We start from the raw sequence: 57,534 nt of genomic DNA, 5'->3' as shown, positions 1-57,534 counted from the left end.
CACCCGGCGCTCGACGGAGTCGTCGGCGCGGGTCTGCGTCGACACCGGTGAGGTCTCCGTCATCCCGTAGCAGATGGACACCTCGGTCATGCCCATCCGCTCGATGACCTCCCGCATGACCTCGACCGGGCAGGGCGAGCCCGCCATGATCCCCGTGCGGAGGCTGGACAGGTCGTACGCGTCGAAGCCGGGCTCGGCCAGCTCGGCGATGAACATCGTGGGGACGCCGTAGAGGGAGGTGCACCTCTCCGACTCCACTGCGGCCAGGGTGGCCGCCGGGTCGAACGACGGCGCGGGGATCACCATGGCCGCGCCGTGGCTGGTGCAGGCGAGATTGCCCATGACCATGCCGAAGCAGTGGTAGAAGGGCACCGGGATGCAGACCCGGTCCTGCTCGGTGTAGTGGCACAGCTCGCCGACGAAGAAACCGTTGTTGAGGATGTTGTGGTGCGAGAGGGTCGCGCCCTTGGGGAATCCGGTGGTCCCGGATGTGTACTGGATGTTGACGGCGTCGTCCGGACTGAGCGCCGCCTGCGCGCGGGCCAGGTCGGCCGGGTCGCCCTCGCGGCCGCGCTCCAGCAGGGAGTTCCACAGGGGGCCCTCGAGCAGGGCCACGAACTCCAGGTCCGGACATCGCGGGCGCACCTCCTCGATCATGGCGGCGTAGTCGGAGCTCTTGAAGCGGTCCGCCGCGGCCAGCAGCCGGATGCCGGACTGCCGCAGTACGTACTCCAGTTCGTGGGAGCGGTAGGCGGGGTTCACGGTGACGAGGACCGCCCCGATCTTCGCCGTGGCGTACTGCACGAGCGTCCACTCCGCGCGGTTGGGGGCCCAGATCCCGACGCGGTCGCCCTTCGCGATGCCCAGGGCCAGCAGGCCGAGGGCGAGCGCGTCGACATCGGCGGCCAGCTCCGCGTACGTCCACCTGCGGCCGGCGGCCAGGTCGACGAGGGCGTCACGGTCGGGGAACCTGTGCACCGTGCGGTCGAGGTTCTCGCCGATGGTGTCACCGAGCAGTGGCACGCCGCCGACCCCGGACGCGTAACTCGATGCGGCAGACACATGGACCTCCTGGAGGGGCGGACTGGCGGACGTGCGGGCTCACGGGCATGCGGGCGCGGGGGCGATCTGGGGCGATGGCGCCTGAAATATACTGGTGGGGTGACTGAGAACCCCTTGCCAGCCTGCCCCGAGTGCGCGGGTGCCTACGCCTACGAGATGGGCTCGCTGCTGATCTGCCCCGAGTGCGGGCACGAGTGGCCGCTCGCCGCCGCCGGACCGGACGAGGCCCCCGAGGAGCGGGTGATCAAGGACGCCGTGGGCAACATCCTGGCCGACGGTGACACCGTGACGGTGGTCAAGGGACTGAAGGTCAAGGGCAGCCCGACGGGGATCAAGGCGGGCACCAAGGTGCGCAACATCCGCCTCGTCGACGGTGTGGACGGCCACGACATCGACTGCAGGATCGAGGGCTTCGGGCAGATGCAGCTCAAGTCCAGTGTGGTCCGCAAGGTCTGACGGGACAACGGAAGGCGCCTGCCGGGCAGAGCCGGGCAGGCGCCTTCGTCGTACGCGTGGGGAACGGTGCCGGGCCTCCCCGGGGGACGGTCAGGGCGTGGAGTCCGCGCGCAGGGGCGCGGCCGCCGTGGTGGTGATCGTCGCCGTGGCGGTGAAGACGTCCTCGCCGTTCTGCCGGGCCACGACGCGCACCGGGTGCCGGCTTCTTCGCCGCCTCCCTGCTCGGCGGCTGGCTCCTCTACCGCTTCGTGGAGATGCCCGCCATGCGCCGCTTCGGCCGCGCCAGGCCCCGTACGCACTCCGCATCCGCGCCGGCCCCGGCTCCCGCCGGGGCGTCGGGTCCGGTTTCGGCCGGCGAGCCGTCCGGTGAGCGCACCCCGGTCAGCGCGGCCGCCCGCGACTGACCCGACCGCCCCACCGCCCCACCGCCCGGCAGCCCACCGTCCTACCGCTCACCGCCCGCGTCGGCCTCCGCCGGCGCGGGCTCCGGCGTACCCCGGCCCGTACCCGCCTCCCCGGCGGTCAGGCTCGACAGCATGCGCAGCCCCGCGTCGGAGGGGGAGGACTCGGGGGCGCTGTAGAGCAGCATCCGGTGGTTGGTGCCGTCGGTGAGGTGCAGGTTCTCGAAGTCCAGGGTCAGCGGGCCCACCACCGGGTGGTGCAGGGTCTTCGTACCGACCGTGCAGTCCCGCACCGGGTGCTTGGACCACAGCGAGGCGAAGTCCGGGCTCTGCAGCATGAGCGAGCCGATGAGCTCGGCCAGCGCACGGTCCTCGGGATTGCGCCCCGCGACCAGGCGCAGCGCCGCCAGTGCGACCCGGGCCTCGCTCTTCCAGTCCGTGTACAGCTCCCGCGTGTGCGGGTCGAGGAACAGCATCCGCGTGAGGTTCGGCCGTACGGCGGGATCGTCGGGGCTCGCGAAGTCCAGATGCCCGGCGAGCAGTGCGTGGCCCAGCCGGTTCCAGGCGAGCACGTTGTTGCGGCCGTCCAGGACCACGGCGGGGACCTGCGGCATCGCGCCGATCAGCCGGCGCGTGGTGTCGCGGGCGTACTCGGGGCGGGGTGACGGGGCGCGCTTGGCGCGCGGCGGGCGGGCCAGGTTGTGCAGGTGGGCGTGCTCGTCCGGGGTCAGGCGCAGCGCACGGGCCAGCGCGTCGAGGACGCTGTCCGAGGCGTTCGTGCTCTGCCCCTGCTCCAGGTGCGTGTAGTACGTGATGCTCACACCGGCCAGCAGGGCGAGTTCCTCGCGCCGCAGCCCAGGCACGCGCCGCCGGGTGCCGTGGGACGGCAGGCCGACGTCCTCGGGCTGGAGCTGCGCGCGACGGGTACGGAGGAACTCGCCCAGAGCGGTCGGTGTGTCCATGCGTTCCAGTGTGCCGGGGGAGGCCGCCGTACGCTGCCCCGGAAGGTGGCCCTGGGAGTGCTAGCTTGCGCGGCGCCAGCACAACCAGTGGGCTGGGTAACCCCTTCCGACCGGTCCAGAGTCGATGACGCAACACACCGTTGCGTCATCGAAAGGGAGTCTGGCGATGTCGGTTGTCGAGGGTGCGAGGGTTGATGCGGGTGTGGGGGAGGTGGGGCCGGTCCGGTTGGACGGGCGTTTGAGGTTGGTTCTTGTGGTGCTGCTGGTGGCGCAGTTCATGCTGGCGGTGGATTTCTCGATCCTGAATGTGGCGTTGCCGGTGATCGGTGACGGGCTCGGGTTCTCGTTGTCGAGTCTGCAGTGGATCGCGACGTCGTTCGCGTTGTGTGCGGCGGGTTTCACGTTGTTGTTCGGGCGGGTCGCGGATCTGTTCGGGCGTCGGCGGTTGTTCCTGGTGGGTCTGGCGGTGCTGGGTCTGTCGTCGTTGGTGGGTGGTCTGGCGACGTCGCCGGAGATGCTGATCGCGGCGCGTGTCTTCCAGGGTCTGGCGACGGCCGCGGTGACGCCGGCGGGTCTGTCGCTGCTGACGACGTCGTTCCCGGAGGGTCCGCTGCGTGAGAAGGCGCTGGGTCTGAACGGTGCGTTGATGTCGGCGGGGTTCACCACGGGTGCGATTCTGGGTGGTGTTCTGACGGATCTGCTGTCGTGGCGGTGGGCGTTCTTCATCAACGTTCCCGTCGCTCTGGCCGTACTGCTGATCGCTCCCACGGTGATCAAGGAGTCTCGTCCGGAGGTGCGTCCGCGGCTGGATGTTCCGGGTGCGACGGCGGTGACGTTGGGTCTGCTGGCTCTGATCTATGGGCTGACGCAGGCGGGTGAGCATGGTTGGGGTGCGCCGTCGGCGTTGGGCTGGCTGGCTGCCGGTGTGGTGCTGCTGGTTGTCTTCTATGTGATCGAGTCGAAGAGTTCGGCCCCGCTGGTGCCGGTTTCGGTGTTGAAGAAGAAGACGGTGGCGTGGGGGAACATCGCGGGTCTGATCGCGTTCCTGACGGAGACGAGTCTGGTGTTCCTGATGACTCTCTACCTTCAGGAGGTGCTGGACTTCTCGCCTTTGACGGCTGGTCTGTCGTTCGGTGTGCTGGGTGTGGGCACGGTGATCGGTGGTTCGGTCGCGCCTCGGGTGATCGGTGCGGTGGGGACGCGGTCGACGTTGATCGTCGGTGGTGTGCTGCAGGCGGTGGCGACGGTGAGTCTGGTGGCTCTGGGTGAGACGTCGGCGTCGATGTGGCTGTTGCTGGTCGCGACGTTCGTGGGTGGTGTCGGGAACATGCTGGTGATCGTCGGGTTCATGGTGACGGCGACGACGGGGCTGCCGGATCGTGAGCAGGGTATGGCGACGGGTCTGGCGACGATGACGCAGCAGATCGGTATCACGATGGGTACGCCGATCATGTCGGCGGTGGCCGCGGCGAACAGCGACATCCACGCGGGTATCACCACGGCCGTCATCGTGAACACCGCGATCGTGGTCCTCGGGGTCCTCACCACCGTCCTCTTCCTCCGCACCAAGAAGCAGCCCGGCAACTAAGGCAACTCCGCCTTGTGACACACCTGCCGAGGCGGCGAACGTAGGCCCCAGGCACGGAGGGAAGGAACCCCGATGGCAACACCCACCCACTCGGCCGCCGGAAAGAGCCGTGCCCAGATCCGCTGGGAGCACGCGAGCATCCCCTCCCCGTCAGGTCCCCTCCCCGCGAGGGTGTACCGGCCGGCGGCAACCGCACCTCAGGGCTGGCTGGTCTGGGCGCACGGTGGCTCCTGGCGCGCCGGATCCGCCCAGGACTGGCACGGCGCCACCGCCGACCTCGCCCGGTCCTCCGGCTTCGCCGTCGTCGGCGTCGACTACCGGCTGGTCCCCGAGGTACGCCACCCGGCCATGGTCGAGGACGTACTGGCAGCGCTGGCCTGGGCCCGGGAACAGGCCGGGCAATCCGCTCCCGTCGCGGTCGGCGGCGACAGCGCGGGAGCCACCCTGGCCGCCTGTGCCGCCCTCGCCTGCCGGGACCGCGGCCTCCCGCTGGCCGCCCAGCTGCTCGCCTACCCGCCGCTGGACCCCGGCTGCACGGCCGCCTCGTACCACCGCTTCCCCGACATGTTCCCCACGGCCTCCTACCTGAGGGCGGCCTGGCAGGACTACCGGGACCCGGGCCGGCCTACCGCCGCCGACGGCACCCCGCTCCACAGCACCCCCTTCGAGGCGGCCGACCTGCGCGGCGTGGCGCGGGCCGTCCTGGCCACCGGCGACCTCGACCCCGTCAGTGACGACGTGCACCGCTACGCACGCCTGCTGCACGCGGCCGGAGTGGAGGTCACCCTGCGGGAGTTCGGGCAGACCGGCCACGGGGTGTTCCTCCAGCCGTGCCCCGCCACCGGCGGCGGACCTGACACGGCCTCCCTGCGCGGCTGGCTGGGCGTGGCCCTGCGCCTGCTCACCTCACCGGCGGGTCCCGCCGCCTGAGGCGCACCCCACCCCTCCGGCCACGCCTCCCGACCGTTCGTCAACCCACCACACATGGAGCCGACATGAGCCCCCAAGCCCCCACCTTCAACGCCCCCGACCCCGACCCCGAAGCCTCCACCCCCGACGCTCCCGGCCTGGGCGCCCCCAACCTCGACGCCCTGTTACGGCACTTCGCCGACCTCCGCGACGGCCACCACGGCGGCGCCGTCACCCGCCCCGACAAGGAGGAGCACTTCCGCACCGCCGCACGGCTGCTCGACCCGTACGCCCGCCAGGCACTCACCGAGCTCAACGACGAACTCCTCCTGGGACAGGGTGTCGTCGACGCGAGCGGCGTACAGCGCGCCGACGACGGCAGCCTCTTCCACGCCTGGACCCTGTGGTGGGACGAGCAGTCGACCGCGGACATTCCGCCGGTGACGCTCTACGCCCACTACGGAGCGGGCTTCCACCACCCCCACCTGCGTGGCGCCACCGTCTCCGAATGGCCGCTGAACGTCTTCGACGACGCACAGGCCGCCGCCGAACTGCCCACGATGCGCGCCATCGCCGCGGCGGACCTGCACAACCTGGTCTTCGAGCGGGACTTCAGGATCGTCCCGGCGACCGTGGCGGGCGCCACCGGCCTCCCCGTACCCCAGCACTGAAAGGCGGTCCGTCATGAAGAAGCCGCGACTGTCCGTACTGGACCAGACCCCCGTCGGCGAGGACCACACCCCGGACCAGGCGCTGCGTGCCTCCGTGGACCTCGCCCGGGCCGCCGAGACCCTCGGGTACACCCGCTACTGGGCCGCCGAGCACCACGGCTCCCCGGGCTTCGCGAGCAGCGCCCCGGAGATCCTCGCGGGAGCCCTCCTCGCCCACACCTCGCACATGCGGATCGGCACCGGCGGGGTGCTGCTGCCCCGCTACGACCCGGCGAAGGTCGCCGAGGTCTTCGGAGTGCTCGCCTCCCTCCACCCGGGCCGCGTCGACCTCGGCATCGGCCGGGCCGGCGGCCCCGCCCGCGACTTCCCGCAGCGGCTGGCGCAGCTGACCGCACTGCTGGGCGAGGGCGGCGTCGTACCCCATCCGCCGGTCCCGCCGCAGATGTGGCTCCTGGGCGCGGGGCGCGAATCGGCGCGGCTCGCCGGGCTGCTGGGCACCGAGTTCGCGTTCGGGCACTTCTTCTCCCCGGCCGGCGGCACGGAGGCGTTCGACGACTACCGCGCCCAGTTCCGCAGGGCCACCGGCCGGCCCGCGGGCGGCGCCCTCGCGGTACGCGTGGTCACGGCCGACAGCGCCGGCCGTGCCGAGGAACTGGCCCAGAGCCTGCTGCTGTGGCGCGCCCGCAAGGACCTCGGCCAGGACGCTCCGCTGCCGTCGTACGAGACCACGCGCCGGCACCGCTGGACGGGCGCGGAGCTGGAGCGGGCCAAGGTGCACCGCACGGCCCTCGTCTCCGGGGCGCCCGAGCAGGTGCACGCCGTACTGACCGGGCTCGCCGCCACCCACGGGGTCGACGAGCTGATCGTCAACACCCTGACGGCCGACCCCGCCGACCGGCAGCGCTCCTACGAGCTGCTGGCCGAGGCCTTCGCCCTCCCGGCGGCCCGGCGGGAGGCGGCCGTGACGGCCGCCGGCTGAGGCCGTGACCCCCCGTTCCCGCCGCGCCCGCGGCGCCCGCGAGGCCCGCGACGCCCGCACCGGGCGCCGCGGGCGCGGGCCGGATGATCTACGGTGAGCGGCCGGGGTGCCGTCGGCCGGACGGCGACCGAGGACGAGGGGGAGCACCGATGGACCGGCACGTCGCATTCGAGCGGCTGCACAACTTCCGCGACCTGGGCGGCTACGGGAGCCGTGACGGCGGGACCGTCCGGTGGCGGACCCTGTACCGCGCCGACTCCCTGGGCAAGCTGACCGGCGCCGACTGGGACAGGTTCCTGGAGCTGGGCATCGGCACCGTGATCGACCTGCGCTACCCGTGGGAGATCGAGGCCAAGGGCCGCGTGCCGGAGGCGGAGCGGTTCCGGTACGTCAACCTGAGCATCGAGCACCGGCCCTACGACCAGGCCGAGATCGACCCCGGCCTCGACCCCTGGCGCTACCTCGCCGACCGGTTCGCGGAAGTCACCGAGGACGGCGCCGAGGAGATCCGGCAGGTCCTGGAGACCATCGCCGACGCGCCCGGGCCGGTGGTCTTCCACTGCACCTCGGGCAAGGACCGGACCGGTCTGATCGCCGCGTTCGTCCTCACCCTGCTCGGCGTCCCCGAGGAACAGGTCCTCGCCGACTTCGCGCTCACCGAGCTGGCCACCGAACGCCTCGCCGCCGACTGGCGGGCCGCCAACCCCGACCGGGTCATGAAGTGGCCGAGCTACGGCCGCGCCCCCGCGGTGGTCATGGAGCTGGTGCTGGCGGACCTCCAGGCCCGCCACGGTTCGGTGCACGGCTACCTCCAGGACCGGGTGGGACTGCCGGAGCGGACCGCGGAGCGGCTGCGCGCCCGGCTGCTGACCGCTGCCGAGAACTGACCGCCCCGCCACGCGGCCGGCCGCGCCGACACCGCGAAGCGTGAACCGGCGTGCGCGAGAGCGCTGCCCTGCGACGCGAAGTCGCTCTGGTGGCGCCGCCGGAGGATCCCTACCATCGGAGCAGGGGCGGGGGAGGGGGTGCGTTGATGGCAGCGCAGGTCGGGCGGCTGGAGCGCTTCGTGGCCTGGGTGCTGCGCAACGCCGATGTCGTCGTCGCCCTCTGTGTGGCGATGGGCATCGGCTTCCTGGAGATCTTCGGTGACGTCGTCAGTGACGACGTCTCCTCCGGTGCCACCCTCGTCGTCCTCGGCCTCCTCGCGACCGGCTCGATCGTCGAACGTGTCCGCCGGCCCGCCGTCATCCACGAGGCACTGAGCGGGACCCGCCAGGCCCTGGAGGACCTCGCCATGGTCCGCTCGCTCTCCGGCAACGAGGTCGGCGAGGCACTGCGCAAGGCCAGGCAGCACACCAACCTCTGGTACTTCAAAGGCGGTACGGGCACCTACCTCAGGGCGGTCACACTGCCGCTGTGCGTGGCCGCCGCCAAGGAGCAGCGCTCCCAGCTCAACGTGAAGATCGACATCGTCAATCCGGCCGACGAGCGCGCCTGCGCCGCCTACGCCCGGTTCCGGCAGATGTTCGGCGGGCAGCGCGGGGGCGACGAGGTGTGGACCACCGACCGGGTCCGCCGGGAGTCGTACGCGACCGTCCTCGCCGCCTGCTGGTACCAGCGGCAGCTGACCACCCTCGAGATCAGCGTGCACCTCTCGTCCGCCGTGCCCACCCTGCGCTTCGACCTCTCCGAAACCTGCCTCGTCATCACCCAGGACGACCGGTCCCGGGTGAACCTGCTGGTGGAGCGTGGACAACCGCTCTACGACTACTACGTCACCGAGTTGCACCAGAGCCGCGAGCAGGCCACCGTGCTCGATCTGCGCGTCGCGTCGCCCCTCGGCCAGGAACCCACCGTCGACGAAGTGCGGACGCTCTTCGACGACCTGGGGCTCCCGCTGCCGCGCGTCTTCACCGACAGCGACATCGGCAGGATCATCGAGAAGGCCCTGCACGCGGAGGACCCCTACAGGAGGTGAGGCGCTCCGGCGCGCGTGCCATGGACCACGAGCTCGAAAGGACCCTTGTCTCCCTGGAGGAGATCGCCTCCGGGGAACGCGAGTTACGGGCCGTCCGCCATCCCCTCGGGTTCCTGTGCCTGCCCCTGCTGAGAGAGGGCCTGCGCGGTATCTGCGTACACCTCTTCGAGGCAGGCAACCGCGCCGAGCCCGACGCCTCCCCGATGCACGCCCACAGCTGGGAACTGCGCAGCCGCGTGCTGTACGGCCGGGTCGCGAACCTGCCCGTCCGCACGCGGGCGGTGCCCGACGGTGAGGAGGGCGCCACCCACCGGGTGTTCGAGGTGCACAGCCACAGCGACGGCGTGGACGAGATCCGCCCCACGCCCCTGCTGGTGCGCAGCGAGCCGGGGCCCGCCCGCATCAGCACCGGCGGCGAGACCTACACCTTGCCCGCGGGCGAGTTCCACGCCACCGCCCTGGAGGGCCCGGAACCGGCGGCCACCCTCGTGCACGGCCTGTCGGTCCCCGGCCGGCGGGACCTCTCGCTCGGCCCGCTCGACGGCCGGCCGCGCCGCACGACCCGCCGGCTGTGCGACAGGGCGCAGACCGTGCACAGCGTCCACACCGTCCTCAGGAGGATCGATGCCCAACAACGGGCCTGATTTCGCCCGGGAGCGGCAGATCGCCGTCGCCGCGGCGGAGGAGGCGGGCGGTCTGCTGCGCAGGCGCTTCGGCGCGGTGCACTGCCTGCGGACGAAGGACGAGTACGGCGACGTACAGGTCGACCTCGACCTCGCCGCCGAGCAACTCGTCCTCGGCCGGATCCGGCGGCACTTCCCGGACGACCGGATCCTGTCCGAGGAGGCCGGACTCCTGGACGCCGACGGCGAACGCACCTGGCTGGTCGACCCGCTGGACGGCAGCAACAACGTCGTGATCGGACTGCCCGCCTACGCGGTCGGCATCGGGCTGTGCCTGGCCGGTGTCCCGGTGCTGGGCGTGGTGCACGAGCCGGTCACGGCGGAGACCTGGCACGCGGTGAGGGGCCACGGCGCCCACGGCTCCGGCGGGGCGCTGGCCGGGCCCGCTCCCGGGCTGCCGTCCGCCGGACCCGTCGTCGCCTGGACCCAGGGATACGCCGTACGGCGCGGGGACGCGACCGCGGTCGCGCTGCGCGGCGTACTGGAGCTGCACTGCCGGCGGGTCCTGCAGCTGTGGGCGCCGCTGCTCGGCTGGAGCCTGCTGGCGCGCGGCACCATCGACGCCTTCGTGGGCTACCGCGCCGAGGGCGTGGACCTGCCGACGGGGGCGCTGCTCGCGGCCGAGGCCGGGGTGGAGCTGCGCACCCTGGCCGGGGCGCCGTTCACCCCCGGTTTCGCCGGGGACGACTCCGGGCGCAGCTTCGTCGCGGCGCGCGGCGAGACCCTGGCGTACCTGCTGCGGGAGGTCGGCGCCGTCACCTGAAGGCTGTCCGGCCGGCTCAGGTGGTGGCGGCCAGCGCCAGCGTCGCCGACAGGGTGCCGGCCACCGAGAGGACGAGTCCCGTACCGAGGAAACGGCGCAGGTCGATGCGGGTGCCGTGCCAGCGGCACCGCTCGAACCACAGCAGGGTGGCCAGGGACGCCCACGGTGTGATGACCGGGCCGACGTTGACGCCGATGAGCTGCGCCAGCAGCTGCTGGTGGTTGGCCTCCGGGATGGCCGCCTCGCCCGCCAGGTACGCCGGCAGGTTGTTGAGCACGTTGGAGAAGCCCGCGCCGACCGCCGCCGACCGCAGCATCCCGACGAGGCCGTTGTCCGACCCCATCGCCGCGGCCAGGAGGTCGTGCAGCCCGTGTGCGTTGACGGTCTCCACGACCAGGAACATGCCCGGCACCAGCACGAGCAGCCGCCACGGCACCAGGGACAGGCGCAGCGCCCCGCGGTCGCGGATCGCGAAGGCCGCGACCACGACCAGGGCCGCCGTCATCGACGCCGACCACAGCGGCACGTCGGCGAGGAGCAGCGCCACCAGGAACCCGCCGCACGCCACCGCGCACACCCGGAACAGGACACGGTCCTTCGGACTCGGCGGCGCCGGCGGCGCGTAGCTGACCGCGCCGCGCCGCCCCGGACGCCAGTAGAAGCCCCACAGGCAGGCCATCGTCACGGCTATGGCGGCCAGCTGCGGCGCCCACATGGTGGCGGCCATCTCCGACGGGGCCAGCGCGACCCGGTCGGCGGCCAGCAGGTTCGTCAGGTTCGACACGGGAAGCAGCAGGCTCGCCGTGTTGGCCAGCCACACCGTGGTCATCGCCAGCGGTACGGCCGCGATGCCCACCCGCGTCGCCAGCGCCAGCATCACCGGGGTCAGCAGGACCGCCGTCGTGTCCAGGTTCAGGGTGATCGTCGTGACGGACGCGAACGCGACGCAGAGGCAGAAGAGCAGGGCGTAGTTGCCGCGGCCCACCCGTGCCACCCAGGTGGCGACCACGTCGAAGACCTCGGCCTTGCCCGTCAGCTCGGCGAGGACGATGACGGTGGCCAGGAAGACCACCAGGGGCCCGATGCGTTCCAGGACGTCCCCGGCGGGTTCGCGCGGCAGCAGGCCGGTGGCGACGCAGAGCACCCCGAGTGCGAGCAGCCCGCCGGCCAGCCAGTCCAGTGGATGCAGACGCCTGAGGAGAGACACGGCGAACAGAGTCGCACACGCACGCGCCCCGGCGGCAGACGGTCCCGGCCGGAACCGGACACCCCCGCGGGGCCGGGGTGAGCGGACCCGCACGCTCCGCGACGCCGCCCCGCACGGACCGGGGCGCGGCCGGAGCCCCCGCCCTACCATGGTCCTCATGATGACGGACGGGCAATTCGGGGCGTCAGTACGGGAGTTCGACTTCTTCATCAGCTATTCGCCGGCGGACGAGCCATGGGCGGCGTGGATCGCCTGGACCCTGGAGGAAGCCGGCTACCGCACGGTCGTCCAGGCCTGGGACTTCGTACCGGGAACCAACTTCATCGACTTCATGGACCGCGGGGTCAGCGAGTCCGTCGCGGTGATCGCCGTCCTGTCGCGCCACTACGAACGCTCCACGTACGGGCGCATGGAGTGGCAGGCCGCGCTCCGCGCCTCCCCCGAGTCACCCGAACGACGTCTGCTGACCGTCCGGGTGGACGAGATGCCCATCGAGGGGCTCCTCGCCACCATCACCTACGTCGACCTGGTGGGCGTCGCCGACACCGACACCGCCCGCTCCCTGCTGCTCACCCGGGTCGAACAGGCCGTCGACGGACACGCCCGCCCCGGCCGGCGGCCCGGCTACCCCGGCAGCGCACCGGCCGGTACCCAGGGCGGCGCACCGGGCATCCCCCGCCTCCCCGCGCAGGCCCACCCCGGCGGACTCCGGCCGAGCGCGCTCGCCGGCCCCGGCTGGGCGGGCCGCCGCCGGCCGGCCCGCGCGCCCCTCTACCCGCAGGCCTCCCCGGGAGGCCTCCCCGGCCGCGCCCAGGAGGCCGTGACCGTCCTGCACCTGGCCGGGCCCGACTTCGGGCGGGGCCGCGAGCCCGACGCGCTCAGCCGCCAGATCCGCGGCGACCTCATCATGCTCAGGGACGCTGGAGCGCCGTCCCCGGACCTGATGGTGGTCACCGGCGACCTCACCGCCTCCGGCAGCCCCCGCGAATGCGACCAGGCCCTCAGCTTCCTCACCACCCTGCGCTCCCAGCTCGACCTGTCGCCGCAGCGGGTGATGGTCGTACCCGGCGCGCAGGACGTGAACCAGGCCGCCTCCCAGGCCTACTTCCACACCTGCGAGGCCGACGAGGTGGCACCGCAGCCGCCGTACTGGCCCAAGTGGCGCCACTACACACGCCTGTTCCGCGGCCTCTATCAGGGACTGGACACCGTCTTCGACAGCGATCAGCCCTGGACCCTCTTCCCGGTGCCCGAACTGAGCACGGTCGTCGCCGGATTCAACTCCTCCATCGCCTACAGCCACCGCCAGGAGGAGCAGTACGGCTTCATCGGCCGTGACCAGGCCGCCTGGTTCGCCGAGGCCATGCGCCGCTACGAGGACGAGGGCTGGCTGCGCATCGGCGCCCTGCGCCACCCGCTCACCGACGGCCGCCGCCCCGGCGACGCGGTCGGCGGCCCCGGCGGACTGCGCGACGCCGACACCTTCGCCCGGCTGGCCGCCCCACGGCTGCACCTGCTCCTCCACGGCCCGACCGGCGGCCCCCGCACCCTCTCCGCCACCCCCGCCCACAGCCGGCTCACCGGACCCGCCGGCGGGCTGCCGCTCTTCGGCTCCGCGGCCCCCGCCCGCTTCCAGCTCCTCCGTGTCACCGCGGACGCCGTCACCCGCTGGGACGACCGGATCACGTCGGACGCCGAGCGGTTCCCCGGCGAATGGCGGCACACCCGCCGCGTGTTCCCCGTCCCCGAACTGCCCCCCGTGATCAACGTCGAGCACGCCCAGGGCCGGGCCCCCCTCGACGACCCCGCCGCCGCGCTCGCCGAACGGGTCAAGGAGATCTGCCGGGTGCGCAGGCAGGGCGTACGGCTGCGCGACGTCCCGCGCCGCGAGCCGGGCGACATGGTCCAGATCATGGCCACCTGGCAGGAGCAGGAGGACGACGTCGTCCAGCAGCAGCGCATCGCCGTCCACCCCGGGACGCCCACCGAGGAGGAACTCGACCGGTTCGTCGGCCAGGTGCACGCCACCGACTCCGGCTCCGAGGCCGTCCTCGTCCACGGAGGTGACGCACCGGCCGGCGTACTGCGGCACCGGGCGGCCGCCCACGGCGTACGGGTCCGGGTGCGCAGCTTCATCGAATTCCAGGGCCTGCTCGACCTGCGCGGCTACGTCGCCGCACAGACGGCCCGGCTCAGCAGCAGCGAACAGTACGCCCCCGGCCTGTACCTGCCCCAGCGCTACCGCGACGCCGACCGCCCCGACGGACAGGAGCACGACGGCCTCGTCGAGGAACTGCTGGAGCTCCTCGAATCCGACCACGGCCGCTTCGTCCTGCTCCTCGGCGACTTCGGACACGGCAAGACCTTCGCGCTGCGCGAGCTGGCCCGCCGCATCCCCGAACAGCTCCCGCACCTCACGCCGCTGCTGATCCCGCTCAACACCCTCGACCGGGCGCACAGCCTCGAAGGCCTCGTCGCCGCCCACCTCGCCGGCCACGGCGTCGACACCATCGACCTGCGGGCCCTGCGCTACATGCTCGCCCAGGGCCGCGTCGTCCTGCTCTTCGACGGCTTCGACGAACTGGTCCACCGGGTCAGCTACGACCGGGCCGCCGACCACCTCCAGGTCCTCCTCGACGCCGCCGTCGACAACGCCAAGATCGTCGTCAGCAGCCGCACCCAGCACTTCAAGTCGCACGCCCAGGTCCTCACCGCGCTCGGCGAGCGCGTCGGACTCCTCCCGCAGCGCCGCGTCCTGTCCGTGGAGGGCTTCACCCCGGCACAGATCCGCTCCTACCTCGTGCGAAGCTACGGCGACGAAGCCGCCGCCGACCGCCGCTACCAGCTCCTGCGCAACATCCCCGACCTGCTGATGCTCTGCCGCAACCCGCGGCTGCTGTCCTTCGTCGCGGACCTGAGCCAGGACCAGCTCCGCGCGGTCGCCGGAGCGGGCCGCGCGCTCAGCCCGGCCCGGCTGTACGAGGACGTCTTCACCTCCTGGCTCGGCCACGAGGAGGCACGCGGCCAGGGCGGCCCCGGCGCCCCGCCCGGACTCACCGTCGACGAGCTCTGGGCGGCCGTGACCGCTCTGGCCTGGCGGCTGTGGGAGAGCGGCCGCAGCGCCCTGCGCCTGGACGAGCTCACCGAGACCGTCGCCGCCACCCTCAGCGAGCTCACCGAGTCCCCGCTCACCCCGTCCGAACGGGCCCAGGCGGTCGGCGCCGGCAGCCTGCTCGTCCGCAGCTCCGACGGCGTCTTCCAGTTCATCCACGGCTCCGTCGTCGAATGGCTCGTGGCGCGCGAGGCCGCCCACCAGCTGGGCCGCGGCAGCCATGCCCTCCTCGTCGCCCGCCCCCTCAGCCAGCTCGCCGTCGAGTTCTTCTGCGACCTCGCCGACCACGAGCTGTGCGCCCGGTGGGTGCGCGAGGTCCTCGACGCCCCCGGCCGCGGGGTCAGCGACGCCGCCCGCGCCAACGCCGTCCGCATCAGCGACCGCCTGCGCGTGCCGGCCAACGCCGACCTGCGCGGCGCCAGGCTGGCCGGTGAGGACCTCTCGCACCGCGACTTCTGCGGGGTCGACCTCTCCGACGCCGATCTGACGGACACCCGGCTCATCGGCGCCAACCTCTCCGGGGCCCGGCTGCGCGGCACCCGGCTGACCGGCGCCCGCCTGGACCGGGCCGACCTCGGCGGAGCCGACCTGACCGGCGCGAACCTCAGCCGGGCCCGCCTGATCCGGGCCGACCTGCGGGGCGCCGTGCTGACCGGCAGCCGCTGGCACCGGGCCGCGCTCATCGACGTCCGCCTGGACGACGCGGTACGGGCGGCCCCCGAACTCGCGACCGCCGCGATCGCCCCCGGCATGCCGGTGGACGCCGGATTCCGGCCGTCGGCGGTCGGCGTCCCGTACGGGTTCGGCATGCGCACCGGCCGGCTGCCCGAGCCCATCGCCTACAGCGCCGACGGTGAACTCCTCGCGGTCGGCAGCGAGGACGGCTCCGTCCTTGTCTGCGGCGCCGACGACGGCCGGGCGGTGCGCACCCTCCAGGGACACGAAGGACGCGTCTACGCGGTGAAGTTCCGCCCCGACGTCATCGCCACCGGCGGATCCGACGGCACCGTACGCCTCTGGGACCCGGTCACCGGCGCGTGCCGCCACAGCCTGCCGGTCCACCCCGACGGGGTGTGGCCGGTCTCCTTCGACGAGGCCGGCACGATCCTCGCCACCGGCGACAGCGAAGGCCTGGTCACGATCTGGGACGTGGCCACCGGCCGCCCCGTCCACCGGCTGCCCGGCCACACCGCACCCGTCTACACCGCCGTCCACAGCCGCGACGGCCATCTGCTCACCGGCGACGCGGCCGCGAAGGCACGGCTCTGGGACCTGAGCACCGGAACGTGCGTCCAGGAGCTCGACGGGCACCAAGGGGCCGTCTACCGGGCCCGGTTCAGCCCCGACGGCACCCTCTTCGCCACCGCGGACCGGGGCGCGGGCGGACAGGGCGGCACGGTACGGATCTGGCGGACCTCGGACGCCCGCCTGCTGCACGAGTTCACCGGTCACACCGGCCGGGTCTACGTCCTCGACTTCCACCCCGACGGCAGCCTCCTCGCCAGCGGCTGCACCGACGGCCAGGTCCGGCTCTGGGACCCGGTCGTCGGCACCCCCGCCGGCGTGCTCGAACGGGGAACGGGCGCCGTCTACCAGGTGCTGTTCGGCGACGACGGCAGGCTCCTCACCGCCTGTGACAGCAACGGCGCCGTCCGGCTGTGGACGGTCACCGGCGGCCCCCACGGCCACTCGATCGCCCTCCACGCCCAGCAGCCCGCCGACCACCGCGGCACCGCCTGGGCGTGCGCCTTCCGCCCCGGCGACACCCAGCTGCTCACCGTCGGCAACGACGGCGGTGCCCAGATCTGGGACACCGCCACCGGCCAGGGCAAACGCATCCTGCGCGGGCACGGCCGCAGGATCAGCACCGTCGCCTTCAGCGCGGACGGCTCCCACCTGGCGACCGCCGGCAACGACGGCGTCGTACGGCTCTGGGACACCCGCACCGGACGGTGTGCCGAGGAACTGTCCGGCCGCGGCGACCGGCTGGTCTCGGCGGTGTTCAGCCCCGTCGAACCCCTCCTGGTCACGGCCAGCAACGACGGCGACATGTACCTGTGGGACCCGCAGGGCGGCCACTACCTGCGCGAGCTGGACGCCGAGACCGAGCACGTGTGGGCGGAGGCCTTCAACGCCGACGGGACCCTGCTCGCCACCGCCAACGACGACGACTCCGTCCGCGTCTGGTTCCGCCCGACCGGCTCACCCGTGTCGAACCTGGCCGCGCACCGGGGCCGGGTCCGGTCCATCGCCTTCCGCTCCGACGGCGACGTCCTGGCCACCGGCTGCGACGACAGCGTCGTCCGGGTGTGGGAGGCCAGGAGCGGCCGCCTGGTGGAGGAACTCGGCGGCGCCGCCGGCCACGCGGACCGGGTGTACGGCGTCGCGTACGGCCAGGGCAGCGCGTGGCTGGCGAGCGCGAGCTGGGACGGCAGCGCCGTCGTCTGGCGCGACGGGGAGGCCCGGCTGCGGCTGCGCGGCCGGGGCGGACGGCTGTGGGCCGTGGCCGCCCATCCGGACCGGCCGCTGCTGGCCGCCGCGGGCGACGACCGGGCGGTCGCCCTGTGGCACGCCGGGACCGGCGAGCGGGTCACCGACCTCGTCGGCCACACCGGCCGGGTGCTCTCCCTCGCCTTCTCCCCGGACGGCGGTCTGCTGGCGAGCGGCGCCGAGGACGGCACCGTACGGCTCTGGAACATCCCGGCGGACGGGGAGCCGCCCTCGCTGCGCGCCACACTGATGGGCATGGCGGGCGGCTGGGCGGCGCTGACCCCGGCCGGCGGCTACAAGTACGAGGGCGACGTCGATGGCGAGTTCTGGCACGTGGTGGGCATGTCCCGGTTCGCACCGGGGGAGCTCGACGCATACCTGCCGGGCATCCACCGGCTGCCGCTCGGCGAGGAACTCTGACGCCGCACCCGGCCGCCCCGGGACCAGGGGTGTCCCGCCCGCCGTCCCCCGTCGGGGGTCGGGGGACGGGGGAGGTGACGCGGAGCGTCGTCGACCGCGGACGGCGCGGCGGGGCGGGTGGCGGGCGTCGCCAGCCCGGCGTGATCGGCGGGGCGCCCCCCGCGCCTCAGCCGAGGTCCGAGGCGGTCGGTACGACCACCCCGTACAGGTCGGCGACGGTCGCGAGGGCGGCGTGGTGGATCTGCCCGGCGGACAGCTCGGCGCCCACCGACCGCAACGGCCGGGTCGCGCAGGCCTCGGCGACCACGGTGGGCCGGTTGCCGCGCAGGAAAGCGCCCTCCACCGTGAAGGTCACGCACATGTTGGTCATGAAGCCGATGACGATGACGTGCTCGTTGCCCGCGGCGTCGAGGAGGTCGCCGAGGCCGGTGCCGACGAACGCGTTCGGGGCGGCCGTCTTGACGACGACACTCTCGCCGTCGACGGGTGCCACCCGGGGGTGGATCCGCCCGATGTCCTCCCGGACGTCGTACGGGGTCCCCGGGCCGCCGTCGTGCTGCACGTGGACGACCGTCGTGCCGGCGGCCCGGGCCCGCGCCAGCAGATCGGCGGCGGCGTCGAGGGCGGGCTCCCAGCCCGTCAGCTCCAGCACGCCCCGCGTGTAGGTGTTCTGATAGTCGACCAGGACGAGCGTGGCGTCGGCCAGGGAGGCCGGGGTCTGGTCGGCGCCGTTGAGCTCACGCAGGGTGGTCGCGGGCATGGGCATGGGTGTGGTCATGGAAGGGCCCTCCTCGGGCGTCGTGTCGTCGAAGTCCGGCCCCACCCAACGGTGGTGGCGGTGCTCAGAACGCTATGACCCCCCGGGGAATGTCGGCAATGTCATCCGAGTTGCAGAAACAGACATCGCCGGACGCCCCTCCCCGCCCCGGCCGTCGACTGACCGACCGAACGGAGACCCCCGTGAGCAGCGCCGAACGGCTCGTCGTCATCGTCCTCTTCGACGGTGTGGACCTGCTGGACGTCACCGGCCCCCCGGAGGTCTTCGCCCTCCTGCGCCGCGAGGCGGCCGACGGCGAGGGCTACCGCGTCGTCCTCGCCGCGGGGACCATGGACCCGGTGACCACCTCCGCCGGCGTCCGGATCCTGCCCGACACCACCTTCGCGGCGCTGGCCGGCAGGAGGGTCGACACCCTGCTCGTCCCGGGCTCGGTGGAGGCCGACGACACCGGCCGCACCCGTGCCGTCGCCGACCCCGCCGTCGTCGACCGGGTACGGACCCTCGCCGCCCGCTCCCGGCGCGTCGCGTCCGTCTGCGTGGGCGCCCACATCCTCGCCGAGGCCGGGCTGCTGGACGGCAGGCGCGCCACCACCCACTGGTCGACCGCGGCGCAGCTCGCCGCCGAGCACCCCGCCGTCCACGTCGACGCCGACCCGATCTTCATCCGCGACGGCGACGTGTGGACCGGCGCGGGCATCAGCGCCTGCCTCGACCTCTCCCTGGCCCTGGTCGCGGAGGACTTCGGCGAGGCCGCCGCCCTGCGCGTCGCCCGCCAACTCGTCATGTACCTCAAACGGCCCGGCGGACAGAGCCAGTTCAGCGTCCCGCTCGAACCCCTGTCCACCACCCGGCGGACGGAGGACCTCCGCCACCACATCACGCGCCACATCACCGGGCCGCTCACCGTCGCCGACCTCGCCGAGCACGCCCACGTCAGCGAGAGGCAGCTCACCCGGATCTTCAAGACGGAACTCGGCACCACCCCGGCCGCCTACATCGAATCGGCCCGCGTCGAGGTGGCGCGCCACCAGCTCGAAACCACCGACGCCACCCTCGACCGGATCGCCTCCGCCTGCGGTTTCAACACCACCGACACCCTGATCCGGGCCTTCCGCCGCACTCTCGACACGACCCCCACGGAGTACCGCAACCGCTTCCGCTCCACCGTCCGGGTGACGGCTCCCCGCTAGTCGGCCCCCTGTGCATCCGTCCCGCCCGCGACCGCGGAAGACATGAGGGAACCCACCACGGTCGACGGCGGAACGGAGCACCTCCATGACCGACACCCCAGGGCACCCGGCCCGGCCCTCGGGACCGCTGTGCCTGGTCACCGGCGCCACCGGATACATCGGCGGCCGGCTCGTCCCCGAGCTGCTGCGGGCCGGACACCGCGTCCGGTGCCTCGCACGTACCCCGGCGAAACTGCGCGACCACCCCTGGGCGGGGCAGGCCGAGACCATCCGCGGCGACGTCACCGACGCCGCCTCCCTCGGCGCGGCCATGCGGGGCGTCGACGTCGCCTACTACCTCGTGCACGCCCTGGGCACCGGCCGCGACTTCGAGGAGACCGACCGCCGGGCCGCCCGCACCTTCGCGGACCAGGCCCGCGCCGCCGGCGTGCGCCGCATCGTCTACCTGGGCGGACTCACGCCCACCGGGGTCCCCGACCGCGACCTCTCGCCCCACCTGCGCTCCCGCGCCGAGGTCGGACGCATCCTCCTCGACTCCGGGGTCCCCACCACCGTGCTCCGCGCCGCCGTCATCATCGGCTCCGGCTCGGCTTCCTTCGAGATGCTCCGCTACCTCACCGAGCGGCTGCCCGTGATGGTCACCCCGAGCTGGGTGCGCACCCGGATCCAGCCCATCGCCGTCCGCGACGTGCTGCGCTACCTGGTCGGCAGCGCCCAGATGCCCGACCACGTCAGCCGCGCCTTCGACATCGGCGGCCCCGACGTCCTCACCTACCTCGACATGATGCGCCGCTACGCCACCGTCGACGGCCTGCCCCAGCGCCTGATCTTCCCCGTGCCCGTCCTCACACCGCGCCTGTCCAGCCACTGGGTCGGCCTGGTCACCCCGGTACCCCGGTCCATCGCCCGCCCGCTCGCGGAATCCCTCAAGTACGAGGTCGTCTGCGACGAGCACGACATCGCCGACTGGGTGCCCGACCCGCCCGGCACGCCCATCACCTTCGACCGGGCGCTCGCGCTCGCCCTCCAGAAGGTCCGCGACGCCCAGGTCGTCACCCGCTGGTCCTCCGCCTCCGTGCCCGGCGCGCCCAGCGACCCGCTGCCCACCGACCCCGACTGGGCCGGCGGCAGCCTCTACAGCGACGTCCGCGAGCGCACCGTCGACGCCCCGCCCCAGGCGCTGTGGCGGGTCGTGGAGGGCATCGGCGGCGAGAACGGCTGGTACTCCTTCCCGCTCGCCTGGGCCGTCCGCGGCTGGCTCGACCGCCTCATCGGCGGGGTCGGCCTGCGCCGCGGCCGGCGCGACGCCACGCTCCTGCGGATCGGCGATTCCCTGGACTTCTGGCGCGTCGAGGAGATCGAACGGGGGCGGCTGCTCAGACTCCGCGCCGAGATGCGGCTCCCCGGCCTAGCCTGGCTGGAGATGTACGCCGAACACGACGACGAGGGGCGCACACGGTACCGGCAGCGGGCCCTCTTCCACCCGCGCGGCCTGGCCGGCCACGCCTACTGGTGGAGCGTCTCGCCCTTCCACGCCCTCGTCTTCGGCGGCATGGCGCGCAACATCGCCCGCACGGCGGAGGCGGCCGCCGGCGGCACCACCCAGGGAGCACGGTCATGAACGCCTCGGTCGTCCTGTTCACCTCCGACCTGCGGGTCCACGACCATCCGCCGCTGCGCGCCGCCCAGGGCCCCCGCAACGAGACCGTGCCGCTCTTCGTGCGCGATCCGGCGGTGGACCACGCCGGTTTCGCGGCGCCCAACCGCCTCGCCTTCCTCGCCGACTGCCTCGCCGACCTCGACCGTGGCCTGCGCGACCGGGGCGGCCGGCTCGTCGTCCGCTCCGGCGACCCCATCGCCGAAGTGTGCGCCGTGGTACGGGAGGCCGACGCCGACGAGGTGCACATGGCCGCCGGGTGCAGCGCCTTCGCCCTGCGGCGCGAGCAGCGGCTTCGCCGGGCCCTGGAGGCCGACGGACGGCGCCTGTACGTCCACGACGGGGTCGTCACCGCACTCCCGGCGGGTGCCGTGACACCGAGCGGATCCGATCACTTCGCCGTGTTCACCCCGTACTTCAGACGCTGGTCGGCCGAGCGCCTGCGCGCGCCCCTCGCCGCCCCGCGCGTCGTCAGGGTGCCCTCCCGCATCCGCTCCGAGGGCCTGCCGGCGCGGCCGGCCGCCGGGGAGGTCTCGGCGGGCCTGGCCACCGGCGGCGAGGAGGAGGGCCGCAAGCGGCTCGCGTACTGGCTCGACCGGTACGCCGACGCCTACGAGGAAGGGCACGACGACCTCGCCGCGGACACCACCTCCCGCCTCTCCCCGTACTTCCACTTCGGCGCGCTGTCGGCGGCCGAGGCCGTGCACCGGGCCCGCGCCCGGGGCGGAGCGGGCGCCGAGGCCTTCGTACGGCAGCTCTGCTGGCGCGACTTCCACCACCAGCTGCTCGCCGCGCGCCCCGCGGTTTCCGACGCCGACTACCGCACCCGGGGCGACCGCTGGCGGAGCGGCCGGCAGGCCGAGGCCGACCTGCGGGCATGGCAGGAGGGCCGCACCGGCTATCCCGTCGTGGACGCGGCGATGCGCCAGCTCGCCCACGAGGGCTGGATGCCCGGCCGCGGCCGGCTGCTCACCGCCTCGTTCCTGACCAAGACCCTCTACATCGACTGGCGCGCCGGAGCCCGCCACTTCCTCGACCTGCTGGTCGACGGGGACGTCGCCAACAACCAGCTCAACTGGCAGTGGATGGCCGGCACCGGCACGGACAGCCGCCCCAACCGGGTCCTCAACCCGGTGATCCAGGGCAAGCGTTACGACCCCGAGGGCGCGTACGTACGCCGGTGGGTGCCGGAACTCGCCGGGCTGCGGGGCGCCGGGGTCCACGAGCCGTGGAAGCTGGCCGGCCCCGAGCGCAGCCGGTACGACGGCTATCCCGAGCCGCTGGTCAACCTTCCCGACGGGCTGGCCCGCTTCCGCCGGGCCCGCGGTCAGGACTGATCCCGTACGCCGGGCCGCCCCGACCCCGATCCCGGTCCCGTGCCCGCTCCCGCCGCCGCGTCGCAGAGCCCGCGCAACAGGGTCAGCGCCTCCCGCAGCCCGCCGGGTCGCACCGTGCCCGGGGCAAGGGGCTGTCCGGCCCAGCCCGGGCCCGCCGGCACCACCGCCGGCCGGGCGCGGGCGCCCTTGACGCCCCACGCCGTGTCGGCGACGTGCCGGGCCAGTGCGGGGCTCGCGGTGGACCGGCCCTGGGACCACAGCACGACCGCGGCGGGGCCGGTCCGGCGTACGGCCTGGTCGAGGGCCTCGGGCGGCACGGCCGCCCCGAACATGAGGGTGGACAGGCCGACTTCGGCCAGTCCCGCCGCCAGCGCCTCCAGCGCGAGGGTGTGCTGCTCGCCCGGTACGCAGGCCAGCAGCACCGGGGGCGCGGCCGAGCGGGACACGACGGGCGGGGGCCCGGCGGCGCGGCGCAGCGCGCTCGAGACGTGCCAGGACAGCAAGTGCTCGACCTCGACGTACCGGTCGCCGGAGGTCTCCCACTTGCGGCCCACGGCGTGCAGGGTCGGCGCCATCACCTCCTCCCAGGCGGTGACCAGGCCGTACTGGGCGATCACCGAGCCCAGCAGGTCGTCCACGGCCCAGGCGTCGAGGCGTACCGCGGCCCGCCCCAGCCCACGGCACTCCTGCCGTACGGCGCCCAGGCGCAGGCCGTTGCCCGAACCGGGCCGGCGGCCCGGCGGGGGGAGGGGGCCCGGTGCGGCGGGCGGAGCGGCCTCCGCGGACGCCGGGCCGGCCAGGGCGGCCCGCGCGGCCTCCGCGGGCGGGATCCCCGACGAGGTCAGCCGGCACATCTCGTGCAGGACGGCGAGGTCCTCGGGGGTCCACCGGCGGTGCCGGCCGTCCTCGCGGGCGGCCGGTCCGATGCCGTAGCGCCGGTCCCAGGAACGCAGGGTCGTGGGCGCCACGCCCAGCCGGCGGGCCACCGCTCCGGTGGTCAGGCCGTGCGCGGACGATGCGGACTGTTCGGACGGTGCGGACTCGGTCGGTAGGGGCTCGGACTGCGTCATGCCTCCATGATGCGACGCACAACCGACGCGAGTGGTGCCGAAGGGTGCGCGGGCCGGAATCTGGAGGGGCCCGCCCCGGCCCCGGCCAGGGGCGCGCCCGTCCGGCCGACCGGCCGGTTCCGGTCCCGGCCCGAGGAGCAGCCGCCATGACCGCCCGGAGCGCCACCGTCCAGCCGACCCCCGCGACCGGGGGCCTCCTCACCGACCACGAGGTCGCCGAGGGCTTCGTGCGCGGCGACGAGCAGTGCCTGACCGCCGCGTACCGGCGCTGGGGCGGCCTCGTCCACGCGCTGGCGGCCCGTACCCTCGGAGACCCCCGGGAGGCCGAGGACGTCAGCCAGCAGGTGTTCCTGGCCGCCTGGCGGGGTCGGGCCGGCTACCGGCCGGAGCGCGGCGCCTTCCCCGGCTGGCTCATCGGCATCACCCGGCGGAAGATCGCCGACGCGCTCGCGGAGCGCACCCGGCGGCTCGCCCTGGTCGCCGCGGCCGGCGCCGCCCTGCCCCCGCCGGACGAGCCCGGTGCGGGCCCCGAAGCGGTGCTGGACCGGCTGGTCGTCACCGGCGAGCTGGCGCGACTGCCCCGCCCGCAGCGGGAGGTGCTGGCCATGGCCTTCTACGGGGACCTCACCCAGATCCAGATCGCCGAGCGCACCGGCATGCCGCTCGGGACGGTGAAGAGCCACACCCGGCGGGGCCTGCACCGGATGCGCCACCGCTTCGCCGCCGGGACCGCGGCCGCGGACCCGGCCGTGGCGGGGTACGCGTGAGCCGTGCCGGGGTACGCGTGAGCCGTGCCGGGGGTGCGAAGATGACCGCGAGGCGTGCGGCGGAGGGAGCAGCGGTGGCGGAGGCGGACGACCGGGTGCCCGGCCCGGCGCCGGTACGGGTGGACGGGCGGACCGAGCGAGGACGCCGGACCCGGGACAGGATCGTGGACGCCCTGCTCGACCTGCTCGACGAGGGCGTCGTGGAGTTCCCGGCCGAGCGCGTCGCCGAACGCGCGGGCGTCTCCCGCCGGCTGGTCTTCCACCACTTCGCCGACATGTCCGAGCTGGTGGACCTCGCCATCACCCGGCGGCTGGAGCAACTGGCCGAGCAGATCCGGCCGTTGCCGGTGACCGGGCCCCGCCGGGTCCGGGTGGCCGCCCTGGCCGAACAGCGGGCCCGGATCCTGGAGTGGATCACTCCGGCACGGCTGACACTGATGCGGATCGACCACCCCTCGCCGCGCATCCAGCAGGTGACGGACGAGGCGTTCGCGGACGCCCGGCGCCGCGTCGCGGAGATCTTCGCGGAGGAGCTGGGCCGCCTGGACGAGAGCCGGGCGGCCGAACTCCTCGACGGTCTGGACGCCGTCACCACGTGGGGTGCGTGGAACCACTGGCGCACCGGCGGGAAGAGCCCCCGGGAGGCACGTGCGGCGATGGAGGCCACCGTGCTGAACCTGCTGGCGGCGGGCGATCTTCCGCACGGATGAGCGCCGGGGCGGGCGCCGTCCCCGTCCACGGGGCCGGCGTCCCCGGGCCCGGGCTGTGGCCCTGGCTGTTGCTCAGGCCGTCCTGACGTCCTCGGCCCGCGCGGTCACCGTCACGCCGTCCGCGCCCACCGACACGCCCGCGGGCCGCAGGCCCAACGGCAGTTCGGGCAGGGTCCGGGTCTGCCGGGCGAGCGCCTGCGCGACGAGCGGGCTGTCCGGGTCCAGGGACCGGCCGGCCACCGAGGCGGCCGTAGGACGCAGCGAGACGACGCCGTCGTGGAGTTCGACACCCGCCGTCAGTACCACGGGCGCGCCCAGCACGCTGCGCCGGATGAGCAGTTGGCCGTTGCCGGCGTCGGAGATCCGGGTGTCGCCCTCCGGTCCGTCGCCCAGCGCGGAGTACGGGGCGGTGAAGCGGGCCGACGCCGTGTCCGCCCGGTAGCCGTCGCCCTCGCGGGAGACGTTGCCGAAGGTGACGTCGGCCTTGATCCGGCTGCCGCGGTCGGTCGTCGCGTCGGCCCGGACCCGTACCTCGGGGTAGCTCTCGCGGGCGGCCCGGAGCAGGAAGGGCAGCCCCTCGATGGAGACGTCCGGGCGTCCCACGAGGTTGGTCTGCCGCCGGCCGATCCGGTCGGCGAGCCGCCCTTCGGCCAGGCCGCGGGCCACCGAGTCGGCGACGGGCAATGCGAGCAGCAGGACGCCGGCCAGGCCGGCCCCGATCAGGGTGCGGCGGCGCCGGGAGCGGGGCGGCCGGGCGGCGGGCCGGGCCGGGCGGCCGCCCGCGGTGGCGCCGGGGCGCGGGGTGGTGCGGGGGAGCATGCGGTACCTCATCGGGTGGGAAGGGGGTCGGTGGCGGTGGTCCCGCCGGTTCCGGGTGCGGGGAGGCCGGCGGGCCGTCCGGCCGGCAGGGCGAGGGAGCCGCCCTCGATGTCGAGTTCGGGCAGGACCCGGTCGAGACGACGGGGCAGCCACCAGCCGCGGTCCCCGAGCAGCGCCATGGTGGTGGGGACCAGCAGCCCGCGTACCACGGTGACGTCGAGGGCGACGGCCGCGGCGAGCCCGGTGCCGAACATCTTCACGACGGGGTCGTCCGAGAGCAGGTACGCGAGGAAGACGCTCACCATGATCAGTGCGGCGGAGGTGATGATCCGGCCGGTCGAGGCGAGGCCCGCGACCACCGCGTGCCGGCTGTCCCCGCTCGCCAGCCACTTCTCGCGCACCGAGGACAGGAGGAACACCTCGTAGTCCATGGAGAGGCCGAAGAGGACGGCGAACATCAGCAGCGGTACGTAGCCGGGCACGGGCACCGGCCCTTCCAGCCCGATGAGCCGCGCGCCCCAGCCCCACTGGAACACCGCGGTGAGCACCCCGTACGCGGCGGCCACCGACAGGAGGTTGAGCACGGCGGCCTTGAGCGCGAGCAGCGGCGAGCGGAAGGCCGCCAGCAGCAGCAGCCCGGCCACGAGCACGACGGTCCCGATCACGGCGGGCAGCCGGTCCGCGAGGCGGTCGTTGAGGTCGGCGACCGTGGCCGCGGCCCCGCCGACATGTGCGGTCCCCGCGCCGTCGGCGGTGGCCGCCGGCAGGGTGTCCGTGCGCAGGGTGTCGACCAGGCGGGCGGTCGCCGGGTCGCCGGGGGCGGTGGCGGGCGTGACCTGCCAGCGGACGGTACGGCCGTCGGCGGTGAGCTGCGCCGGACCGACCGAGGCCACGCCGGGGGTGCCGGCCAGGGCGGTGGAGACCGTGCTGACACGGGTGTCCTGCGGGCCGGCGGCGGGCGTCGCCAGGGTGTCGGTCACCTGGAGCGGGCCGTTGACGCCGGGCCCGAAGGCGTCCGAGAGCTGCTCGTAGGCGGTCCGGCTGGCCGAGCCGACGGGTTTGTCGCCGGCGTCGAGCTGCCCGAAAGCCAGCTGGGTGGCGGGCGCGGCGAGCAGCAGGAGCAGGGCGAGGCCGGCCAGGAGGTGGCGCCACGGGCGGGCCGTGACGCGCTCGGCGATCCGCTGCCAGCCGCGGGCGGGGGCGGGCGCGTCCTGCCCGTCCGGCTCGGTGGCGCCCTCCTCCCGGGCGGCGCCGAGGAACCGGGCCAGCAGGCTCAGCAGGGCGGGCAGCAGGGTGAGGGTCGCGGCCACCGCGACGAGCACCGCGATCGCGGGCGCCAGCGCCAGGGCGCGCAGCAGCGGCAGCCCGCCCAGCGCCAGCCCGGCCAGCGCCGCGATCACCGCGCACCCGGCGAACGCGGAGGCCTTCCCGGCGGTGGCCGTGGCCAGGGCGGCGGCCTCGGGGGCCGCCACGCCCCGGCCGCGGAACTCCCGGAACCGGGTGAGGCAGAACAGGGTGTAGTCGATCCCCACGCCGAGGCCGATCATCGCTGCGATGGTGGTGGCGGAGGACGGCATGTCCATCAGGTGCCCGGCCAGGCCGACGGCGGCCAGCGACACGACCAGCCCGGCGACGCCGACGACCAGCGGGAGCCCGGCCGCGGCCGCCTTCCGGAAGCCGATGAAGAGGATCACGGCGGCGGCCCCGAGCCCGATGAGTTCGCTGTGCCCGGTGTCCGGCCGGTCCACGGCGGCCGCGAGGTCGCCGCCCGGGGTGACCCGGATCCCGGCCTCCTCGGCCGGCCCGGCCGCGTCGGTGATCCGCTCCGACAGCTCGGGGGTGATGTCGCGGCCGGTCACGTCGAGGCCGACGGAAAGGTAGGCGGTGTGCCCGTCGCGGCTCATCGCGGTGGCGCCGGCCCGGTCGTAGGGCGGGGTGACGCTCACGACGTGCGGCAGCCCGGCGATGGCCCGGGCACTGCGCTCGACGGCGTCCCGGGCGCTCCCGCCGGTCAGTGCCGGGCCGTCGGGTCCGGTGTGCAGGACGAGCGGCTGCCGGCCGGAGGCGGGTCCGGGGAAGGCTGTCGCCGCCGTGTCGAGGGCGGCCTGGCTGTCACTGCCCGGGATGGTCACCGCCTCGCTGGTCGCACGGCCGTACGCCATGACGGCGCCGCCGAGCACGAGGAGCAGCACCAGCCAGGCCCCCACCACCCGTCTCGGCCGACGGGCGCACCAGCGCCCCATCGTCAGGAACATCCGGGCCCTCCAAGATCCGCAGACAATATATTGCACTCAGCGTGCAGCTTTACGCTTGCACTCGGAGTGCAACGATGTCAATCGGGGGCGGGGCCCGGACGGGAGCGCGGCCACCCCGCCGGCCGCGTGCGAAATCGGCCTCGGGCGGGTACCGACCGTCCGGGACGTGCCTTCCTGGTGTGCACCCGCTCGGGCAAAATGCCTGGTGTCACCGGCAATTGCGGGCTTCGTGGCGCATCCGTCCCCCTCGGTGCGCCCCCGGGACCCCGGCGCCCTCGACTTGGGGAGGAGTGGTCCTGGCGTTGCAGTCCTTACAGATGCGCCGCATACGAGCGCTGCGCGGAACGGCCTCCGTGCGGTCGGGGACGCACCGGGCACAGTCCTTCCTGATCGTGGCCACCCTGCTCTACCGGGGCAGCCACCTCACGGTCGCCGTCATGGCCGTCGTCCACCGCCCATGGCACCTCCCGCTGCAACACCTGGGATTCGCCGCCGCCCTGGGACTCAGCGTGCTGACCTACGGAACGGCCCTGCGCCGCGGCTGGTTCGACCCCCGGCACATCTGGGCCGACATCCTCGTCACCGGATGCGTCCTGCCCCTGGCCCTGTGCGCCTGGGGAGGCGTACGCGAACCTCCCACCATCGCCTGGGCGATGCTCCTCGGCGGATCGGCGAGCGCCGCCGCGGCCATCACCCTCGACCGCCTCCACGCCATCACCGCGGTCGCGCTGCTCGTCGTCACCCACTTCATCGGCTACCAGGCTGTGGACGCGACCCCCGCCGTCGTCGTCGGCCATCTCAACTCGCTGGTGTCGTCCGCCGTGATGACCTGGGTCTTCCGCTGGTACCTGCTGCGCCAGGGCCGTCTCCTCGACGAGGCCAACGCCCGCGCGCTGGCCGCCGAGGCGCACAAGGCGCGCTACGCCGAACGCCTCGAACACCACCGGGCCCTCCACGACACCGTCCTCGCCACCCTGACCACCCTGGCGGCCGGCTCCGTCGACGCCAACGCACCCGAGGTCCGGCAACGGTGCGCCCACGAGGCCGCCTACCTGCGCCGCCTGATCCAGCAGACCGCCGACGAGGTCCCCCACCGGGAGATCGGCGCCGCCCTGGAGGAGGCCGTCCGATCCGTGGAGAGCCTCGGACTGCGGGTCACCGCCCAGTACCACGCCCTGCCGCAGGTCCCGCCCGAGGTCGCCGCCGCACTCGGCCACGCCGTGCGGGAGGCCCTCAACAACGTACGGCGGCACGCCGGCACCGGCCACGCCTACCTCACCGCCACCGGCGACCCTGACGGCAGCGGCGGAGCCGTCGTCACCGTCGTCGACCGCGGCCCGGGCTTCGACCCGGAACAGTGCGAGGCCGGCCTCGGCCTGCGCGGCTCGGTCCACGGCCGGATGACCGAGGCCGGCGGCCGCGCGACCGTGGACACCGCCCCCGGCGAGGGAGTACGGGTGGAGCTGAGATGGCCCGGGTGATCACCGTCGCGGTGGTCGACGACGACCGGATGCTGCGCGACGGACTGCGCGCCTGGCTCGGCGACGTCCCCGACCTGCGGCTCGTCGCGACCGCCGGCACCGTCGCGGAACTCCTCGCCGACCCCGTCTGCGGCCCGGGCCCCCACCGCTCCCACGGCCCCGACGGGACGGGCGGCCCCCCGGCCGACGTCATCCTCCTCGACCTCGTCCTGCGGGACGGCTCGGACCCCGCCGACAACATCCGCAGGCTCCTGCGCACCGGCAGCCGCATCCTCATGATCAGCACCGTGCCGGACCGCTCCCGGATCATCGAGGCGATCCGGGCCGGCGCCGACGGATACCTGACCAAGGACCACGACCTGCCGACCCTGGTCGCCGCGGTCAAGGACCTCGCGGAGGGCCGGGGCGCCCACTCCATGGAACTCGCCTTCGCCTGCGCCTACGACGACAGCCCCGCCCGCCCCCGGCTCTCCCCCCGGGAACGGCAGATCCTGCTCGACTACGCCTCCGGCATGACCCTCAAGTCCGCCGCCCGGCGCGCGGGCATCACCATCCACACGGCCAAGGACTACCTCGACCGCGTCAAGGCCAAGTACCAGCAGGCCGGCCGCCCCACCTACACCAAACTCGACCTCGCCCTCCGCGTACGGGAGGACAGCCTCGACGGCGGATGACCCCGCCGCAAGCCCCCCAAACGGACGGCTACAGGGGGCACCGCACCCCCCATATCGTCGACCCGGCGGCGCCCCGGACGGCCCGCCGGGAAGGGGGCGAGCCGGTGACCGCACTCTGGCCGGCACGGTCTGCACGGCCTGCCGAACACCGCACCGCCGCAGGACACATCTGCGGACCCCACCGGGGACGGGGACGCCTCGTCGGACGCGGCGCCGAGATGGGGCGGATCACGGCCGCCCTCGCCGCCGCCCGGTCCGGGCAGGGCGGAGCCCTCTTCGTCACCGGCGAGCCCGGCATCGGCAAGACCCGGCTCGCCACCGCGGCCCTCGCCGCGGCCGCCTCGGCCGACATGGTCACCGTACGCGGGCGGGCCAGCACCGTCGGCCCGCCCGTCCCCTACCGCCCACTCGTCGAGGCGCTGCTCCTGCTCGCCCGCGCCGGCCTGCTGCCCGCCCCGGAGGAACTGGACGGCTACGGCCCCGTCATGACCCGCCTGCTCGGCGGCACCCCCGACACCTCGCACATCACCGTCGCTGAAACGATGCTGCGCCTGCTCACCGCCGTCGGCCGGCAGCGGGGCTGCCTGCTCGTCCTCGACGACCTGCACGACGCCGACGCCGGCACCCTGGCCGTCGTCGAGTACCTCCTCGACAACATCGGACAACAGCCCGCCGTACTCCTGCTCGTCGCCGGCCGCGCCCCCCGCGCGGCGGGCGAGCTGGCCCGGCGCGCCCGTCAGCGGGAAGCGGCGCAGATCCTCGACCTGACCCCCCTCAGCCACACCGACGTACGCCTCCTCGTCGCGGCCGAACTGGACGCCGCACCGGCGGAGGTCTGCCCCGAACTCCTGCACCGGGCGCTCACCGGCGGCGCCGGCATTCCGTTCGTGGTCAAGGAACTCGTCCACGACCACGCCGACCACCCCGTCCACCACGGCGACCGGACCCCGCCCGTACCCGCCACCGTCGCCGACGACATCCGGCGCCGTACCACCTCGCTCGGGCCGCTCGGCACGGAATTCCTGGGCACGGCCGCCCTGTTCGGCCGACGCTTCCCCCTGCCCGTACTCGAGCACGCCATCGGCACCGACCCCACGGCCCTGTCCGAGGTCCTGCGCGCCGCCCTCGCCTCCAGCCTGATCACCCCGGACGGGCCCGGCACCCAGTGGTACGCCTTCCACTACCCGCTGGCCGCCGAGGCGCTCCTGGCCGACCTCGGCCCGGGCCAGCGCGCCCGGCACGCCCGACGCGCGGCACACGCACTCGCCCGGCTCCACCCGGGACTGCCCGGAGCCTGGCGCGCGCACGCCGCCCGGCTGCACGAGCACGCCGGCGAAACCCGTGAAGCCGTCCGCCTGTACTGCGAGGCGGCGCAGCGGGCGATGGACGAGGGCGCCCTCGAACGAGCCCTGCAACTGCTCACCCGCGCCCACCCCCTCCTCGAACCCGGCACCGCACCCGAACTGCACGCCACGGTCCTGGAGCTGCTGCTCGACGCCGCCGCCCGCTCGGGCCGCCTCGACCGGCTGCCCACCCCGCCCGCCGCCGGCCACGCCGTACCCGCCGCACGACGCGCCGGGATCCACGCCCGGCTCAGCGGCATCGCCACCCTGGCCGGCCGCCCCGCCGAAGCCCTGCACCACCTCGACACCGCCCGCGCCCTCCTCCCCGACCACCCCGCCGACGGCCGCACCGCCCTCGTGGACCTCGCCGCGGCCCACGCCGAGCTGAGCCGGCCCGCCCCCGACCGGCTGCGCACCGCCGCCCGCCTCGCCCGCCGGGCCGTGGACGCCGCCCGCGGCGACGACCGGCCGGACACCGCCTGCGAAGCCCTGCTGCTGCTCGGCCGGCTCGCCCGGCAGCAGGACGAGCCCGCGGCGACGGCCCACTTCGAGCGGGCCCGCGCCATCGCCCTCGCCCACCGGCTCCCCGTACCGCGCACGGCCGCCGAGGTGCAGCTGGCCCTCACCGAAGCCGGACACGACGACCGGCCGGGCCGCCTGGAGCAGGCCCGGCAGGAGGCCCGCCGCAGGGGCCTGCTGCCGCTGGCGCACGAGGCCGGCTTCGCCCTCGCCATCGAGCGGATCCGGCGGGGCGCCTACGACGACGCCCGCGACGGGATCATCGACGGCACGGCCGAGGCGTCCCGGCTGGGACTGGGCCGGCCCCTCGCCCTGCTCCGGCTCGCCGACGCCGTACGGTACGCCCACCAGGGACGCCGCACCGAGATGCGCGCGGCGCTCGAACGGCTGGAGCCGCACCTCGACGCCGCACCCGGCCTGCGCCCCCTGTCGTACGGGCTCGCCCGGGCCTTCTGCTCCCTGCTGGAGGAACGCCACGACGCCGCCGGACAGGAACTCGCCCAGGCACTCGCCCACGACACCGAGAACCCGGCCGCCGACGACTTCGGCCGGCAAGGCCTCGCCCTGCTGCTCGGCGTCCTGGCCGGACGCCTGGGCCGCGGGCACTGTGCGGGCATCGCCGAGGCCGGCGCCGAAGGCACCCGCTGGAACCGCCAGTTCGCGGGCCTCGCCCACGCCGTGCTGCTCGGCCGGGAGGGGCACCGCGAGCGGGCGACGGCCGCCGCGGACCGGGCGCTGGCCGCGGCCGGCCCGTACCCCCTGGCCCGCCGCCTGTGCCTGCGACTGGTGGCGGGGCCCGCGTACGAGGACGGCTGGGGTACGCCGGTCGAGTGGCTGCGCGAGGCCGAGGAGTACTTCCACGGAGCCGGCCTCCACCCGGTCGCCGCCGCGAGCCGGGCCCTGCTGCGCGGCATGGGCGCCCCCGTCCGGCAACGGCGCACGGGAACCGAGCAGGTACCGCCGCACCTGCGCAGGTCCGGCATCACCGTCCGCGAATTCGAAGTGGCCCGGCTGGTGGCGGAACGGATCAGCAACAAGGACATCGCCGGGCGGCTGCACATCTCGCCGCGCACGGTCGAGAAGCACGTGGCGAACGTCCTGCACAAGACCGGCCATCCGAACCGCAGGGCCTTCGCCACCGCCGCCCGCGACCTCACCGCCCCGGCCTGAGCGCCGGTCGGCATCGCACCTCGCCGCGTTGTCGGGGCGCCCGGTACGTCCAGTGGGTGACGGGAAGCCGACGGCGGCCGGCGGTTCCGGAAGACGGTGGGGTCGAGAGCGACGCGGACGCACCGCGCGCCGGTCCCCGCGCCGAAGGGGTGGGAACGACGGGATCCGGGCGGGGGCACGGGGGAGCACCCCCGACCGGATCCCGTCGGGTCAGTTCAGGTATCCCGGGCCGCGCTGCGTCCTGCGGGCCGCCGTGTTCTGGGGCTTGAGTACGCTCACCCGGTGCACCTCCTAGAAAGTCGAATGCGCGGGACGCGCGGCTGGATCAGGACGGGTGCCTGCCGATCGGCACCTCCCACTCAACGCCATCCGCGCCGCCCGCACATGGGCGCCGACCACGTATATTTCCCGCCCGCACCACCCATCCCGGCACCGCCCCGCCGCACCCTGAATGGTGGTGCTCCGCCCCCTCCCGCCACCGCCCCGGATGTGGTAGCGGGAGCGTGCGCAGGGGCCGCTCGGTAGAATTCCTGCTGAGGAAGGGGGCGCCGGATGGGCGCGGACCTGAGTCAGTACACGGGCCGGCCCTCCGGGCTGGTCGGGAAGCAGATAGCCGGCTACAAGGTCGAACGCATGATCGGCCGGGGCGGCATGGCCGTCGTCTACTGCGCCAAGGACCTGCGCCTGGACCGCACGGTCGCGATCAAGCTGATCGCCCCGGAGCGGGCCCGCGACGACACCTTCCGGCGCCGCTTCACCCACGAGTCCAGAGTGGCCGCCTCGATCGAGCACCCGCACATCGTGCCGATCTTCGAGGCGGGCGAGACGGACGGCGTCCTCTACATCGCGATGCGGTACGTACCCGGGCTGGACCTGCGGGGACTGCTGGACCGGGAGGGCCCGCTGCCCGTGCCGACCGCCCTGCGGATCGCCGCCCAGGTGGCGTCCGCCCTGGACGCCGCCCACGAGCACGAACTGGTGCACCGGGACGTCAAGCCCGGCAACATCCTCGTCGCGGCCGGGCCCGACCGGGACCATCCGGAGCACATCTACCTCACGGACTTCGGCCTGACGAAGAAGTCCCTGTCGCTGAGCGGTTTCACCACGGCGGGGGAGTTCGTCGGCACGCTCGACTACATGGCGCCCGAGCAGATCGCCGGCCGCCCGGTGGACGGCAGGTGCGACCTGTACAGCCTCGCCTGCGTCGTCTACGAGAGCCTCGCCGGCGGACCGCCGTTCGTGCGCGAGGAGGACGCGGCCCTGCTGTGGGCGCACCAGTACGATCCGCCGCCTCCGCTGACCGAGCGGCGGCCCGACATCGCACCCACCGCCGACAAGGTCTTCGCGAAGGCCCTGGCGAAGGTGCCCGAGGACCGCTACGGATCCTGCCTGGAGTTCGTGGCGGCCCTGCGGCGCGCCACCGAGAAGGGCCCCCCGACGGAGCAGCGGCCGCGCCGCGTCCAGGAGGAGACCGCGGCGCCACCGGAGCCACCGGAGTGGGCCCTGCCCGTCTTCCGCCCCCCGGCCGGCTAGACCCCTCCTCCGAGGCCGGAGCCCTCAGAACCCCAGGAGCGACTGCTCGGCCCAGATCGTCTTGCCGACGGGCGCGTGCCGGGTGCCCCACCGCTGGGCGAGCTGGGCCACCAGCAGCAGGCCCCGGCCGCCCTCGTCGAAGGTCCGGGCCCGCCGCATGTGCGGGGCGGTGCTGCTCGCGTCGGACACCTCGCAGATCAGGGTGTCCTTCTCGTGGATCAGCCGCAGCTGGATGGGCGGCTCGCCGTACCTGATGGCATTGGTGACCAGCTCGCTGACCAGCAGCTCGGTGACGAACGAGGCCTCCTCCAGCCCCCACTCCGTCAGCTGGTCGGTGGTCTGCCGACGGGCCTGGGAGACGTTCGAGGGATCGGACGTCAGGTCCCACACGACGACCTTGTCGGCGTGCAGGGCCCGCGTCCGCGCGACGAGCAGGGCCACGTCGTCGTCGGGGCGGTGGGTCAGCAGGGCCGTCAGCACCCGGTCGCAGACCGTGTCCAGCGTCGACGCGGGCTGGGCGAGCGCGGCGAACATGCTGTCCAGCGCCTCGTCGATGTCCCGCTCGCGGGGCTGGAGCAGCCCGTCGGTGTAGAGGGTCAGCACGCTGCCCTCGGGAAGGTCGACGTCCAGCGTCTCGAAGGGCAGGCCCCCCAGTCCCAGCGGCGGCCCGGCCGGGACGTCGAGGAGGTAGACGGAGCCCTCCGGGGAGACCACCGCCGGCGGCGGGTGCCCGGCCCGGGCGAGCGTGCAGTGCCGGGTGACCGGGTCGTAGACCACGTACAGGCAGGTCGTACCGATGCCCCCGGCACTCTCGTCGACGGCCTCCCGGCCGCCCTCGTCCGCGGACAGGTGGATGATGAGGTCGTCGAGGTGGGTCAGCAGCTCGTCGGGCGGCAGGTCGACGTCGGCCAGCGTGCGCACCGCGGTGCGCAGCCGGCCCATCGTCGCGGAGGCCCGGATGCCGTGGCCGACGACATCGCCCACGACCAGGGCCACCCGCGCGCCGGACAGCGGGATCACATCGAACCAGTCGCCGCCCACACCCGCCTCGGTGCCGGCCGGAAGGTAGCGGGAGGCCGTCTCCAGCGCCGGGTGGTCGGGCAGCGTCTGCGGGAGCAGGCTCCGCTGGAGCGTCATGGTGCTGGTGTGCTCCCGGGAGGACCGGTGCGCGGCGTGGATGCTCGCGGCCGCCCGGCCCGTGAGCTCCTCGGCCAGCGCCAGGTCCTCCGGCAGGAACGGCTCCCGGCTGCGGCGGCGGCCGAAGACGGCCACGCCGAGGCTGACGCCGTCGGCGTGCAGCGGCACCACCAGCATCGAATGGCTTCCGTGCGCACCGAGCCAGGCGGCCGCCGGGTCCTGGGCCATCCACTGGGCGACCGCCGGTGCGGTCGACGCGTACACGGCGCCATGCCCCGAGGCCAGGCACTCCGCGGGCGGCGACAGCGGGGGATAGACGGTCGTCTCGCCGACCGCGACCCGGCCCTCGGAACTCCCCTCGACGGCCGAGCGCACCGCCGTACGGCAGACGGTGACCGGCCCCGACGGCGGGCCGGAGGAGTGGTTGTTGCCGCGCGGAAGGGGTTCGAGCAGGTCGACGACGGCGAAATCGGCGAGCCTCGGGACGACCACGTCCGCGAGTTCCTGCGCGGTGCGGGTGCTGTCCCCGGTGGTGCCGATGCGCGCGCCGGCGGCGTCCGGCACGAACATCTGTTGCGTCTCGACCTCGGCCCCCGTCCGGTCGTGCGCGGCGAGGCACACGGCGCGCACCACGCCGTCCGGATCCCGCAGCGGGGCCACCGACGTCGCCCAGCCGTGCTCGGCGCTGACGCCCGTGGTGCGTACGAAGGCCTCCATGTGCTGCGGCTCGCCGGCCTCCAGCGCCAGGCGCATCCGGCGCTCGGTCTCCTCGCTCACCGGGTCTGGGGCGATCTCCGGCAGGCGCAGCCCGAACATCTCGGATTCCGTGAGGGACAGAGTGCGTTCCATGCCCGCGTTCGCCCGGACCAGCCGCAGGTCCGCGTCGAAGACCGCCAGAAAGCACGGGGACTGGGAGAAGGCCCGCTCGTGCAGCGGATCGCCCCACGAGGAGCCGTCACCGCCCCGTACGCCCGCCACCGCGGACACCACGTACCACAGGGTGCCGCCGCCGGCGGAGGTCCAGCGGTGCGCGAGCAGCGACTGCTCGATGCGGCTGCCGTCCCGGTGCCGCAGCGCCACGGTGCCGCTCCACCGCTCCTGCTCGGGCGGGATCCGGCGCGCCTCGTCGCCGACGGGACCGGCCAGCAGGAACGCGGCGGACCGCCCCACCACCTCGGCGGACGCGTAACCGAGCAGCCGAGCGGCGCCTTCGCCCCACTCGGTGACGATGCCCTGCTCGTCGACGGCTGCCGTCGCCGTGTACGCGGGGTGCTGGAAGGCATCGGTCTGCTCCGGCCGCTCTCCGGGAGGGGTGGAAAGTTGCTCCATCGCCGCTCATCTCGCCCTCGCTAGATCCGTCCCTGCTGTCCCACGGGACCTGCACGGCCAGGGGCCCCACTGACAAGCATCATCCGGCGGGGCAAGGAGCACCAACGCAGTGCTGCCACGGGTGTCAAGTCACGCGTTCACGGGGCGTGACGGCCACCCCCGCGCCGGGGTCCAGTGGGAGTGCGCCTCCGCGTGCAGAGCCGGAGGGAGAGGAGGAGAAACGCCGTGTCCGAGTTCTCGTGGATCCGCGGTGTCGTGCTGGCAGCGGCCTCCGTGCTGCTGGTGGGCATCGGCATCGGCCTGCTGGCGACCTCGATGGGTGTGCCCGCCGCCCCCGCGCCCCGGCCGGCGGTGCTGCTCCTGCCCCAGGACGGCAACGCCGTGCACACGGGCCACTCCGCCGTGACCGTGCAGCAGCCCGGCTTCGAGGAGCGGCTGAAGGGGGACCCCGGGGCCCGGCCCGGACGGTGACGGCCGCTGCCCCGCCGGCGCCCGCACCACGCCGTGGCGCCGCACCGCGTCTCAGCGCAGTACGGCCGCCAGCAGGTCCGCCCCGAGAGCCGTGAGGTCGGGCAGGTTGAGGGTGTAGCGGACGTACCGGCCGCGCCGCCGGGCCGTGAGCAGGCCGGCGCGGCGCAGGACGGCGAGATGACGGGACACCTCCGGAGGCGAGAGCTCCCAGGCGTGGGCCAGTTCACGGGTGGTGTGCGGGCCGCGGGCCAGGGTGCGCAGTAGCCGCAGCCGTACCGGGTGCGCGAGTGCCTCCAGCCGGAGGGTGACCGTCTCCAGCGACACCGGCTCCGACGGACCGGGCTCGGCCACCGGGTACTGCACCACCGGCTGCCAGCCGGGCGCGTGCACCACCGCGAGGTGCGGGCTGCCGAACACGCTGGGGATGAAGGTGACTCCGGTGCCGTGGGCGGTGGTCGCCTTGTCCGGCAGCTTGTCCACGACGATGCGGTCGCCGTCCGGTGCCAGGGAGACCGCGCCGGAGACCGCCGCGAGGGCCGCCCCCAGGCCGTGCCGCCTGAGCAGGTCGTTCTTCACGCGCAGGTCGGTGGCGAGCCGTACGGCGACATCCGCCCAGGCGGCGTCGAAGAAGGCCGCGGCGCACTGCTCAAGGGTGCCGCGCACGCGTGCCCGGACGGCCGCCGGGTCCGCGAGCAGCCGTGCCGCGAAGGCCTCCTGCCGTACGCCGCGGGCCTGCGCCAGGTCCAGGGCGCGCTCCCGCGCGACCGCGTCCGTCAGCGGCGAAGGCGCCCCGAAGCGGACCCGGTTGCTGCCGCACGTGGTGACGAGCGCCGCTGTCACGTACGCCTCGTCGTCGATCCGGTCCACGTCGTCCAGCTCCTCCGCGAGGGTCGGCCGGGGCCGGGCGGGGAGCAGGAAGTCGGCCTGCGAGGAACGCCAGAGGAAGTCCGCCTCGTGCAGGCGTTCGGCCAGCTCCGGCGGCATCCCGGCCCAGACCTCCCGGGCCCGGCCGGCGAACCGCGGATGGTGCCCCGGCTCGGCCAGTACGTGCAGCATCGCGGTCAGCTCGGCCAGCGGGGAGGCGGCGAACCGCAGCCGTCCGGACGGCAGTCCGCCGATGTCGATCCTCAACGTCACCCGCCCAAGCATCCCCGACCAGGCCGCCCGCGACGTCACCGGGTTGACGATGTCCGTCAACCCATGTGCCCGGCCCGGCAGGTCGACCGCACGGTGACGCCATGGAAACCGTCACCACGATCCGGCCCCGCGCCCTCGTCCGGGCCTCCGGGGGTCCCCGCTACGCCGTCGCCCTCGCCGTGGACGCGCTCGGCACCGGCCTGCTGCGGCCGTTCCTGCTGCTCTACGGGGTGATGGTGCTGCGGCTGTCCGCGCCCGCCACCGGCATCGCCATGACGGCCGGGATCGTCGTCGGGCTGGTGTGCATGCCCGCGGTGGGCCGATGGCTGGACCGGGGCGCACGCAGCACGGTCGTGGCGGCGTCGATGCTCGTGCGGGCGCTGGGCGTGGCGCTGCTGCTGGCCACCCCGGCCGGGCACGTGTGGCCGTTCGCGGCGGCGGCGCTCCTCCTCGGCATCGGCAACCAGGCCTGGCCGGCCGCCCACGCGGCCCTCGTGGCCACGGTCGCCCACGGCCGGGAACGCGACACCGCCCTCGCGGCGGGCCGAGCCCTGCGCAACGCGGGCCTGGGCGTGGGCGCGCTCCTCGCCACCGCCTGCCTGGCCGGCGGGGCCACGGCCCTGCGGGCGATGGCCGTCGCCACCGGGATCGCCTACCTCACCGCGGCGGCCCTGGCGTGGTCGGTGCGCCTGCGGGCGCGTCCGGCCGTCGACCCGGAGGGGGACGCGGCCGCGGGGCCCGCACCCCGGATGCGCGGACTGCTCGCGGCCAACGTGGTCTACGTCTTCTGCCTGAACGTCCCCGAAATCGCGCTCCCCCTGGTGCTGGTGACGCAGCTGCACGCCTCCCCGGTGTGGCCGGCGGCCGTGTTCGTCGCCAACACGGTGCTCGTCGTCACCCTCCAGCTGCCGGTCACCGTCCTGCTGTCGCGGTTCCCCCGGCGCAACGTGCTGGCCCTCGCCGGTGTGCTGCTCGCCGTGTCCTACCTCGGCTTCCTCGCGGCGACCTCACTGCGCGGCGGCTGGGGCGCCCCGGCCGTCGCCGCCGTGTCGGTGGTCTGCACCCTCGGGGAGATCGTCTACGCCGGCAGTGCCACGGCGCTGGTCACCGCCCTCGCCCCGGCCCACACCCTCGGCCGCGTACTCGCCCGCTTCGAACTCTCCACGGGCTTCGGCCTCGCCGTCTCCCCGGCGGTCATCACCGCTCTCGCACCCCACGGCCCGACCGCCCTGTGGGGCGGCCTGGCCGGTGCGACGCTGCTGTCCGCCTCCGCCGTCGCCGCCGAGAAGGACGGGAACGCCCACCTCTGCCGACGCTGACGCCCCGCTCCGCCGACCCGGCCCCCCGCGGCCCTCGGCGGGCTCACCCAGGCCCCCGTCCGACGCCGCCGACAACGAAGCCGGTCAGCCGATGCGGCGGGCTCCCGGCGACGGGAGGGCCTCCAGCACGGCCGGTGCTGCGAAGCCCGCCGCCGCGAAGGCGTCCGTGACGGCTCGCGCCACGCTCCCGGCCGCCGCGGCCGGGACCAGCGCGATCACGGAGCCGCCGAAGCCGCCGCCGGTCATCCGGGCACCCAGGGCGCCGGCGGCCACCGCGGCCGCCACGGCCAGGTCCGTCTCCGGGCAGGAGACCCGGTAGTCGTCCCGGAGGGAGGCGTGGCCCGCCGTCAGCAGCGGCCCCAGCGCCTCCGGCTCGCCCGCCGCCAGAGCGGCGACGGCCCGGCCCACACGGGCGTTCTCGGTGACCACGTGCCGGACCAGCGGCGCCAGCCCGTCGGGCAGCTCCGCGAGGGCGCCCGGCAGCTCCGCCTCCGCGAGGTCCCGCAGGGCGGCGAGGCCCAGCAGCGCCGCCGCCCGCTCGCACCCCGCGCGCAGCGCCGCGTACGCCCCGTCGGCGAGGTCGTGCGCGACACCGGTGTCGAGCACCAGCAGGCGCAGCCCGTGCCCGGTGAGGTCGAAGGGGACCTGCCGGACCTCCAGGCTGCGGCTGTCGAGGTGCAGGGCGGCGCCCTCGGCGCAGCAGACCGACGCCATCTGGTCCATGACCCCGCAGGGCACGCCGGCGAAGGCGTTCTCGGCGTACTGCGCCACGCGGGCCAGCTCCGGCCGTGACAGCCGCAGCCCGTACAGCTCGTCGTAGGCGACGGCCACCGCGCACTCCAGGGCCGCGGAGGAGGACAGTCCGGCGCCCGTGGGCACCGTGCTGTCCAGGTGCACATCGGCGCCGCCGACGGGCAGGCCCCGGTCCCGCAGCGCCCAGACCACCCCGGCGGGGTAGCGCGCCCAGCCGGCGACCGCGCCGGGGACGAGGTCCGCCACCGTGAGCTCGGTGATCGCGCCGTCGCCCTGGGCGCTGTGCAGGCGCAGCAGCCCGTCCGCGCGGCGGCGGGCCGCCAGCACGGTGGTCTGCGGCAATGCCATCGGCAGGGCGAAGCCGTCGTTGTAGTCGGTGTGCTCACCGATGAGGTTGACCCGGCCCGGAGCCGCCCAGACCCCGTCGGGAGAGCGGCCGTGGATGCGCGCGAACTCCCGGCGTACGGTGGCGGCTTCGGCCGCGGCCCCGGTCACAGGGCCTCCCGCAGCCGCCGTGCCGCCGCCTCGGGCGCGACGTCGTTCATGAAGGCGTCCATGCCGGCTTCGGTCCCTGCCGTGTACTTGAGCTTGTCGGCGCTCCGCCGGACCGTGAACAGCTCCAGGTGCAGCGCCAGTTCCCCGCCCCCGACGAGCGGCGCCTGGTGCCAGGCCGCGATGTAGGGCGTGGGCGCCGCCGACCCGAAGAGCCGGTCGAAGCGGCGCAGCAGGTCCAGGTACAGGCCGGGGAATTCGGCGCGTTCCGCCTCGCCGAGCCGGGTCAGGTCGGGGACCCTGCGGTGCGGGTACAGGTGGACCTCGTACGGCCAGCGCGCGGCGTACGGGACGAAGGCCGTCCAGTGCTCCCCGGCGAGGACCACGCGTTCGGTGGCCGCGCGGGCCTCTTCGAGGACGTCCTCGAAGAGGTTGCGCCCGGTGCGGGCGCGGTGCGCGGCCGCGGCGGCGATGTGCTTGGCGGTGCGCGGGGTGGTGGTGGAGAAGGCGTAGATCTGGCCGTGCGGGTGGGCGAGCGTCACACCGATCTCCGCGCCCCGGTTCTCGAAGCAGTACACCTGCCGCACGCCGGGGCGGGCGGACAGTTCGGCGGTGCGGTCGGTCCAGGCGTCCAGGACCAGCCGGGCCCGCTGGGGGGTGAGGCCGGCGAATCCGGCGTCGTGCTCCGGGGTGAAGCACACCACCTCGCAGCGCCCGGCCTCGCCGGCCAGGGACGGGAAGCGGTTCTCGAAGACGGCCACCTCGTAGTCGGCGGCCGGGATCTCGCTCGGCCGGCCGTCCCTCGACGGGCAGAGCGGGCAGGCGTCCGCCGGCGGGAGGTGCGTACGGGACTGGCGATGCGCGGCGATGGTGACCCAGTCGCCGGTGGTGGGGTCCCGGCGCAGCTCCGGGGCGCTCTCGACCCGGTCCGGCGGGCGCCGGTCCTCGGCCCCGCGGTCCCGGCCGGGGCGGCTGTCGTAGTAGATGAGCTCGCGGCCGTCCGCGAGTTCGGTGACGGTCCTGTGCACGGGCACGTCCTCGCCTGTCTCGTCGGGGTGACGGCCGGGGCCGGCGCGTCCGGCGATCATACGGCCGTCCCGGTGAATGGATCATCCGAGGGCGCGCGGCCCGGACCGCGCGGCCGTTTGTCCGCCGCCCGAAGGGGCAGGCGCACAGCGCGGACGGGGCGGTCCGGAGGGCGTACCACCGTGGAAGGGACGTGACGGCGATGAAGGTGGCGTTTCTCGTGGCGCCGGAAGGCGTGGAGCAGGTCGAGCTGGAGAAGCCCTGGCAGGCCGTGCAGGACCAGGGCTGGCAGCCACGCCTCGTCTCGACCGGGAACGGCGAGGTCCAGGCGTTCCACCACCTCGACAAGGCGGACACCTTCCCCGTCGACGACGTGGTCGGCGCGGCCGGACCGGACGAATACGACGCCCTGGTGCTGCCGGGCGGCGTCGCCAACCCCGACGCCCTGCGCATGGACGGGCGCGCGGTCGCCTTCGTCCAGGGCTTCTTCCGCAGCGGCCGGCCGGTGGCGGCGATCTGCCACGCCCCGTGGACGCTCGTCGAGGCGGGCACGGTCCGGGGCCGGACCCTGACGTCCTGGCCCAGCCTCGCCACCGACCTGCGCAACGCCGGCGCCACCTGGGTCGACGAGGAGGTACGGGTCTGCCGTGCGGCGCCCGGCACGCTGATCACCAGCCGCAGGCCCGACGACCTCGACGCCTTCTGCGCCGCCTTCGTCGAGGAGTTCGGCGCCGGTCCGGCCGCCGCCGGCCCGACCCGGCCCTGACGGCCGCGGGTGTACGGAAACCCTGCGGTGGAGCCGAGACCGGAGGTGGGCAGTGAGCGGCGGCGGTGAGGGCGGCCTGGCGGATGCGGGCTCGCGCCCCGAGGACCTCCGGCCCCGGGACGGGGCGGACGACCCGCTGCACGAGGTGCACGAGGCGCCGGACGAGGTCCACGAGGCGCGGGACGACGCGCACGAGGGCCCGGGCGAGGGCGAAGGGCCGGGCGAGGTGGCCGACGCGCCGGACGAGGCGCACGAGGCGTGGGACGACGCGCACGAGGCATTCCGCGACGCGGACGACGCGTTGGACGAGGCGCTGACCGGGACGATCCGCCGGACCGGGGCGTCCGCCGGCGGGGTCCACCTCTGGGCCGGCCCGGAGCACACCCGGCTGGCGCTCGTGGTGCTGTGCGGCGTACCGACCGAGGTGGCGTGGCCGTGGCACCGGATCTCCCCGGCCGACTCCAACCCGGTGAGCGACGCCGTGCGCGAGGACCGGCTGGTCTGGATCGGCTCGCAGGAGGACCTCGCCCACGACTACCCGCAGGCCGCCGTCAGACTGCCCTACGAGTTCTGCCTGGCCGCGGCGCCGCTGAGGGGCCGGCGCGGCTCCCACGGCGCCCTGCTCCTGGTCTGGCCCGCCGGCCGGGAGCGCACCCCGACCCCGCGCGAACAGCGCCACATCGTCGCGGCCGCCCGCCGTATCGCCCGGACACTGGACGAGCCCGCCGGCCTGCCCGCGGTCCCCGAACGGCCCCGCGTCATCCCCGCCACGTCCTTCCGGGCGTACGCGGGCCGGCCGGCCCAGGCGGCCGCCGACTGGGCCGAGCGCCTGCCGGAGGGCGCCCTGGCCCTGGACCTGGAAGGCCGGATCACCTTCGTGGACGGGACCGCAGCCGCCCTGCTCGGCCGCACCTCCGGCGAGCTGCTGGGCACCTGGCCCTGGCAGTCGCTGCCGTGGCTGGACGCACCCCTGGTCGAGGACCGCTACCGCTCCGCCGTCCTCAGCCGCGAGCCGGTCGAGTTCACCGCCCTGCGCCCGCCGGACGTCCCGCTGCGCTTCCAGCTCTATCCGGACTCCAGCGGCATCAGCGTCCGCGTCACCCGCGCCGCCCGGCACGAGGAGACCCCGCCGTCCGGCGGGCCGACGGGTCCCTCCGTCCCGCACACGGGCCGGATCCACCAGCTCCTGCACCTCGCCGCCGCCATGACGGAGACTGTCACCGTCCGCGACGTCGTCGAACTGGTCGCCCACCAGGTGCTGCCCGCGTTCGGAGCCGACGCCCTCGTCCTGTCCGCCGCCGACGCGGGCCGCCTCAGGATCACCGGGTACCACGGGTACGACCCGCGGATCATCGAGCGGCTCGACGGCCTGCCCCTGGACACCGGGCTGACCCCCGCCGGGCAAGTACTGGCCGACGGCGTCCCCGCCTTCTTCGGCGACCGTGCCGCGATGGCCCGCGCGCACCCCGGCGCCACGCAGGTCAGCGGCAAGGAGGCCTGGGCGTTCCTGCCGCTCACCATCTCCGGCCGCCCGGTCGGGTGCTGCATCCTTTCCTACGAGCGGCCGCACACCTTCACCGCCGACGAGCGCGCCGTCCTCACCTCCCTGGCCGGACTGATCGCCCAGGCCCTGGACCGGGCCCGGCTGCACGACGCCGCGCACGACCTCGCCCACGGCCTCCAGCAGGCCCTGCTCCCGCACACCCTGCCCGTGATGCCGGGTCTGGAGGCCACCGCCCGGTACCTGCCCGCGGGCCACGGCATGGACATCGGCGGCGACTTCTACGACGTGATCGCGCTGGACGCCACCAACGTCGCGGCCGTCATCGGCGACGTCCAGGGGCACAACGTGGCCGCGGCCGCGCTCATGGGCCAGGTCCGCACCGCCATCCGGGCCGCCGCGGGCGGCCCGCCCGGCGCGGTCCTGGCCCGCACCGGCCGTCTCCTGTCGGGACTGGACACCGATCTGCTCGTGTCCTGCCTCTACGTCCACATCGACCTCGCGAGCCGGTGCGCGACCCTGTCCAGCGCCGGGCACCCACCACCGCTGGTGCACGCCCCCGGCTCCCGGCCGCAGCGGGTGGAGGTCGATCCCTGGCCGCTCCTCGGCATCGACACCGGCACGCCGTGCCCCGTCACCCGGCTGGAGCTGGCGCCGGGGACCCTCCTCACCCTCTACACGGACGGGCTGGTCGAGAAGCCCACCGCGGCCGGCATCGACGCCGAGCGCGGTACCGACGACGTCGCCGCCGTGCTCGCCGAACACGACGGGGCGGACCTGGACGACATCGTCGAGGCCCTGCTGCGCGGAATCGGGGCGCCCTCCGGCCACACGGACGACATCGCCCTGCTCCTCCTGCGCCTGTGACCGCGCGAGCAGCCGCTCCTCCGGGCAGCTGCGGGCCCACCGCTACGGGGCTACAGGTACGGGTCGAAGGGGATGCCCGCCGGCTTGGCCTTCGCCAGGTGGGAGGCGAAGGAGGCGTCCTTCAGGCCGAAGTGCGCGCTGCCGAAGTCTGCCTGGCTGAGCGTGTCCCGCAGCGTCGCCGGGTATCCCGACCAGCCGACCAGCGGGGGGTACTGCCAGGTGCCGCGGTGGTTCTCCGGCGGCTCGTCGTTGCTGTTCGCCGCCCGGAAGCAGTGCGTGCCGACGCCGTCCTTGTGATAGACGATCTTGGGGTGGGTGCCGTCCCAGCGGATCCGGTCGCGCGCGTGGACCACGAAGTCACCGTGCGCGGATGTGGCGACGTATTTCGCCTCGTCGCCCTGGATCCACACCACCACGTGCTCCCAGTCGTGGCGGTGGCCGCCGAGGCTGATGCCGGGGATCGCCTGGTCCTTCTCGAAGTAGAGCGCGTAGACCACGGCGCACCAGCCGTTGTTGCACTTCCAGCGGGAGTACCCGTTGGTGTTGGCGAGGTCCGAGGCGTCCCGGCAGTTGCCGTCGAGGGCCCCGGTGGGCTTGAGTCCGCCGTTCAGCACCCCGGTGGGGCCGATGGCGGGTGTCGGATAGCAGCCGTCGGTGTCGTAGTCGTAGGCGGGCTGGAAGGTCCGCTCGATCGCCTCGGCCTGGCCGGGCAGCGCCGCGGGCGGAGCTGCGAAGGCCACCTGCGGGACGCCGACGACGAGCGCGAGGGCGGCGCCGACGACGACGAGGGATCTCCGGACGTGACGGTCGGTCCGCACAACAGGCCTCCTGGCCGGTCGGGTTCGGGGGTCGCGGGCCGGCGACGGCCACCGTCGACCGACACGCCCGGAGCATCATTCGCGAACCGGCTCGGCACGGCAAGGGTCCGCGCAGCTTCTTCTGCGCCCGCGCAGGATCGAACTACCCGTCAGAACAGGAGAGTTGAGGATATGTCAGAAATGGCGCCACGGGTCCCGGCGCGCGCGCCGGGACCGGGAGCGGCCCCGTACGCACGAAAGGTCCGCCCCCTGCGAGCAGGGGGCGGACCGGGGCGTCGGCCGGGCGCCGTCACACGGTCACAGGCCGACCGTGTTCATCAGGATGATGGCCGCCAGGTTCAGGAGGATGACCGTGACGACGATGCCGATCCCGATCCAGGCCTTCTGCGATTCGTCCATGGGCGCGGGTCACCTCCCGACGGGGACGCGCCGCCGCGCGGCGCTCCGCAGGCCGGACGGCGCTGCGTCCGGCCTCCTTCCATGCTGACCCCCCGGCCCGCGAACCGCAGGTCGGCCACGGGCCCCGGGCGGCGGGGCCGGAGCCGTCAGGCCACCCAGGTGCCCGTCATGCCGAGCACGGCCGCGCCGTCCTGGTCCGTCAGCTTGGTCCCGGTGAAGTCGCGGGCCCACTGCGAGGTCTGGATGCGGAAGGCGGGACGGTCGGCGGTCAGTGCCTCCATCACGGCCTCGGCCGCGCCGGCCGGGGTCTGGGCCGAGCCCTCCGTGAACTGGCTCACCGTACGGTCGATGTAGGTGCGCAGCGCGCCGGCGTACGGTCCGGCCGCGGCGATCCGGGCGTCGAGGTCGAGCCCGATGTTGTTGACGAACTCGGTCGCCACCGCGCCCGGCTCGATGACGGACACGGTCACGCCGAGGGTGCTCGCGACGGGCGCCAGGCTCTCCATGTACCCCTCCACCGCGAACTTCGCCGCGCAGTAGGCCTCGTTGAAGGGCTGGCCGATCACGCCGCCGACGCTCGTGACGGTGATCAGGCGGCCGCCGGTGGCCCGGAGGTGAGGGAGTGCCGCCTTGGAGACGTTCAGCACGCCGAAGAAGTTGACCTCCATGACCTCGCGGACGTCGGCCACGGTTTCCAGTTCCAGGGTGCCGAGGTGTCCGGCGCCGGCGTTGTTCACGACCGCGTCCAGACGGCCGTAGTCGGCGATCACGCCCTCCACCGCCGCGGTGACGGACTCCTCGTCGACGACGTCGAGACGGCGGATGTCGATCTCGACGCCCGCCTCGGCGGCGGCCTCGCGCAGGGCGCCGGCCCGTCCGGTGTCGCGCAGCGTGGCGACGGTGCGCCATCCGGCGCGGGCCGCAGCGACGGCCGCGGCCAGCCCGATGCCGGAGGAGGTGCCGGTGATCAGGACGGTACGGAGGGAGGCGTCGGGGGCGGTGGTGGCGGGGGCGGTGGGGGGCGTGGACATGGCGTTCCTCTGGAAACTCGGATTTATGTGCGTGCACACACACTTTAAAGTTATGTGCGTGTGCACGCAACCTCTAGACTGAGCGACATGCCGAAGAAGCTCACAGAAGCCGAGATGCCGGCGGCCGACTACGCCTTCTACGGGCTGGTCTGGGCCGGCACGACGATGACGGACCGCGTGGACAAGGCCCTGGTCAAGGCCCACGACCTGCCCGTGTCCTGGTTCGAGGTCATGCTGTGGCTGGCGTCCAGCCCCGAGCCGGTGCCCGCCTCGGTCCTCGGGAACAGCACCCTGCTCAGCCGCAGCCAGGTCTCCCGGGTCGTGGACGCGCTGCAGAGCCGCGGCCTGGTGACGCGTACGCCGTCGGCGCGCGACGCGCGCTCGGTGGAGGTCGCCCTCACCCCGGCCGGACGCACCCTGTTCGCCGCCGCGGACACCACGCGGCGCGAGGCCCTGGCGCCCGTCTTCACTGGCCTCCTCGACACCGAGGACCTGGAGGCCCTCGGCAGGGTGTGGCGCAAGCTCAAGGCGGCCAAGGCCGCACAGACCGATTAGAGAAGCGTCCGGACGGGTCGGGCGGCGTCGGCGGCTACCTGCTGCGGGGCCAGACCGGGCGGCGGCGGGAGGACGTACGCGGCCGGCGCAGCCTGCGGCCGGAGGGCGCCGAGGGGGCCAGCGCGAAGGTCACCGTGATGCGCGCACCCCCGAGCGGGCCCCGGGCGATGCGCATGGAGCCGCCCGTGGCGCTCGCCGCGCGCTGCGCGATGTCGAGGCCCAGCCCGGTGGATCCGGTGCTGCTCCCGCGGGAGAGGGCCCGGTCCGGATCGGGGATGCCGGGGCCGCCGTCCTCCACGACCAGTTCCACGGCCTGGGCCGTGCGGACGACCTGGACGCCGAAGGGGGTCCCCGGCGCCGTGTGCCGGAAGATGTTGCCGATCAGCGCGTCCACCACGGCGGCGATGTCGTCGTCGGAGAGGCTGACGGTCGTCGGCTCCTGGGTCAGGTCCACGGTGCAGGACCGGTTCTGCTGTTCCGCCAGGACCGTCCAGAAGGAGGTGCGGCGGCGTACGACGTCGGCCGCCTCGCAGCGCGGGCCGGCGGCGGCCCCCGCACCGGCCGCGGGCCGGGCCGCGGCCGGTTCCGCACCGAGCAGGCCCTGGCCCATGGGGCCCACGGCGAGCGGGGTGCGCGCCGCGGCGATGATGGCCTGGAGCTCCGTCTCCAGCTCGCCGACCGCCGCCTCGACCCTGGCCGACTCCGGTGTGCCGGCCATCCGTTCCGACGCGAGGTGCAGGGCGGTGAGCGGGGTCCGCAGCCGGTGGGACAGGTCGGCGACGAGCTCGCGTTCGACAGCGAGCAGCTCGGTCATCCGGTGCGCCATCGCGTTGAAGGCGAGGCCCGCGTCCCGCAGCTCCTTGGGGCCCATGGGGTCCACGCGGGTGTCCAGATCGCCCCGGCCCAGCGCGTGCGACGCCTGCGCCAGCCTCTTCGAGGACCGGACGACCTTCGCGCCGAGGCGGTCGGCGACCAGGACGGAACCACCGACCAGCCCCACCGCGAGGAAGAGCATCACCGCCCACGATTCCTTGACCCCGCGGGTCAGTTCCGCCTCGGGGACGAAGTTCTCGATGACGGCGACCTGATCGCCGGGCAGCACCACCGGCTGGAGGCAGATCCAGCCGTCCGGGATCTCCCGGGAGATGGACTCGCGTCCCTCCTGGGCCCGTTCGAGCAGGGCTGCCGGGGCCTTGGAGGTGCCGAGGGGCCCGGAGCCCGGCAGGTGCACCACCAGGTAGTCGGACGCGTCCAGGCTCGCCGCGGACTCCCGCAGCGCGTTCGGGTCCGTGGTGAGGGTGAGGACGGGTGCCAGGGCGGCGGCGCGCTGTTCGGCCGCGTTGACGCCCTGCTCCTTGACCAGCGACAGCACCAGCGCGGCCAGCGGTATGAGGAAGGAGAGGGCGACCATGGAGGTCACGGCGAGGGCCACTCCGGCCAGGGAGCGCCTCAACGCGGGGCCACCAGTTTGATGCCGACGCCGCGGACGGTCAGCAGGTAGCGCGGGGCCGCGGCGCGTTCGCCGAGCTTGCGCCGCAGGGAGGACAGGTGCACGTCGACGGTCTGGTCGTCCACGTACGGCTCCCGCCAGACCTCGGTCAGCAGCCGGCGCTTGGAGACGACCTGTCCCGAATGGTGGGCGAGGAACGCCAGCAGGTCGAACTCCCGGCGCGTGAGGCGCAGCTCCCGCCCGGCCAGGTACGCGGTACGCGCCCCCGGGTCCACCGCCAGCTCGCCCACGACGGTGGCCCGCAGCGGCTCGGCGGCCGCCGCGACCGGTGCGCCCGCGGCGGCGGCCCCGGCGGGCGGGACGTGGCTGGTGCGCCGCAGGACGGCGGACAGCCGGGCGACGAGCTGACCGCCGGAGAAGGGCTTGACCAGGTAATCGTCCGCGCCCGCGTTGAGGATCTTGATGATTTCCGACTCGTCGTCCCGCGCGGTGGCCACCAGCACGGGCACGGAGGATATGCCCCGGATCATGCGCAGGGCGTCCCCTCCGTCCAGATCGGGCAGCCCGAGGTCGAGGACCACGGCGTCGACCGGCGTCTGGGTGACCTCGCGCAGAGCGCCGAACCCGTCGGCGGCGCTGCGTACGGCATACCCGTGTTCCGTCAGGACCTCGATCAGTGACTGGCGGATGCTGGGGTCGTCTTCCACGACCAGGACGCTCGGCATGCGGACACCTTAGGGGCTCGGCCGGCCGGGGCTCACCACCAGTACTGGGGGTAGCGGGTGCCGGTGCGGCGGGCGCGGGAGAGGGCGCAGCCCGCGAGGACGACGAGCACGGCGGCTCCGGCCAGCAGCGGGACGAACGTGCGCGGGTCCGGCGTACGCAGGACGATCACGACGGCGGTGGCGCAGGCGGGGGAGTGCGGGGTCCGGGCCAGGGTCATCACGGCGAGCGCGAGGCCCGCCGCGACGGCCGCCACCCAGGGCGAGCTGCCGAAGGCGGCGAGTCCCGCGTATCCGACGGCGGCGCAGAGCAGGTGACCGCCGATCACGCTGCGCGGCTGGGCCAGCGGCAGGGCGGGCACGCTGTGCACGATCGCCGCGGACGCGGCCAGCGGGGGTATGAGGACGGGTTCGTGGATGGCCGCGCCGATGGCCACCAGGACCAGCATGACGGCGGTGGCACCGCTGACGCTGTGCAGGACGGTGCCCGGCGCCGGAGCGGGGGCGCGTCCCGCGAGGCGCGGCAGTACGCGGGCGCGCGGGGCCGCGGACGGGCCGGGACGCGCCCGTTCGGGGGCGATCTGGTCGGTACTCAAGGGGGATGACGTCTTCGGGGCAGGGCCGGGGGCATACGTCCGTACGGCGGTGAACGGCGGGAGGAGCGGGCCCGTCCCCTCGGCAACCCGTGCGACCGGCGGGTCGGCGGTCGGCGGGGCCGGGGGCTGTGGCCCGGGGGTGCGGCGGCCCGGGGTGGGGGCGGCCGCGAACCCCCTGGATCATACGAACCCTCCCGAACCGGGCAGTCGCCGGGTCGGCGCGCGCCGCCCGGTCCGCCGTCAGGAAGCGTCGAACGTCGGCCCGTCACCGGTGATGCGCAGCCGCACCGGGCGGTCGGACACCGGGATGGTGCAGCCGTCCCGCGTGCTGCAGCTCGCGTAGCCGACCAGTACCGTCGCGTCCCCGTTCCCGTCGGCGCGGACGGGCAGCGTCGTGGTGACCGGGCCGTCGGGGTAGACGGGGACCTGGGCGTCGACACCGGGCACGGTGATCGACTTCACCTCCCCGGCCGCCTTCAGACCGCCCCGGGCCTTGAGCGCCCCGGTGACCGCCACGGTGGTCGGCCGGCCGACCCCCTCGATGCCGGTGGCGGGCAGCTCGGTGCTGTAGAGGTGGAAGCCTTTCGCCTCGGGCGTGAAGACCGCGGTGAGGGTGCCCCCCGAGGCCTTCCAGTCGGTCACCGACAGGGTGACGGTGACACCGTTCTCGGAGAAGCGCGTCGTGGGAGCGGAGCCGGCGGCGTCCGCGGCGGGCTGTCCGCCGCACGCCGACAGCGCGGTCAGGGAGAGGAGCGCGGCCGCGACGCGGACCTTGCGGGAGTGCCTCACCTGCGTGGAAACGTTCATCTGTGCCTCTGTGGTGCGTGTCGCGTGCGCGCGCTTGCGCTCGTCACGCGATCGGGTCGGATCGGTCTTGGTTCTCGGGGCGAACGGGGCGAACGGGGCGAACGGCCCGGCTAGAAGGCGGTGGTGAAGGTCGCGCTCCACAACTGCAGGCTGTAGACCATGTCGTTCCACACGCCGGTGGCCAGCAGCAGACCGACGAGTACGAGCATCCCCCCGCCGATCCGCAGGACCCACGGGTAGTGGCGCTTGACCAGCCCGAAGGCGCCCAGCGCCCGGCGGAAGGCCAGCGCGGCCAGGATGAAGGGCAGCCCCAGCCCCAGACAGTACGCGGCCATCAGCAGGGCCCCGCGGGCCGCGCTCGCCTCGGTCCAGGCCAGCGCCTGCACGGCGGCCAGCGTCGGCCCGATGCACGGCGTCCAGCCGACCGCGAACACCGCCCCGAGGGCGGGGGCTCCGGCGAGGCCCAGGGCGGGACGCCGGTGGCTGCGGAACTCCCGCTGGGTGAAGCCCGGCAGGAACCCCATGAAGGACAGCCCCATGAGCACGGTGAGGACACCGAGCACCTGGGTGATCACCTCCTGGTGGGCCAGCAGGCTCCGGCCGAAGTAGCCGAACAGCGCGCCACCGGACACGAGGACCGCGGTGAAGCCCAGGACGAACAGCAGCGCGCCGGTCGCCATCCGGCTGCGGCGCCCGCCGCCCGCCTCCGCCAGGTCGGCGACCGACAGGCTGGTCACGTAGCTCAGGTAGCCCGGTACGAGGGGCAGCACGCACGGCGAGAGGAAGGAGACGAGTCCCGCCAGGAACGCCACGGGCGCCGCGATCGCGAGGGTTCCGTTCACGAGGGAGGAGGTGTCCGTGACGGCGAGCGTCCACTGCGCGGCGGCCGTCACGACTCCTCCTCCAGGATTCGTGCGAGCAGGGGCCGCAGCTGCTCGTCGGTGACGGCGCCCCCGATGGCGGCGGCGACGCGTCCGCGGCGGTCGATGACGAGGGTCGAAGGGATCGCCTGCGGGTTGACCAGAGCGGGAGGGAAGCGCAGCAGGAGCGCGCCGTCGGGGTCGTGGAGGCTGGGGAAGGTCATGTCGTGGGCCCGTACGAAGGACCGTGCCGCGGCCCGGTCCCGGTCCCGGGTGTTGATCCCGAGGAAGCGGACCCCGTCGGCCCGGGTCTGCCGGCTGAGCCGCTCCAGGTCGTCCGCCTCCGCACGGCAGGGGCCGCACCAGGAGCCCCACGCGTTCAGGACGACGACCTGGCCCCGGAAGTCGCCGAGCGCGACCTGCTTCCCGTCCAGGTCGGCGCCGGCCAGGGCCGGCGCCTCCTGCCGGGCGCCGGGGTCCATGACCTTCGCCCCGGCCGCCGCGGCGATCGCGTCCGGCCGTCCGGCCCGGGACCCCGCGGCGGCGCCGTCGTCCGTCCACAGGCCGGCGACGGCCAGCACGGCCGCCACCGCCAGGCCGGTGGCGGCCGGGACGAGGACGGACGCCCGGACCGGTCTTCTCATGACGCCCACTTGCGCAGGAAGGCGTTGATGCCGTCCGCGGTCAGCGAAGGGTTGCCCGTGACGTGGGTGTCGGTGCGCACCGTGCCCGACGGCGAGACCACGACCAGGACGGGCATCTTGTAGGTGCCGCCCGAGGGGCTGTACTTGCGCAGGAGAGCGGAGTTGGCGGAGCTGTTCCCGCCGATGTCCACCTTGACCATGTGGTACGAGGCACCGAGGATCCCGGCGGTCTGCGACTGCGCGAACACCTTGTCGGCGGCCTTGCAGTTGCCGCACCAGTTGGCGCCGAAGTCGAGCAGGACCATCCGCCCGTCCGCCTTGGCCGCGCGCAGTGCCGCGTCGATCTGCTGCTGCGCGTCGGCGGAACTGTCGTAGCCGGGGCCGGGGACCTTGGCCGGCGCGGGGGCGGCGGACGTACGGGCCGGCTTGGCGGAGCCGCCGCCGGACGAGGCGGAAGAGGACGGCGCCCGCGAGGCGGTCGCCGAGGCGGAGGCCGAGGCCGAGGCGGACGCGGACGGCGAGGCCGACGCCGTCGGGGACGTCTCGGCGGTGGGCGTCGCGGACTGCGACCCGGAGAGGGCCTGCGCGGACTGGCCGGCGGTGGCCGCCGCGGCGGAGCCGGCGGGCTCCGAGGACGGTCCGCAGGCCGCGGTCAGGCCCGCCGCGACGACGGCCGCGGCCACCAGCGGCAGCCGCCTTCCCAGGGCCGCGGCGGAGCGGGGCGACGTCGTACGGCGGTCGGCGCGGACGGGTCGGAGCATGCGAGAACTCATGGCGGAGACACCCCAAGGCACGGTTCGGACTGCGGGACGGGCGGGAAGCCCCCCGGCTCGGTGAAGACGGCGGCCCGACGCTGCTCCCGGATGTCACACCCCGGAGCCGAGGGCCGCTCGGCTGACGCGAGCATAGGACCGCGCGGAGCCCGTGGAACCCGGTCGGGGGCGATCTTGAGCTTGCCCTAAGGAAGAGCTCACCTTCCGCTTCGCCGGGCCCCGGCCCATGGGCGCACACAAGGTGCCGATCACCGCGAAAGGGGCTGGACACCCCCTGGAACGGCCGAGCGGGACAGAACGCCCGCGACGGCATGCCGGGCCCTCAGAAGGAGGATTCGCGCACGCTCGCCTTCGCGCTCGGATCGATCGTCGCGGTGATGACGGACCGGTGGTCGGCGCTGGTGAACGTGACCGTGAGGGTGCTGTCCGAGGTCTGCGACGTGGTGGTCTTGAAGCCGCGGCTGGGGACCGCGGAGATCAGGCACACGCCCCGGCTCCCGTACCGCACCGTCACCTTTCCGCCCTGCGCGGGAACGGTGTACAGGCCCGCCCCGCCCTCCTCGCAGTCGACCTTCCTCGGGGCGGCGGTCCTGGGCGCGCTGGACGTGGCCTTGACGGGGGTGGGGGCGGCCGTCGTGGGGGAGGGGCTCTGCGAGGCCGTGGGCGAGGGGCTGGACGACGCGGTCGGGGACGGCGTGTCCGCGGGCGGGCTGCCCGCCTGCCAGGCGGGAGGCGTGTCGATGACCGTCGGGGCGGACCGTGCGACCGGCGGCGTGTGCCGGGTCGTGCCGACCACGAACTGGACCGTCGCGAGCACGGCGGTCACGCTGGCGGCCGTGCAGGACAGCCATATGAGCAGGTAGCGCGGAGTTCGGGGCACGGCCCCATAGTGTCCGACGCTCCGGCCGGTCTGTCACCGGCTCCCCCTGAAAAGGCCCGGACCGGTGCGGGGGCGGGGGCGAACGCCGACGTCCTCCCACCCGGGTGCGGGTGGGAGGACGTGGCTGTGGGGGGTGGTTCAGGGGGGAGCAGGGGGAACAGGGGTGTTCGCCCGGTAAGTCCCTTGTGCGGCGGGTGGTTACCTCGGGGCGCCGAAGTTCTGCGTCCACCACGGGCCGCCGTCGCCCTTGTGGACGCCGATGCCGATCTCCTTGAAGGCGCAGTTGAGGATGTTGGCCCGATGGCCGGAGCTGTTCATCCACGCCTTCATGACGGCGTCCGCGTCGGCCTGCCCGCGGGCTATGTTCTCGCCCAGGTTGGACCACTTGTAGCCGGCGGCCTCCACCCGGCTGGTCATGGTGGACCCGTCCGGCCCGGTGTGCGACATGACGCCGGCACGGGCCATGGTGTCGCTGTATCCGCGTGCGGCGGCGCTCAGCTTGGCGTTGGAGGTCAGGGCACCGCACCCGGCGGCCGCCCGCTCCTTGTTGACCAGGGAGAGCACGGCGGACTCGGCGTCGGTGTCGACGGTGCCGCCGCCCCCGCCCGTGCTGCCGCCCCCGCCGGTGCTCCCGCCGCCGCCCGTGCCGCCGGAGCCGCCGCCCGTGGTGGTGGCGGGCTTGCGCGTGGGCTTGGTGGCCGGGGAGGGCTCCGACTTGGTCTCTGCGTCCTGCGTCGTCGCGGGGTCCGTGGGGGTGGCGGACGCCGAGGCGGAGGCGGATGCGTCGGGCGTCGGGGACGCACTGGCACTCGCGGTGGCCGCGGCGTCGGTGGTGGGCGAGGCGGCGTCGGGGGTGGGAGTCGCCGTCCCGGAGGACGTTCCGGTGGCGTCGGTACGCCGGTCGGTACGTGCGTCATCGCCGGAGTCGGCCACCGCGACCCCCACCGCCACCACCGCGGCGGCCGTGGTGACGGACAGTACGACGCGCGTGCGCATCGTCTTCTTCCGTCGGGCCTCGACGCGGGTCTGCGTTTGGGGAGTTCGGCTGCGGCTCATGCCGGTAACACCTCGCAAGAGAAGGGGAGGAGGGGACTCCGCCCGAGCCTAGGCCGGTGACCAGCGAAAAGATCCCCCTGGAGGCGTTCTTCAAGTTCCCTTAAGGAAGCCCGCAGGATCAACACAGGGACGAGTCGGGCAATCGTCCCAACTCGGCCTGGCAGCAGGGGTGGTGACCTGTCCCGGCGGCGGCCGGAGAGGTCCCCGCCCGGCACAGGAACGTGCCCCGGGGCCGGCGTTGCCGTCCCGGGGCGGGCACGTAGGTGACTCCCTGCCCGTTCCGCTCTTCTGCTAACCCCCGAAGTCGGGCAGGACGAGGGAGCCGTCCTCGGTCAGGGTGAAACCGGGGTTGTGGGCGATCTCCCAGGCGTGGCCGTCGGGGTCGGTGAAGACGCCCGAGTAGAAGCCGATCGCGTTGACGGCGGCCGGCCGGGTGACGGTCCCGCCGGCCGCCGCCGCCGCGTCGAGGACGGCGTCCACCTCGGCGTCGGCGCGTACGTTGTGGGCGAGGGCGATGCCGCCGAAGCCGCCCGGCGGGGCGTCGGGAAGACCGCAGTCCGCGGCCAGTTTCCCGCGGTCCCAGAGGACCAGGGCCAGACCGCCCGCCTGGTGGAAGACCGTCTCCTCGACCTCGGTGCCGCGCCAGCCGAGCGCCGTGTAGAAGCTCTTGGCGCGGGCGAGGTCCGCGACCCCCAGGGTGACCAGGCTGATCCGCTGTTCCATGCCGCCACCGTAACGGCCGGGCGGGGGATCCGCTCAGGCGGCGGGTTTGCCCGGCTGGTCGTGGGTCGAGCAGTGGATGCCGCCGCCGCCCGAGGCGATCGTGTCGATGGCGACGGGAACGATGTCCCGATCGGGGAAATGCTCCTGGAGGATGCCGCGGGCCTTGTCGTCGGCCTTGCGGTCGCCGAACTTCGGCATGAAGACCGCATCGTTGGCGATGTAGAAGTTGGCGTAGGTCGACACGAAGTCGTCGCCCTCGCCCGTGATCCTGTTCAGGTCGGGCTGCGGCAGGTCGATGACCTCGAAACGCCGCCCGCGGGCGTCCGTCGCCTTCGACAGGACGGACTTCGCCTGGTCGGCGGAGCGGGACCACGAGTCGGCCGGGGTGCTGGGGTGGGCGCGGTCCAGGAGTACGACACCGGGGGCGGTGAACCGCAC

General features: G+C 74.4%; 48 protein-coding genes (2 of these 48 cut by a window edge). 24 read left to right on the top strand and 24 right to left on the bottom strand.

Annotated elements, in window-relative coordinates:
• A protein-coding gene (locus tag NRK68_RS05185) for an AMP-binding protein (protein ID WP_257855173.1) crosses the window boundary here: on the bottom strand, positions 1–1,062 show its 5' portion. 567 nt of this gene lie to the left of the window's left edge; 1,062 of the gene's 1,629 nt are visible here — the first part of the coding sequence; the start codon lies at positions 1,060–1,062; its stop codon lies beyond the left edge, outside the window.
• Positions 1,063–1,161: 99 nt separating this feature from the next.
• Between NRK68_RS05185 and NRK68_RS05180 the strand changes: the two genes are divergently transcribed.
• Positions 1,162–1,518, top strand: a complete 357-nt coding sequence (locus NRK68_RS05180) for a zinc ribbon domain-containing protein YjdM (RefSeq protein ID WP_257855170.1) — start codon at positions 1,162–1,164, stop codon at positions 1,516–1,518.
• Positions 1,519–1,963: 445 nt separating this feature from the next.
• Here NRK68_RS05180 and NRK68_RS05175 read toward each other — a convergent pair whose 3' ends face one another.
• Positions 1,964–2,881, bottom strand: a complete 918-nt coding sequence (locus NRK68_RS05175; RefSeq protein ID WP_257855169.1) for a helix-turn-helix domain-containing protein — start codon at positions 2,879–2,881, stop codon at positions 1,964–1,966.
• Positions 2,882–3,047: 166 nt separating this feature from the next.
• Between NRK68_RS05175 and NRK68_RS05170 the strand changes: the two genes are divergently transcribed.
• From NRK68_RS05170 to NRK68_RS05135, 8 genes are all read left to right on the top strand, one after another.
• Positions 3,048–4,469, top strand: coding sequence for an MFS transporter (locus NRK68_RS05170; RefSeq protein WP_257855168.1), 1,422 nt, complete (start codon positions 3,048–3,050; stop codon positions 4,467–4,469).
• Positions 4,470–4,541: 72 nt separating this feature from the next.
• Positions 4,542–5,399, top strand: a complete 858-nt coding sequence (locus NRK68_RS05165; protein ID WP_183068165.1) for an alpha/beta hydrolase — start codon at positions 4,542–4,544, stop codon at positions 5,397–5,399.
• Positions 5,400–5,464: 65 nt separating this feature from the next.
• The gene (locus NRK68_RS05160) at positions 5,465–6,049 is read left to right on the top strand and encodes a hypothetical protein (RefSeq protein WP_257855148.1); all 585 of its coding nucleotides are present in this window, start codon (positions 5,465–5,467) and stop codon (positions 6,047–6,049) included.
• A 13-nt stretch (positions 6,050–6,062) separates the two neighbouring features.
• Entirely contained in the window at positions 6,063–7,028 is a 966-nt protein-coding gene (locus tag NRK68_RS05155) for an MsnO8 family LLM class oxidoreductase (RefSeq protein WP_257855147.1), read from the top strand.
• Positions 7,029–7,177: 149 nt separating this feature from the next.
• Complete coding sequence (locus NRK68_RS05150; protein WP_257855145.1) at positions 7,178–7,915, top strand: tyrosine-protein phosphatase; 738 nt, start codon at positions 7,178–7,180, stop codon at positions 7,913–7,915.
• Positions 7,916–8,061: 146 nt separating this feature from the next.
• A complete protein-coding gene (locus NRK68_RS05145) occupies positions 8,062–9,006 on the top strand; it encodes a hypothetical protein (RefSeq protein ID WP_052758093.1) in 945 nt (314 codons plus the stop codon).
• Positions 9,003–9,650, top strand: a complete 648-nt coding sequence (locus NRK68_RS05140) for a hypothetical protein (protein WP_183068162.1) — start codon at positions 9,003–9,005, stop codon at positions 9,648–9,650. The genes NRK68_RS05145 and NRK68_RS05140 overlap by 4 nt, the downstream gene beginning before the upstream one ends.
• Positions 9,631–10,452 (top strand): inositol monophosphatase family protein, encoded by an 822-nt coding sequence (locus tag NRK68_RS05135; RefSeq protein ID WP_183068161.1) that lies wholly within the window; start codon positions 9,631–9,633, stop codon positions 10,450–10,452. Before NRK68_RS05140 ends, NRK68_RS05135 begins: the two co-directional genes overlap by 20 nt.
• A 16-nt stretch (positions 10,453–10,468) precedes the next feature.
• Here the strand turns inward: NRK68_RS05135 and NRK68_RS05130 are convergent, their stop codons facing one another.
• On the bottom strand, positions 10,469–11,659 hold the full coding sequence (locus tag NRK68_RS05130; RefSeq protein ID WP_257855141.1) for an SLC13 family permease: 1,191 nt from the start codon (positions 11,657–11,659) through the stop codon (positions 10,469–10,471).
• 157 nt (positions 11,660–11,816) lie between these two features.
• On the opposite strand from NRK68_RS05130, the gene NRK68_RS36725 reads away from it, so the two are divergent.
• Entirely contained in the window at positions 11,817–17,681 is a 5,865-nt protein-coding gene (locus NRK68_RS36725) for a WD40 domain-containing protein (protein WP_308296063.1), read from the top strand.
• A 166-nt stretch (positions 17,682–17,847) separates the two neighbouring features.
• On the opposite strand, the gene NRK68_RS05110 is transcribed toward NRK68_RS36725, so the two are convergent.
• The gene (locus tag NRK68_RS05110) at positions 17,848–18,441 is read right to left on the bottom strand and encodes an isochorismatase family protein (RefSeq protein ID WP_183068186.1); all 594 of its coding nucleotides are present in this window, start codon (positions 18,439–18,441) and stop codon (positions 17,848–17,850) included.
• Positions 18,442–18,641: 200 nt separating this feature from the next.
• Between NRK68_RS05110 and NRK68_RS05105 the strand changes: the two genes are divergently transcribed.
• From NRK68_RS05105 to NRK68_RS05095, 3 genes are all read left to right on the top strand, one after another.
• Complete coding sequence (locus tag NRK68_RS05105; RefSeq protein WP_183068158.1) at positions 18,642–19,649, top strand: GlxA family transcriptional regulator; 1,008 nt, start codon at positions 18,642–18,644, stop codon at positions 19,647–19,649.
• A gap of 85 nt (positions 19,650–19,734) precedes the next feature.
• A complete protein-coding gene (locus NRK68_RS05100) occupies positions 19,735–21,270 on the top strand; it encodes an SDR family oxidoreductase (protein WP_183068157.1) in 1,536 nt (511 codons plus the stop codon).
• Positions 21,267–22,643, top strand: a complete 1,377-nt coding sequence (locus NRK68_RS05095) for a cryptochrome/photolyase family protein (protein ID WP_183068156.1) — start codon at positions 21,267–21,269, stop codon at positions 22,641–22,643. The genes NRK68_RS05100 and NRK68_RS05095 overlap by 4 nt, the downstream gene beginning before the upstream one ends.
• Here the strand turns inward: NRK68_RS05095 and NRK68_RS05090 are convergent.
• On the bottom strand, positions 22,634–23,713 hold the full coding sequence (locus NRK68_RS05090) for a MerR family transcriptional regulator (protein ID WP_183068155.1): 1,080 nt from the start codon (positions 23,711–23,713) through the stop codon (positions 22,634–22,636). The two genes, NRK68_RS05095 and NRK68_RS05090, sit on opposite strands and share 10 nt — an antisense overlap.
• A gap of 146 nt (positions 23,714–23,859) precedes the next feature.
• Here NRK68_RS05090 and NRK68_RS05085 point away from each other — a divergent pair, with 146 nt between their 5' ends.
• Together NRK68_RS05085 and NRK68_RS05080 are read left to right on the top strand one after the other, a co-directional pair.
• A complete protein-coding gene (locus tag NRK68_RS05085; RefSeq protein ID WP_183068154.1) occupies positions 23,860–24,480 on the top strand; it encodes a sigma-70 family RNA polymerase sigma factor in 621 nt (206 codons plus the stop codon).
• A gap of 41 nt (positions 24,481–24,521) precedes the next feature.
• Entirely contained in the window at positions 24,522–25,190 is a 669-nt protein-coding gene (locus NRK68_RS05080) for a TetR/AcrR family transcriptional regulator (protein ID WP_183068153.1), read from the top strand.
• Positions 25,191–25,262: 72 nt separating this feature from the next.
• Here NRK68_RS05080 and NRK68_RS05075 read toward each other — a convergent pair whose 3' ends face one another.
• Positions 25,263–26,009, bottom strand: a complete 747-nt coding sequence (locus NRK68_RS05075; protein WP_308296062.1) for an LmeA family phospholipid-binding protein — start codon at positions 26,007–26,009, stop codon at positions 25,263–25,265.
• A gap of 8 nt (positions 26,010–26,017) precedes the next feature.
• On the bottom strand, positions 26,018–28,264 hold the full coding sequence (locus NRK68_RS05070; protein WP_183068151.1) for an MMPL family transporter: 2,247 nt from the start codon (positions 28,262–28,264) through the stop codon (positions 26,018–26,020).
• A gap of 317 nt (positions 28,265–28,581) precedes the next feature.
• On the opposite strand from NRK68_RS05070, the gene NRK68_RS05065 reads away from it, so the two are divergent.
• From NRK68_RS05065 to NRK68_RS05050, 4 genes are all read left to right on the top strand, one after another.
• Complete coding sequence (locus tag NRK68_RS05065) at positions 28,582–29,745, top strand: sensor histidine kinase (RefSeq protein WP_183068150.1); 1,164 nt, start codon at positions 28,582–28,584, stop codon at positions 29,743–29,745.
• A complete protein-coding gene (locus NRK68_RS05060; protein WP_183068149.1) occupies positions 29,733–30,419 on the top strand; it encodes a response regulator in 687 nt (228 codons plus the stop codon). Before NRK68_RS05065 ends, NRK68_RS05060 begins: the two co-directional genes overlap by 13 nt.
• Positions 30,416–33,451, top strand: a complete 3,036-nt coding sequence (locus NRK68_RS05055) for a helix-turn-helix transcriptional regulator (protein WP_257855138.1) — start codon at positions 30,416–30,418, stop codon at positions 33,449–33,451. Before NRK68_RS05060 ends, NRK68_RS05055 begins: the two co-directional genes overlap by 4 nt.
• A gap of 552 nt (positions 33,452–34,003) precedes the next feature.
• Entirely contained in the window at positions 34,004–34,984 is a 981-nt protein-coding gene (locus tag NRK68_RS05050) for a serine/threonine-protein kinase (protein WP_257855136.1), read from the top strand.
• A gap of 24 nt (positions 34,985–35,008) precedes the next feature.
• Here the strand turns inward: NRK68_RS05050 and NRK68_RS05045 are convergent, their stop codons facing one another.
• Positions 35,009–37,450 (bottom strand): SpoIIE family protein phosphatase, encoded by a 2,442-nt coding sequence (locus NRK68_RS05045; RefSeq protein WP_257855134.1) that lies wholly within the window; start codon positions 37,448–37,450, stop codon positions 35,009–35,011.
• 225 nt (positions 37,451–37,675) lie between these two features.
• Here NRK68_RS05045 and NRK68_RS05040 point away from each other — a divergent pair, with 225 nt between their 5' ends.
• Positions 37,676–37,921, top strand: coding sequence for a hypothetical protein (locus NRK68_RS05040; RefSeq protein ID WP_183068145.1), 246 nt, complete (start codon positions 37,676–37,678; stop codon positions 37,919–37,921).
• A 51-nt stretch (positions 37,922–37,972) separates the two neighbouring features.
• Here the strand turns inward: NRK68_RS05040 and NRK68_RS05035 are convergent, their stop codons facing one another.
• Positions 37,973–39,058, bottom strand: a complete 1,086-nt coding sequence (locus NRK68_RS05035) for a helix-turn-helix domain-containing protein (RefSeq protein WP_183068144.1) — start codon at positions 39,056–39,058, stop codon at positions 37,973–37,975.
• A gap of 101 nt (positions 39,059–39,159) precedes the next feature.
• On the opposite strand from NRK68_RS05035, the gene NRK68_RS05030 reads away from it, so the two are divergent.
• A complete protein-coding gene (locus NRK68_RS05030; RefSeq protein WP_257855133.1) occupies positions 39,160–40,377 on the top strand; it encodes an MFS transporter in 1,218 nt (405 codons plus the stop codon).
• Positions 40,378–40,461: 84 nt separating this feature from the next.
• Here NRK68_RS05030 and galK read toward each other — a convergent pair whose 3' ends face one another.
• Complete coding sequence (gene galK / locus NRK68_RS05025) at positions 40,462–41,625, bottom strand: galactokinase (RefSeq protein ID WP_257855132.1); 1,164 nt, start codon at positions 41,623–41,625, stop codon at positions 40,462–40,464.
• Positions 41,622–42,710, bottom strand: coding sequence for a galactose-1-phosphate uridylyltransferase (galT, locus tag NRK68_RS05020; protein WP_220819311.1), 1,089 nt, complete (start codon positions 42,708–42,710; stop codon positions 41,622–41,624). Before galT ends, galK begins: the two co-directional genes overlap by 4 nt.
• Before the next feature lie 140 nt (positions 42,711–42,850).
• Here galT and NRK68_RS05015 point away from each other — a divergent pair, with 140 nt between their 5' ends.
• Positions 42,851–43,414: a type 1 glutamine amidotransferase domain-containing protein gene (locus tag NRK68_RS05015; RefSeq protein WP_183068184.1), complete on the top strand. Its 564-nt coding sequence runs from the start codon at positions 42,851–42,853 to the stop codon at positions 43,412–43,414.
• Between the two features lie 52 nt (positions 43,415–43,466).
• Positions 43,467–45,782 carry a SpoIIE family protein phosphatase gene (locus NRK68_RS05010; RefSeq protein WP_308296061.1) on the top strand — a complete coding sequence of 772 codons (2,316 nt, stop codon included), beginning with the start codon at positions 43,467–43,469 and terminating at the stop codon, positions 45,780–45,782.
• A gap of 50 nt (positions 45,783–45,832) precedes the next feature.
• Here the strand turns inward: NRK68_RS05010 and NRK68_RS05005 are convergent, their stop codons facing one another.
• A complete protein-coding gene (locus tag NRK68_RS05005) occupies positions 45,833–46,600 on the bottom strand; it encodes an NPP1 family protein (protein WP_183068141.1) in 768 nt (255 codons plus the stop codon).
• Positions 46,601–47,145: 545 nt separating this feature from the next.
• Positions 47,146–48,030: an SDR family oxidoreductase gene (locus tag NRK68_RS05000; protein ID WP_183068140.1), complete on the bottom strand. Its 885-nt coding sequence runs from the start codon at positions 48,028–48,030 to the stop codon at positions 47,146–47,148.
• Between the two features lie 87 nt (positions 48,031–48,117).
• Here NRK68_RS05000 and NRK68_RS04995 point away from each other — a divergent pair, with 87 nt between their 5' ends.
• A complete protein-coding gene (locus NRK68_RS04995) occupies positions 48,118–48,585 on the top strand; it encodes a MarR family winged helix-turn-helix transcriptional regulator (RefSeq protein WP_257855131.1) in 468 nt (155 codons plus the stop codon).
• A gap of 34 nt (positions 48,586–48,619) precedes the next feature.
• Here NRK68_RS04995 and NRK68_RS04990 read toward each other — a convergent pair whose 3' ends face one another.
• The 11 genes from NRK68_RS04990 to NRK68_RS04940 form a co-directional block, all read right to left on the bottom strand.
• Complete coding sequence (locus tag NRK68_RS04990) at positions 48,620–50,038, bottom strand: HAMP domain-containing sensor histidine kinase (RefSeq protein WP_183068138.1); 1,419 nt, start codon at positions 50,036–50,038, stop codon at positions 48,620–48,622.
• Entirely contained in the window at positions 50,035–50,760 is a 726-nt protein-coding gene (locus tag NRK68_RS04985; protein WP_030832172.1) for a response regulator transcription factor, read from the bottom strand. Before NRK68_RS04985 ends, NRK68_RS04990 begins: the two co-directional genes overlap by 4 nt.
• 32 nt (positions 50,761–50,792) lie before the next feature.
• Positions 50,793–51,353, bottom strand: coding sequence for an HPP family protein (locus tag NRK68_RS04980; protein ID WP_257855123.1), 561 nt, complete (start codon positions 51,351–51,353; stop codon positions 50,793–50,795).
• Positions 51,354–51,593: 240 nt separating this feature from the next.
• Positions 51,594–52,160, bottom strand: coding sequence for a hypothetical protein (locus NRK68_RS04975; RefSeq protein ID WP_257855120.1), 567 nt, complete (start codon positions 52,158–52,160; stop codon positions 51,594–51,596).
• Positions 52,161–52,270: 110 nt separating this feature from the next.
• Positions 52,271–53,053 (bottom strand): cytochrome c biogenesis CcdA family protein, encoded by a 783-nt coding sequence (locus NRK68_RS04970; protein WP_183068136.1) that lies wholly within the window; start codon positions 53,051–53,053, stop codon positions 52,271–52,273.
• Positions 53,050–53,664 (bottom strand): TlpA family protein disulfide reductase, encoded by a 615-nt coding sequence (locus tag NRK68_RS04965; RefSeq protein ID WP_257855119.1) that lies wholly within the window; start codon positions 53,662–53,664, stop codon positions 53,050–53,052. Before NRK68_RS04965 ends, NRK68_RS04970 begins: the two co-directional genes overlap by 4 nt.
• Positions 53,661–54,425: a thioredoxin family protein gene (locus NRK68_RS04960; protein ID WP_257855118.1), complete on the bottom strand. Its 765-nt coding sequence runs from the start codon at positions 54,423–54,425 to the stop codon at positions 53,661–53,663. Before NRK68_RS04960 ends, NRK68_RS04965 begins: the two co-directional genes overlap by 4 nt.
• A gap of 334 nt (positions 54,426–54,759) precedes the next feature.
• Complete coding sequence (locus tag NRK68_RS04955) at positions 54,760–55,317, bottom strand: hypothetical protein (protein ID WP_257855117.1); 558 nt, start codon at positions 55,315–55,317, stop codon at positions 54,760–54,762.
• 198 nt (positions 55,318–55,515) lie between these two features.
• Positions 55,516–56,373 (bottom strand): CAP domain-containing protein, encoded by an 858-nt coding sequence (locus NRK68_RS04950; RefSeq protein ID WP_257855115.1) that lies wholly within the window; start codon positions 56,371–56,373, stop codon positions 55,516–55,518.
• Positions 56,374–56,664: 291 nt separating this feature from the next.
• Positions 56,665–57,096, bottom strand: coding sequence for a VOC family protein (locus NRK68_RS04945; RefSeq protein ID WP_183068132.1), 432 nt, complete (start codon positions 57,094–57,096; stop codon positions 56,665–56,667).
• Between the two features lie 33 nt (positions 57,097–57,129).
• Positions 57,130–57,534: the final stretch of an agmatine deiminase family protein gene (locus NRK68_RS04940; RefSeq protein WP_183068131.1), read on the bottom strand. It continues 753 nt past the right edge of the window; only the last 405 of its 1,158 coding nucleotides appear in the window; its start codon lies beyond the right edge, outside the window; the stop codon is at positions 57,130–57,132.

The sequence above is a fragment of the Streptomyces yangpuensis genome (genome assembly GCF_024666385.1).
Classification (GTDB): domain Bacteria; phylum Actinomycetota; class Actinomycetes; order Streptomycetales; family Streptomycetaceae; genus Streptomyces; species Streptomyces yangpuensis.
The sequence above is the reverse complement of the archived record's forward strand: the minus strand, read 5'-3'. Positions and strand labels throughout refer to the sequence as shown.

Coding starts and splice junctions, on each gene's coding strand:
- NRK68_RS05060 (WP_183068149.1), top strand. CDS start 29,733: ATGGCCCGGGTGATCACCGTCGCGGTGGTCGACGACGACCGGATGCTG.
- NRK68_RS05030 (WP_257855133.1), top strand. CDS start 39,160: ATGGAAACCGTCACCACGATCCGGCCCCGCGCCCTCGTCCGGGCCTCC.
- NRK68_RS05100 (WP_183068157.1), top strand. CDS start 19,735: ATGACCGACACCCCAGGGCACCCGGCCCGGCCCTCGGGACCGCTGTGC.
- NRK68_RS04975 (WP_257855120.1), bottom strand. CDS start 52,160: ATGAACGTTTCCACGCAGGTGAGGCACTCCCGCAAGGTCCGCGTCGCG.
- NRK68_RS04960 (WP_257855118.1), bottom strand. CDS start 54,425: ATGCTCCGACCCGTCCGCGCCGACCGCCGTACGACGTCGCCCCGCTCC.
- NRK68_RS05135 (WP_183068161.1), top strand. CDS start 9,631: ATGCCCAACAACGGGCCTGATTTCGCCCGGGAGCGGCAGATCGCCGTC.
- NRK68_RS05150 (WP_257855145.1), top strand. CDS start 7,178: ATGGACCGGCACGTCGCATTCGAGCGGCTGCACAACTTCCGCGACCTG.
- NRK68_RS04950 (WP_257855115.1), bottom strand. CDS start 56,373: ATGAGCCGCAGCCGAACTCCCCAAACGCAGACCCGCGTCGAGGCCCGA.
- NRK68_RS04995 (WP_257855131.1), top strand. CDS start 48,118: ATGCCGAAGAAGCTCACAGAAGCCGAGATGCCGGCGGCCGACTACGCC.
- NRK68_RS05065 (WP_183068150.1), top strand. CDS start 28,582: ATGCGCCGCATACGAGCGCTGCGCGGAACGGCCTCCGTGCGGTCGGGG.
- NRK68_RS05145 (WP_052758093.1), top strand. CDS start 8,062: ATGGCAGCGCAGGTCGGGCGGCTGGAGCGCTTCGTGGCCTGGGTGCTG.
- NRK68_RS05090 (WP_183068155.1), bottom strand. CDS start 23,713: ATGACGCAGTCCGAGCCCCTACCGACCGAGTCCGCACCGTCCGAACAG.
- NRK68_RS04945 (WP_183068132.1), bottom strand. CDS start 57,096: ATGGAACAGCGGATCAGCCTGGTCACCCTGGGGGTCGCGGACCTCGCC.
- NRK68_RS05165 (WP_183068165.1), top strand. CDS start 4,542: ATGGCAACACCCACCCACTCGGCCGCCGGAAAGAGCCGTGCCCAGATC.
- NRK68_RS05050 (WP_257855136.1), top strand. CDS start 34,004: ATGGGCGCGGACCTGAGTCAGTACACGGGCCGGCCCTCCGGGCTGGTC.
- NRK68_RS05085 (WP_183068154.1), top strand. CDS start 23,860: ATGACCGCCCGGAGCGCCACCGTCCAGCCGACCCCCGCGACCGGGGGC.
- NRK68_RS05095 (WP_183068156.1), top strand. CDS start 21,267: ATGAACGCCTCGGTCGTCCTGTTCACCTCCGACCTGCGGGTCCACGAC.
- NRK68_RS05015 (WP_183068184.1), top strand. CDS start 42,851: ATGAAGGTGGCGTTTCTCGTGGCGCCGGAAGGCGTGGAGCAGGTCGAG.
- NRK68_RS05175 (WP_257855169.1), bottom strand. CDS start 2,881: ATGGACACACCGACCGCTCTGGGCGAGTTCCTCCGTACCCGTCGCGCG.
- NRK68_RS05000 (WP_183068140.1), bottom strand. CDS start 48,030: ATGTCCACGCCCCCCACCGCCCCCGCCACCACCGCCCCCGACGCCTCC.
- NRK68_RS36725 (WP_308296063.1), top strand. CDS start 11,817: ATGATGACGGACGGGCAATTCGGGGCGTCAGTACGGGAGTTCGACTTC.
- NRK68_RS04985 (WP_030832172.1), bottom strand. CDS start 50,760: ATGCCGAGCGTCCTGGTCGTGGAAGACGACCCCAGCATCCGCCAGTCA.
- galT (WP_220819311.1), bottom strand. CDS start 42,710: ATGATCGCCGGACGCGCCGGCCCCGGCCGTCACCCCGACGAGACAGGC.
- NRK68_RS05045 (WP_257855134.1), bottom strand. CDS start 37,450: ATGGAGCAACTTTCCACCCCTCCCGGAGAGCGGCCGGAGCAGACCGAT.
- NRK68_RS05070 (WP_183068151.1), bottom strand. CDS start 28,264: ATGTTCCTGACGATGGGGCGCTGGTGCGCCCGTCGGCCGAGACGGGTG.
- NRK68_RS05080 (WP_183068153.1), top strand. CDS start 24,522: ATGACCGCGAGGCGTGCGGCGGAGGGAGCAGCGGTGGCGGAGGCGGAC.
- NRK68_RS05160 (WP_257855148.1), top strand. CDS start 5,465: ATGAGCCCCCAAGCCCCCACCTTCAACGCCCCCGACCCCGACCCCGAA.
- NRK68_RS05170 (WP_257855168.1), top strand. CDS start 3,048: ATGTCGGTTGTCGAGGGTGCGAGGGTTGATGCGGGTGTGGGGGAGGTG.
- NRK68_RS04965 (WP_257855119.1), bottom strand. CDS start 53,664: ATGAGAAGACCGGTCCGGGCGTCCGTCCTCGTCCCGGCCGCCACCGGC.
- NRK68_RS05110 (WP_183068186.1), bottom strand. CDS start 18,441: ATGCCCGCGACCACCCTGCGTGAGCTCAACGGCGCCGACCAGACCCCG.
- NRK68_RS05075 (WP_308296062.1), bottom strand. CDS start 26,009: ATGCTCCCCCGCACCACCCCGCGCCCCGGCGCCACCGCGGGCGGCCGC.
- NRK68_RS05055 (WP_257855138.1), top strand. CDS start 30,416: ATGACCCCGCCGCAAGCCCCCCAAACGGACGGCTACAGGGGGCACCGC.
- NRK68_RS05155 (WP_257855147.1), top strand. CDS start 6,063: ATGAAGAAGCCGCGACTGTCCGTACTGGACCAGACCCCCGTCGGCGAG.